Consider the following 55,982-nt stretch of genomic DNA (forward strand, 5'->3'; position numbering starts at 1 on the left):
GCCTGAAAGCGTTGCCCCCGGATCGAAGGCCGCCGCATCGGCAAGGCTGCGGCCGCGGCCGATGAACTTGCTCCGGTCGGTCTCGAATTCGGTATGACGCGTGTCGCCGGCATTGTCGACGATCAGATGGGCGATGCTGATGTTCGGCTCGTTCGGATCGCGCTTGTTGCGTTCGGCCCGAATGACGTCGCCGCGCTTGCCGATCTCGGTCTTGACGAACATGCGGGCGAATGCCGGATGCGCATTGTCGGTATCGTCGGAGGTGATCACCGGCTCGAGATAGGAGGTGACTTCGATGAAACGGTCTTCCCCACCCATGTTGAGCAGGGTGACGCGGCGGGCTTCGGCATCATGCTCGGTGGCGATGATGCACTCCACCTCGCTGGTGAGGTCGCCCACCGTCTTGGTGAACTGCGCCTTCTCGTCGGCGAATTCGACCTTGATCTTTTCACCCTCGACACCCTTCGGCTCCGATGTCGTCGACCACCATTCGCCGGTCGCGGTATCGCGCAGGAAGATGAAGCTGCCCCAGCGGTCTTCGGTCGGATCGGCTTTCCAGCGGGAAACGGACAGGCCGTTCCAGCGGGAATAACCGGCGCCTGTCGCCGTCAGCATCAGCGAATAATGACCGTTCGACAGGAACACGAGTTCGCGGTCACGCGTAGCCGGATCGCTGATCTTCCTGATCTCCGGCCGCAGGAGATCGTCCTGAATGCTGGCCGGCGTATCGGATTCGTGCTTACCGCTCATGACCGGAATGTCGCGCGGCGCCTTTTCCTGCAACAGCAGCTCGGCCGCCTCGATGACGGGATCGGAGTGGAAGAGCTCGCGCAGATGGCCATTGAAGGCGACGTTGGCGACCGCTGCGATCGACATGCCGTGGTGGTGGGCATAATAATTGTAGACCACAGCACATTTCTTGCCTTCCGGCACGCGCGTCGGCGTGAAGTCGACGGCGTCGTGGAAGCCGAACTTGCCGAGCGCGCCGACCTTGCGCAGCCTCTGCAAGTTTTCCAGCGCGCCCGGCGGGTCGTACTGGCTGGCGAGCAGCGATGCATAGGGTGCGATGACGGCATTGTGGCCGAGGCCGCGCTTCAGACCGAGCGTCGGCACGCCGAAATTCGTGTACTGATAGTTGAGGTTATGGTCGCGGGCATTGAAGGCCGCTTCCGAAATGCCCCACGGAATGCCGAGCTTGCGGGCGTAATTCATCTGCTCGACGACGACCAGGTTGTTGGTCTGGTTGAGAATGCCTCCGCCGCGCTCCTGCATGACGAGCGGTGGCATCAGATATTCGAACATCGAGCCGGACCAGGAGACCAGCGCGCCGCGCGAACCCACAGGCACGACCTGGCGGCCGAGGCGGTACCAGTGCTCCGTCGGCAGGTCGCCCTTGGCGATGCCGAACAAGCTGGTCAGACGGCATTCGGAAGCCAGCAGATCGTAGCAGGCCTGGTCGAGTTCACCGCTTTCGACGCGGTAGCCGATCGACAGCAGGCGCCGTTCCGGCCGGAACAGGAAGCCGAAATCCATCGAGAAGGCGAGATCGCGGGCCTTGTCGCGCAGCGCCACCAGCCGCGGCCTCAGCGCATCGACCTTGGAGAGGTCGAAGGTGCTGTCTGATATATGCGCCTCGCAGACCTTCACCAGGGATGCCGCCCATTGGGTGACCTCTTCGCTCTGCTTCGACTTGACCTCATGGTCGAGATTGGCAGCGAGCTTCTCGATGTCGCGGGCGAGAACGGCGAGGTTGATGATGCGGATCGAGGCGAATTCATGCTCGCGCTTGACGGCGGCAAGCGCGTTCTGGAAGCCGACGATGCGTTCTTCCAGGCGCCGGCGCAGCGGCCGCACGGTCTTGCGGTCGTCGGGCAGGTCCGCCAGCACTTCGCCGAGAATGCCGGCCGTGTCGCCGACACCGTCGAGATTGCCCTGCATATGGGCGGACGGCGCCTCCGCCCAGTTGCGGCAGGCCGACGAAATGGCGATCAGATGGCCGGCGAGATTGCCGCTGTCGACGGCCGAGACATAACGCGGTCCGAGCGTCTGCAGCGTGTCGGTGTGATACCAGTTGAACAGATGGCCACGGAATTTCTCCATTCTGTCGATCGTCGCGATCGTCTGTTCCAGCCGTTCGAGCGTCTCCTCGAAGGAGAACCAGCCGAATTGCCGGCCGGAAACGACGGAAAGCAGATAGACACCGATATTGGTCGGCGAGGTACGCGCCGCGACGATCACATGCGGCGTTTCCTGGATATTGTCCGGCGGCAGGTAATTCTGCTCGGCCGTGGTGAAGGTCTCGAAATAACGCCAGGTGCGCCGGGCGATCTTGCGCAGTTCGCTCGATACCGAATCGGCGACCTCGAGCCGGTCCTCGGTCTCCGCCGACTGGCTGACATACCAGGCGACGACAGGCGAGAGGATCCACAACAGCGCGAAGGGAATGCCGACGACGAAGGCGCTGCCGCCGGGCAGGGCGGCAAAACCGAGCGCCAGCAGCGCCAGCACCGGTGCATGCCACATCTGCTTGTAATAGGAGATCAGCGTGCCCTGGCCGCCGGCCTGAACGCTGGCGGCGGTCCGCCACTGCAGCATCAGCTTGCGGCTGACGAACAGGCGGTAGAGCGAACGGCCGATCGCATCCGCCATCATGGCCGCGGAATCGGCGATGAAGACGATCCGCAATGCGACCTGCGCATTGGCGGCCGTGATATCGGACCAGACCGTATAGAGATGGGCGCGGGCGATGATATCGCTGGTGCGCGGAATGATGCCGTTGATGAGCGACAGCGTCGGCGCGACGAAGAGGCAGAAGATCAGCAGGATCTGCCAGATGAGCGCGCCGAGCGGACCCATGAAATACCAGCCGAGCACGGAGGCGAAGAACCAGGCGATCGGCGTCAGCGAACGGCGCAGATTGTCGAACATCTTCCAGCGGCCGAGCGCCGTGACACCGTATTTCGGATTGAACATATAGGGCAGCAGTTGCCAGTCGCCGCGCGCCCAGCGATGCTGTCGCGAGGTTTCGACCTCGTAGCGGATCGGGAAATCCTCAACCAGCTCGAGATCGGTGACGAGCGCGCAGCGCGCCATCGAGCCTTCGAGAAGATCGTGGCTGAGCACGGAATTCTCGTCGATCCGGCCCTTCAGCGACGCTTCGAAGGCATCGACATGATAGAGGCCCTTGCCGGTGAAGGTGCCTTCGCCGGCGAGATCCTGGTAGACGTCGGAAACGGTGAAGACGTAAGGGTCGAGGCCGCGGTTGATCGAAAAGACGCGCTGGAAGACCGAAGCGTCCTTGCCCGTCGTCAGCGACGGGGTGACGCGCGGCTGCAGCACGCCGTAGCCGCTTTCGACACGGCCGGTTTTCGGATTGATGACCGGACGATTGATCGGATGATAGAGCTTGCCGACGAGCTTGGTGACGGCATCGCGCATCAGGCGCGTGTCGGCATCGAGCGTCATGACATATTGCACATTGGCCGGCACGGCATTGGCACCCGGCAGATAGGTCGTGTCGCGGTCGCCGCGCAGCAGCATGTTGAGTTCGTGCAGCTTGCCGCGTTTGCGCTCCCAGCCCATCCACACGCCTTCGGCGGGATTGTACAGACGGCGGCGATGCAGCAGATAGAAACGCGTCTTGCCGTCATAGGCATAGCGGGCGGAAAGATTGGCGATCTCGCGTCTTGCATAATCGAGCACTTCGAGATCGGCGGGCGTTTCCTCGGTGTCGCTGTCCGGCCAGTCGCTGAGCAGCGCGAAATAGAGCTCGCCGCGCGGGTTGGCGAGATAATGAACCTCGAGATTGCGCACGTGGTCGTCGACGCTGTCGCGGTTCGAGATCAGGCAGGGCACGACGAGCAGCGTGCGCGCATCCTCCGGAATGCCTTCCTTGAACTCGTATCCGACGAGGCGCGCCGGCGTCACGAAGAAGGACAGCACGGTATTGAAGAGACCTGTCGCCCCCTCCGACGCCGGCAGTGAGAACATGATCAGCAGCAGGGCGATTTCGATCGGCCCCATGCCGGCATTCGCCATGAACCGGCCGACGATCGCCATGGCGATGATCGTCAGCAGCATGACCGGCACGGCAATGGCCAGCCAGTTGAACTGGCGCACCGCGCGCACGAAATGCTGGATGAACGTCGGGCGGTAATTCGCCCGCGCCTCGAGCTTCGGCCGCTGCGCGCCGGACAGGAAACCGCCGACATTCGGTTCATGCGGCTGCGGCTCGTCGGAGGCCTTGGCGGCATCCGTCATGTCGAGCGCCAGCTGGGCGATTTCCATTTCCGTCAGCGGCGAGCGCTTGGCCAGCTTTTCGATCTGTTTGCGGTATTTGTTGCGCGAGCCCGAATCGAGGATGCCGTAGTCGGAATGCTCCCAGAGCAGCTTGTCGACATGGCTGACCTGCTCGACCCAGACCGACCATTCGGCATCGTCGATCTCGCGAAGGCTGCGGATGATGTTGCCCATCGTCACGTTGCCGGAGGAGAGGCGGCTGTGTTCCGCCGTCGTCGCTTCTTCGGTGTTGCGGCCGAGCTCTTCCAGCCGCTCATCGAGCCAGGTGATCGCCAGGCTCGACGTCTGCGAGCCGTCGCGCAGGCGGTAGAGGAACTGTGTCGAGAAGGTATTGTCCTCGGCAAGCGGCTCCAGCGTCTTCAGATAGCTGGCCGCCCCGGCCGGATCGGTCAGGCGCACCAGTTCGTCGGCCGCCTCGTTGGCGCGGCGGCGCATGCGGCGGCTGGCTTCGACGCGGCTGGAAATGCGGCGAAGGTTTTCGACGAGCACATAGCGCACAAGCGACGGCAACGCCCAGAGTTCGCCGATCCTCAGCGTCTCGCTGGCCTGAAAACCGTCGACCAGCGCCGTCAGGCTTTCCTGCGAGATCGTGCTGTGGGTATGGGCGACGTAGAGCCAGGCAAGCACGAGGGTGCGCGGCACCTCGACACCGCCGACGACCATGGTCGGCAATTCGCGATAGAAGCGGCGGGGGAAGTCGCGCCGCACCTCCTGGATCGCCTCTTCGACGATATAATGATTATCCAGCAGCCATTCCGCCGCCGGCGTGATCGTCTCACCGGCTTCGACGTCGGTCGCCGTGGTTCGGTAGACGCGCAGGATTTCCTTCTCGTTTTCCTTGTGGCGCGCGAAGAAATCGAAGGGAGCGAAAGCCGGCAGCTTGTCGACGCCGCTGCGGGCGACCGCATCGCCCATCGCCTTGATGTCCTCGATGGCAAGATAGGTCGAGCGGATCGAATCGTTGTGATCGATCTGCTTGGTCTCGGGTTCGCGCGGAAGGCTCGGAGAAAGATTAGAAATAGACATGGGTTCGGTTCTGGATCCAAACAAAGTTATGGCTGTTTTGCTCAGCCTTTTGCACTGCTTATCATGACTGCGACATGAACGGAGCCCGATTCTTCGAAGATCGATGAAGCCGGGATAAATGACATTTCGGCAAGTGATGCGAACGGGCTAAGCCCCCCGTCCAGGGCACAGCCCGACGGATGATCGAGACCATCGCTACCCTCTCCGCGAAAGCCATGTCGAAAATTGGACACTATCAGGATAATTCAAGTCAAGAGGCACACGCGGCTGCCCCGTGCGCACGCGACCGGAAGCGGTCCCGGACAATGCAGCAGCGCTTCGATTTCACGAAAAGAGAAGACGCATGATCGCAAGACCACGCGTCTTTCTTCTTTCGGCGGCGCTTAAAGCAGCCTGCATTTCACGCCGTTTTCCGGACGGACAGGATCGGTGCTGGCCGAGCCTTGTCACGCCCAGGCACATGCCTTGAGGAAAGTGCGGTGCGAAGAGGATGAATGGGAATCAGTATGCCGACCCTCGCCATTCGAGTGTCAGGAGAATGCCGGGACAGACCGGATGTGCCGGAATTCGATAAGGACGGAAACCGCCGCAGCGCCGGCACTGGCCGACGCTTGTCACACGCCGGTTAGCCGACGACGCCGCAAACCATGGCCACGACGAACAGGAATGCCGCCGTGAAGATTGCTCCATGGAGCACCGTCTGAAGCCGGTGACGTGTGGTGAGCGACTTCTTCGATACGGAACCATACTGGTTCACGTGAGTATGCGAAATACCCAGATCTGCCATATGTCGCCTCCGTTGTTTCTCATGCGGCCGGTTGTGCGGCTCGCGTTTCTTTTCTTATATTCTCTATCAGGTAGGTAGAGATAAAATTCCGTCTAGAGCGAACGGAAGAGAAAATTCAACCAGCCCTTTCGCAGCGCCTGTATTAGCAGAGCGTGCGCCATGCCCAGATCCACGAACGCTCGACGGCGTCCTCGCTCTGAGGGGCGTTGGCGGGGACCTCGATCAGCCGACGGTCCTTCTCCGCGGGAATGGACGTTGAAACCTGTTCCCTATGGTCGGCTTTAACGGGAGGATCGAGGTAGCCCATGGTCATCCCACCGAGAAAGAACATGCTTCAACCTCCATCGATCACGAAAGCTAACAAACGTTAACAGGATCATGACAGAAGCAAGGCAGCTGTCAATAGTCTAGTTGAATGGTCGTCTTTTAGCAAAACGTTATCCTTAACGCCGCCACGAGCCTTTTCTTTTCAAATATTTGAAAAGATTGCCTTTCACGCTTTGACGAAGCCCTTGCTCGCGATCATCAAATTTCGCGTGTAGTCCTCATGCACGGCACCGCTCGCCAGGTCTTGCGAGCTCAATCGTTCGACGACGGCGCCGTTGCGCATGACGGCGAGCCTTTCACACATATGGGTGATGACGCCGAGATCATGGCTCACCATCACGAAGGTGAGCTTGCGGTCGCGCCGGATCTGCTCCAGCAGGTTCAGCACCTCGGCCTGCACCGAGGCATCGAGCGCCGATGTCGGCTCGTCGAGCAGCAGGATCGACGGTTCGACGATCAGCGCCCGGGCGATCGCCACGCGCTGCCGCTGGCCGCCCGAAAGCTGATGCGGGTAGCGGAAACGGAAACCATTGCCGAGGCCGACCTCGTCGAGCGCCCGGGCGATGCGTCTCTCGCCGTCGGCGATGTCGTGGATGGCAAGCGGTTCGAGCAGGAGCCGGTCGATCGTCTGGCGCGGATGCAGCGAACCGTAAGGATCCTGGAAGACCATTTGCACGCGCCGGTAGAAGGCTTTGCTGCGTTTCGAACCCTTCAGCGCCTCGCCGTCGATGTTGATCGCGCCGCCGCTGATCGGCGCAAGCCCGGCGACGGCCCGCAGCAGGGTCGACTTTCCCGAGCCGGATTCGCCGACGAGACCGAAGGATTCACCGCCCTGGACGGTGATGCTGACGTCCTTCAGCGCATGGAATTCGTCATAGACGACGCTGAAATTGTCGACCTCGAGAGTTGCGCTCATGCCGCCCACTCCGGCCTGCGGTCGAGCACCGGCAGCGGGTGGCGGCTGGCCCCGATCTCGGGCATGCAGTTCAACAGACCCTGCGTATAGGGATGCTGCGCATGTTTCAGATCGGCGGCCGCCAGCTCCTCGACGATCTTGCCGGCATACATGACGATGACGCGGTCGCAGAAGGAGGAGACCAGCCGCAGATCGTGCGAGACGAAGATCAGCCCCATGCCGCGCTCCGACACAAGCCTGTCCATGATCCGCAGCACATCGAGCTGCACCGTCACGTCGAGCGCCGAGGTCGGCTCGTCGGCAATCAGCAGTTCAGGTCCGGCGATCAGCATCATGGCGATCATCGCGCGCTGCCCCATCCCGCCCGAGACCTCATGCGGGTGCAGGTCGAAGACGCGCTGGGGATCGCGGATCTGCACCGCTTCCAGCATGGCGAGCGCGCGTTCGCGCGCCTCCGCCTTGCCGACCTTCTCATGCGTGCGCAGCGTTTCGCAGATCTGCCGGCCGATCGTCATCACCGGATCGAGCGAATATTTCGGATCCTGCAGGATCATGGCGATACGCTTGCCGCGCAGCCTGCGCCTTTGCCCGGCGGAGGCCTTGAGGAGGTCGATGTCGTTGAATTCAAGCTTGTCGGCGGTGACGAGGCCGTGTTTCGGCGTCAATCCCATGATCGCCCGGCCGGTCTGCGACTTGCCGGAACCGGATTCGCCGACGATGCCGAGCCTTTCCCTGCCGAGCGTGAAGGAGACGCCGCGCACGGCCTCGATCACGCCGGTGCGGGTGGGGTAGCTGACCTTGAGCTTGTCGACCGTCAGAAGTGCCGTCATTGGCCGCTCTCCTTCGGGTCGAGCGCATCGCGCAGGCCGTCGCCCAGGAGATTGAAGCCGAGGCTGACGATGAGGATGGCAATGCCCGGCATCGCCGCCACCCACCATTGATCGAGGATGAAGCGCCGGCCGGAAGCGATCATGGCGCCCCATTCCGGCAGCGGCGGCTGCGCGCCGAGGCCAAGGAAGCCGAGACCGGCCGCCGTCAGGATGATGCCCGCCATGTCGAGCGTCACCCGCACGATCAGCGAGGAAATGCAGAGCGGCATGACGTGGCGCACGACAATGCGCAGCGGCGAAGCCCCCATCAGCTTTACCGCCGAGATATAGTCGGACCGCCTGACCGTCAGCGTTTCGGCGCGGGCGATGCGGGCATAGGGCGGCCAGGAGGTGATGGCGATGGCGATGATCGCGTTCTGGATGCCGGGGCCGAGGGCGGCGACGAAGGCGAGCGCCAGCACCAGCTTCGGAAAGGCGAGGAAAATATCGGTGATGCGCATCAGCGTCGCATCCACCCAGCCGCCGGCATAACCGGAGACCGTGCCGACGATCAGTCCGATCGGCGCCGAGATGACGGCGACGAGCACGACGACGAACAGCGTCAACCGCGATCCGTAGATCAGCCGCGAATAGATGTCGCGGCCCTGGTCGTCGGTGCCGAGCAGGAAGCCGCTCGTTCCCGGCGGCAGCAGCCGGGCATTGCGGAGATCACCGACGACCGGATTGTGGGTGGCGAGGAGATCGGCGAAAGCGGCGATGAAAAGCAGCGCCACGATAATCATCAGGCCGACGACGGCAAGCCTGTTGGCCGTGAACTGCCGCCAGGTGACGTAGGCGCGGCCGAGGCGGGCCTGCAGGCGCGATTGCGGCCGGTCGGACAGCAGCCATTCGCGGCGGCTCATCGGGGCAGATGGGCTGACAGGGGCCGTCATCGGTTGCGCGTCCTCGGGTCGAGCGTCCGGTAGAGAAGATCGGACAGAAGGTTGATGCCGATAAAGACCGTGCCGATGACGATCGTGCCGCCGAGCACGGCGTTCATATCGGCGTTCTGCAGCGAATTGGTGATGTACAGCCCGATGCCCGGCCAGGAAAAGACGGTCTCGGTCAGCACCGATCCTTCCAGCAGGCCGGCATAGGAAAGCGCGATGACGGTGACGAGCGGCACGGCGGCATTGCGCAGCGCATGGCCCCAGATCACCCGCGTTTCCGAAAGTCCCTTGGCGCGTGCGGCAACGATATATTCCTGCGAAAGCTCGTTCAGCATGAAGCTGCGCGTCATCCGGCTGATATAGGCGAGCGAGAAATAGCCGAGCAGCGACGCGGGCAGGATGATGTGGCGGAAGACGTCGTAGAAGACGTCCCATTGCCCCTGCCAGGCGCTGTCCAAGAGATAAAAGCCGGTGATCGGCGTGAATGTATATTCGAAGACGATATCGATGCGGCCGGGAAAGGCTACCCAGCGCAGTTGCGCATAGAAGATGACGAGCGAGATCAGCGCCAGCCAGAAGATCGGCACCGAATAACCGATCAGGCCGATGACGCGCACCAGTTGGTCGGCAAAGCTGCCGCGGCGCACGGCGGCGAGAACGCCGAGCGGCACGCCGACGAAAGCGCCGATCAGCGTTCCAAGCGTTGCGAGTTCGACCGTCGCCGGGAATGCCCGGCGAATATCGACCATCACGGGATTGGTCGTCAGCACCGAATTGCCGAAATCGCCGGACAGGACGCCTTTGATATAGAGGAAGAACTGCTGATAGAGCGGCAGGTTGAAGCCCATCTCCTGGCGCACGCGTTCGACGACATGGGTGGGCGCGCGGTCGCCGAGGATGGCGAGCACGGGATCGATCGGCACGACGCGGCCGATGAAGAATGTAACGGCCAGCAGGCCGAAATAGGTGGTGACGGCGGCAAACAGGAACCGGCCTGCCGCCTTTGCGAAGGGACCGGCCCGGCCCTTTCGGGGCCGTGCCTCCCGCGTTATTCCCAAGGTGCTCAAGCGATCAATCCTGCCGGATTATTCCTTGGCGATCGGGCCGACGAAGTTGGTGTCGAAGCTCGGACCCAGCTTGAAGTCCTTCACGTTCTTGCGGTAACCGGCCACCTCGGTCTGCTGGAAGATGAAGACGAAGGGGCTGTTTGCCAGGTATTTCTTCTGGATGTCCTGGTAGATGGCCGCGCGCTTGCCGGCGTCGCGTTCCAGAAGTGCAGCCTTGGCGAGCTTGTCGAGTTCCGGCGCTTCCCAGGTGTTGCGCCATGCGAGCGTCTTGACCGTGCCGGCATCGGAATTGTCGGGATTGCCGGTAAAGGTATCGGCGTTGGAATTCGGGTCGAAATAATCCGAGCCCCATTGGCCGATATACATGTCGTGGGTGCGGGCGCGATACTTGGTCAGCGTCTGCTTGCCGTCGCCCGGAATGATTTCCATCTTCACGCCGGCCTGCGCCAGCGTCTGCTGCATGGATTCGGCAATACCCGTCACCGGCTGCGTGTTGCGCACATCCATGGTGATCGAGAAACCATCGGGCACGCCGGCCTTGGCGAGCAGTTCCTTGGCCTTGGCGACATCGAGCTTGTAGGGGTTCTCGTCGAGCGCGCCGAGCTGGCCCTTCGGCAGGAAGGTCTGATGAATTTCGCCGATCCCCTTGATCAGGGTCGCGCCGATCGCATCGTAGTCGACCAGATATTTGAAGGCTTCCTGGACCTCAGGCTTCTTCAGGTTCTCGTTCTTGTTGTTCAGGCTGACATAATAGATCGTGCCCTTCGGCGCGCTTGTCGTCGCCAGATCGGCGTTCTTCGAAACGGCGTCGATATCGCCCGGCTCAAGGTTGCGGGCGATGTCGATATCGCCGGCTTCGAGCGCCAGGCGCTGCGCCGAACTTTCCTTCATGTAGCGGTAGATGACGCGGTTGAGCTTCGCCTTGTCGCCGTAATAATTGTCGTTGCGCTCCAGCACGACGACTTCGTTGGCGCGCCATTCGCGCAGTTTGTAGGCGCCGGAACCGGCATAGCCTGTTTTCAGCCATTCATTGCCGAAATCATTGTCGTATTTGTGCTCGGCATCCGGCGTCACCGCCTTCACATGCTCCAGCACCAGCTTCTTGTCGACGACCGAGGCGACCGTCGCCGTCAGGCAGTTCAGCACGAAGCTCGGCGCATAGGCCTTGTCGACCGTGAAGACGAAGGTATTGGCATCGGCCGCCTTGGCCTTTTCGGCAATATTGTCGCCGGTCAGGCCGAACTGGGTGAGGATGAAGGCAGGGCTCTTGTCGAGCTTGACGGCGCGCTCGAACGACCAGGCGACATCTTCGGCGGTGACTGGATTGCCCGAAGCGAATTTCATGCCGGGCCTCAGCTTGAACGTATAGGTGAGACCGTCATCGGAAACGCTCCAGCTCTCGGCCAGATCGCCCTTCACCTTGGAGGTGTCGTCCATGTCGAGACGGACGAGCAGGCTGTAGCTGTTGCTGGTGATTTCGGCGGTCGACAGCTCGAAAGCCTCGCCCGGATCCATCGTGATGATATCGTCGATGGCAAAACCTTCGACCAGCGTGTCCTTGGGCGTTTCGGCGAAGGCGCAGGGTGCGGCCATCATCAGAAGCGAAAGAGCGGCTCCTGCGGAAAGCAGGCGGAAATTGCGGCTGAGCTTGGTGATCATCATGGTCTGTTCCCCTGTTCTTGATTGATTACGAAGCGTTTTGTCGGTCATGCCATAAAAGCTATTGTCCGTTCCGAGCGCGTCCAGAGGCGGGCGGCACTTTAGGCGTAGTCCTCCCGCCAGGCTTGTGCGAGAATACGAAGCCAATTTTCACGGGCAAGTTTCGTGAGATCGGCCTCACCATATCCAACCTCCCGGAGAGCGGCAATCAGCTTCTGATTGCCGGCCGCGTCACCGATTTCTTCCGGAATGGTTGCACCGTCGAAGTCCGATCCGAGGCCCACGCAATCGATGCCGATGCGGTTCACGAGGTAGTCGATGTGGCGGATCATATCGGCAAGCGGCGTGTCGCTGTCCGAGCGGCCGTCGGGACGCAGCATGGCGGTGGCATAGTTGATGCCGACGAGCCCGCGGCTTTCGCGGATCGCATCGAGCTGCCTGTCCGTCAGATTGCGCGCCACCGGCGTCAGTGCATGGGCGTTGGAATGGCTGGCGACCAGCGGCTGGTCCGTCGTTTTCGCCACGTCCCAGAAACCCTTCTCGGTGATATGGGCAAGGTCGATCAGAATGCCGAGGCGATTGCATTCCCTGACCAGCGCAAAGCCGGCATCGGTCAGGCCGGGGGCTGTGTCCGGCGACATCGGGAAGGCGAAGGGCACGCCGTAGCCGAAGACATTGTGCCGGCTCCAGACCGGCCCGAGCGACCGCAGCCCCGCCGCATAGAACACTTCGAGCGCCGAAAGATCGGCGCCGATCGCCTCGCAGCCTTCCATATGCAAGACGGCGGCAAAAATACCTTCCGCCATGGCGCCGCGGATATCCTTCACCGTCCGGCAGAGCCGCCAGGCGCCGGCCTGGTCGAGCCGCAGCGCGATCGCCGCCATTTCAGTAGCGATGGCAAGGGACGGCAGCGGATCGAGAGGAGCCGCCATCGGCGTGATATAACGACCCTCGGCATCCGGATCGGCGAAGACGAGATCGCCCGAGGGAATGTAGATGGCGCAGAGACCGCCGGAAAGGCCGCCGTCTCTCGCCCGGCGCGCATCGATATGGCCGACCGTCGTACCGTCCGCGAATTCCGCGATCGGGTCGCTGCCGTCTTTTGCATGTGTCCAAAGTCGAAGGAGAACGTCGTTGTGACCGTCAAATACGAATTGCATCTGTCTTCCTGCGCTGCCCTACCGCACAATCCCTTAAATCGGGTTCGATTTAAGAATAGAATTACGCAGCATTCAAAGTGCTGCAGCGTCTTTGCACGTCTTTTCGGACGCATGGCGCTGTAGAGGGCGAATGAACCGGCAGAATAGGAAAGCTGACGGAATTCGCCACCTCTTTTTTTAGAAATCCGTCATCGACGCCGAAATGGAACGGGGGCCGAAGCCCCCGCAAAAATCATCGATCGTATCGCCGGATCAGTGCTTGCGGCGCTTCTTCTGTCGGTAGACGTCGATGACGACAGCCGCGACGATGATGAAGCCCTTGACGATCTCCTGGTAATAGGCGTCGATCCTGAGGAAGGTGAAGCCCGATGTCATGACGCCGAGGATGATGGTGCCGATCACGGTGCCGGTGATGCGCCCGACGCCGCCGGTGAGCGAGGTGCCGCCAATGACGGTCGCCGCGATCGCATCGAGTTCATAGCCGACGCCCATGCTAGCCTGCGCGGTTTCGGCGCGTGCCGCCGTAACGATCCCGGCGAGACCGGCAAGCAATCCGGCAATCACATAGACCTTGACGAGATGCGCCTCGATATTGATGCCGGATACGCGCGCGGCCTGCGGGTTGGCGCCGATGGCATAGGTGAACTTGCCGTAGCGGGTGTAGCGCAGCGCAATATGAAAGATCAGCGCGACGACCAGGAAGACGACAACAGGCCAGGCTTTGGTGCCGATGAAGTGAAACTGCTCGGTGATCCCGGAAACCGGCTGGCCCTTCGTATACCACTTCGCCACACCTCTGGCCGATACGAACATGCCGAGCGTCGCGATGAACGGAGGGATCTTGGTGTAGGCAATGAGCGCGCCATTCGCCAGGCCCGCCGCCGCCCCGATCAGCAGGCCGATCATGATCGGCACGAGAGCCGGCAGGTCGGTCAGCGAGGGAAAGACCGCCCGTCCCCAGGTCGACGACTGGGCAAAGCTTGTCGCGATCATCGCCGTCATGCCGACGACCGAGCCGGAGGAAAGATCGATGCCGCCTGTTATGATGACCTGCGTGACGCCGACTGCGATGATGCCGATGACGGAGACCTGCAGGATCATGATCGTCAGGCGCTGCGAATTCATCAGGAAGCTCTGGCCGATGAACATCCAGCCGAGCGCTTCATAAATGAGCGCGATGCCGACAAGCACGAGGAAGATGCTGAGCTCGGGCGGCATACGCCGCCGCCTTTGCCGGGTCGCGAGCGGAGCCGCGCCCTCTGCTGCCTTGGTAGTCATGTCAAACCTCCCTTGGACGATCGCAGGCGGCGCATCACTGCGCAGCCAGCTCCATCACCTTGATCTGCGTTGCTTCATCGCGATTGAGGAAACCGGTTACGCGTCCCTCATGCATGACCATGATGCGGTCGCTCATCCCGAGAACCTCGGGCATTTCGGACGAGATCATGATGACGGCCACGCCGTTTCGCGCCATCTCCGTCACCAGCCGGTGGATTTCCGCCTTGGCGCCGACATCGATGCCGCGCGTCGGCTCGTCGAGAATCAGGATCCGCGGATTGGTGAGCAGCCAGCGCCCGATCAGCACTTTCTGCTGATTGCCGCCCGAAAGATTTTCCACCCGCTCGTAAAGATTGGGCGTTTTCACCCGCAGCTTTTTCGCCATGTCTTCGCAGGTCGCCTCGATCGCGCCCTGCTGCACGAAACCGCCCTTGACATATCTGTCCTGCAGAACGGCGATCTGCATATTTTCGAGAATATCGAGGATCAGCAGACAGCCGGTATCCTTGCGGTCCTCGGTCAGGAACGCCATCTGGTGGCGGATAGCCTCGGTCGGCGAAGAAATCGTCACCGGTTTGCCGTAGAGCTCGATCGAGCCGGAGCTTGCCGGCGTCACGCCGAACAGCGTTTCGGCGACATTCGATCGCCCCGAACCGACAAGGCCGGCCACGCCGAGGATCTCGCCCGCCCTCACCTCGAAGGAGACGTCCTTGAAGACGCCGTTGAGGCAAAGATCCTTGACGGAGAGCATGACCTCGCCGATCGGCACCTCTTCTTTCGGAAACATCTGGGTGATTTCGCGCCCGACCATCATGCGGATGATGTCGTCGCGGGTGACGTCGGTCGAAGCATGCGTGCCGATATATCGACCGTCACGGAAGACGGAGAATTCGTCGGCGATCTCGAAAAGCTCGTTCATCTTGTGGGTGATATAGACGATGCCGATGCCCTGGGCCCTGAGGTCGCGGATGATGCGGAAGAGATGCTCGACCTCGCGCTCCGTCAGTGCCGAGGTCGGCTCGTCCATGATCAGCACATCGGAATTATAGGAGACCGCCTTGGCGATCTCGACCATCTGCCGGTTGGCGACCGACAGATGCCGGACCTCGATATCGGGATCGATATCAATATTGAGCCGGGTAAACAGTTCCTCGGTCATGCGATGCATGACGCCGTGATCGACGAAACCGAGGCGGTTCTTCGGTTCGCGGCGGATCCAGATATTTTCCGCGACCGTCATAAACGGCATCAGGTTCAGTTCCTGATGGATCATGGCAATGCCGTTTTCCAGTGCGTCGAGCGGAGATTTCAGCCGAATCTCGACGCCTTTCAGGCGGATATCACCCTTGTCGGGTATGTAAATGCCGGCAAGGATCTTCATCAACGTCGATTTGCCGGCGCCGTTTTCGCCCATCAGCGCATGCACGGAGGCGCGCTTCAGCCGGAATTGCACGTCGTCGAGGGCGACGACACCGGGAAATTCCTTGCGAACGCCCTCGGCGCTCAGCAGATATTCCGCATTCGGAACTGCGCCGCTCGCACGCACGGCGGCCATGGTTGTCGGGCTGACGGCCATCTCATCTCCTCCAAATACGGACAGGCGGAAAGGATGCGGGCAGAGCCCGCATCCTGTTGGCACTCGTCTCAGTTCTTGGTGACGAAGTCCTTGACGTTGGCAGGCGTGACGAGCTGGAAGGGAATATAAACCTTCTTCTCGGTCTTTTCGCCCTTGGCGAGCTTGAGCGCCGTGTCGAGCGAACCCTTGCCCTGGCCGGCAGCGTCCTGAAAGACGGTGACGTCGAGATCGCCGGCCTGCATGGCGGCAAGCGCGTCCTGCGTGGCGTCCACGCCGCCGACGACGACCTTGGTCATGTCCTTGCCGGCAGCCTTCAGCGCCTGGATGGCGCCGATCGCCATTTCGTCGTTGTTGGAGATCACGGCGTCGAATTCGATGCCGCTGGACAGCCAATTGGTCATCAGGTCGGCGCCCTGGGTGCGGTCCCAGTTGGCTGTCTGCTCTTCGACGATCTCAAGGCCCTTGCATTCATCGGTCTTGACGACGTCATGGACGTCCTGGGTGCGCATGCGTGCAGCCTGGTTGGAAAGCTCGCCCATGATGACGACGGCCTTGCCCTTGCCACCGAGAATGCGGCAGATTTCCTTGGTTTCCAGCGTGCCGGATTCCTGCTCGTTGGAGGCCACGAAGGCCTGCTTGTCCGGCAGCGTGTCGACGTTGACCGGCTGGCGGTTGACGTAGACAAGCGGAATGCCGGCGTCGGCGGCGAGCTTGGACATTGCCGTGGTCGCGTCGGTATCGACAGGGTTGACGATGATGGCATCGACCTTGGAGGCGATGAAATTCTGGATCTGGCTCTGCTGCTTGGAAACGTCGTTCTGTGCGTCTTCGACCTGCAGCGTCACGCCGGAAAGCGTCTTTGCATAATCGGTCATGCCGTTGCGCAGAACGGTCAAGAAGTTGTCGTCGAACTTCGCCATCGAGACGCCGACGGTTTCCGCGTGCGCGGCCGTCGACATGACGAGCGCCATCGCAGTGCCCAGGATAAACTTTTTCATTTTCACTTCCTCCACAAATGGTGCCCGGCTGCACCCTCCTCACGCCGGAGCCCCAGGCATTTGCCCTGGAGCCGGAATTTTCTCGCCGCCTCTCCTGCGGTGCTCCGCTTAAAACGGAACAAACAAACCGTAAAATTTGCTCTTCGGAATATTCATTCCATTTTCTGGGAACGGCGTCAAGCCTCTTTAGCGGCGACGAGGCACGGATAGAGCTGCAATGCCACGGACTTCACGATCGGTGCCCGCATTGCCGCTGTTGTGAAAGGCGAAGGCCGCATCCATCTATGGGAAGTCGAGGACAAGGCCGGGCCGCAGGCGTCTTCGATTTCTCGATGCGGCCGGTCATTTAAAGATTTTGGAGACAGGACAAATGTCCATTTCGATCTATCGCCTCACCGTTCCGATGTTTCAGCGCGGCCTTGCCAGCCTGAAAACCTATCTCGACAAGGCCGAAGCCTATGCGAAGGAGAAGAATATCGATCCCGCCGTCCTGGTCGCCGCCCGCCTTGCGCCCGACATGCTGCCGCTCTCCGGCCAGTATCAGCGCGCCAGCGACAGCGCCAAATTCACCCTCTCCAGGCTGACCGCCACCGACGCCCCGAAGTTCGAAGACAATGAGAAGACCTTCGACGAGCTGCGCGAGCGCCTGGCAAAGACCGAAGCCTATCTCGCCGGCTTCTCTCCGGAAGCGCTGGAGGGAACGGAAACGCGTGAAATCACTTTGCCGGGCAAGAGCGGCATCGTGCTTCCGGGAAGCGAATATGTCACCGTCTTCGCCCTGCCGAACTTCTATTTCCACGTCGCCACAGCCCACGCCATCCTGCGCAACCAGGGTGCGCCGATCGGCAAGCGCGATTACCTCGGGTAAAAGACGTCAGGGCCGGCGCGTCACCGGCCCTTTTTCCGTCAGCTCGGTATAGGCGAGCGTCTGGTCGAGATGCCGCGCCCGCAGCGACAGCAGCTTTTCGGCATAGTCAAGCCGGGTCGCCGCATAGGCCGGATCGGCCGCGAGATTGTCGAGCTCCATCGGATCGTCGTGGAGATTGAAGAGCAGCGGCGGCAAGGCGGCAAAATGCACATATTTGAACCGCGCATCGCGGATCACCGCGAGATTGCATTCGTTCGATCTGAGCCCGAAATGCCGCTCCGTCTCGCCCCGGGCGATATCGCGGAAATCGAATTCCCAGAATGCCGCGTCCCGCCAGCCTTCCGCGCTGCCGCCCTCGACGAACGGCATGAGCGATCGGCCGTCGAGCCCGTTCTTCGCCTCGATGCCAAGCCTTTGGCAAAGCGTCGGAAAAATATCCGCGGCACTGGTGAAATCGTCGACGATCCCGCCGGCGGCACCGCTTGCAGGATCGCGAATGACAAGCGGAATATGATAGCTGCCGTCGAAGAAGCCGCCCTTCCCCAGCGTCCAGTGATCGCCCGCCATCTCGGCATGGTCCGACGTGAAGACGATAAGCGTATCGTCCCAGGCGCCCGCATCCTTCAGCGCCTGCCAGATCCGGCCGAGCTGCGCATCGACCTCTGCGATCATGCCGTAATAGATCGCCCGGATCGCCGCGAAATCCTCGCCGTTCCAGTCGCTGAGCGGCCCCGTCGCACCGTGGATGAAACTGCTCTTGCCGGTGCGCGGCATGGCATAGGCGAGATAGGGATGACTTGCCTCTTCGGCTTGGGCGTTTGCCGCCCGTGCAAAAGCCGGCCCCTCACCGGGCCTGAACATCCGGTTGAACGGCTCCGGCACGGAAAAGGGCGGGTGCGGACGTAGGAAAGACACATGCGCAAACCACGGCCGATCCTGCTCACCCAGCCAGCGGATGAACTCGCCGGCCAGGAAGGCCGTCTGGGTCTCCTCGCTGGAATAGGCCGGCGCCGCATCGGAAATGTCGCCGGCGCGCGCGCCGACGGGAATATGAATGTCGCGGCTGACGGCGTCCCGATGACCACGGGACCTGAGCCAGGAGAGCCACTGCCTTTCATGCTCCGGCAGCAGCTGGCGTGAGGTAAAGCCCGGCAGCACGCCTTCATAGGTCGTTAGATGCGGGTCATTGGCATCCATACCGCGCGGATCGGGCGCCGTATCCGTATAGCCGAACAGCGTCGGGTCATAGCCCGCCCGCCGGGCGGCCAGCGCCAGATTGTCGAAGCGGGCATCGAGCGGCGAACCGTTGCGGCAGACGCGGTGGTTCATCTGGTAGAGGCCGGTATAGAGTGTCGCCCGGGCCGGCGAGCAGGGTGCCGCCCCGGCATAATGCCGCCGGAAGAGCGTTCCCTGGCGCGCCAGCGCATCGACATTGGGCGTTTTCACGCAGGGATGACCGGCAGAAGACAGGCAATCGCCACGCCACTGGTCCGCCGTGATCAGCAGGATATTCGGCCGGCGGTCGCTCTCAATTCCGGCTGGCTCAATTCCGGGCTCAGTGTTGGTTGGATTTTGCATGCCAGTTCCAGGCAGAGCGGATGATCTGACTGAGATCATACTGCGGCACCCAGCCGAGCACGTCGCGCGCCTTGTCATTATTGGCGACCAGCGTATGCGAATCGCCTTCGCGCCGGCCGATATATTCCACTGGGAAAGGCCGGTTCGACACCTCTTCGATCGCACCGAGCAATTCCTTGACCGTGGTGCCGGTGCCGGTGCCGAGGTTGAGAGCGACGGACTCTCCGCCCTTCAGCAGATATTCGACGGCGCGCACATGCGCATCGGCAAGATCGAGCACATGGATATAGTCGCGCACGCAGGTGCCGTCGCGCGTCTCGTAATCGCTGCCGAACACCTTGAAGCCCTGGCGGCGGCCGAGTGCGGCATCGATCGCCAGCGGTATCGCATGCGTCTCCGGCTGGTGCCATTCGCCGATCCGGCCTTCGAAATCGGCGCCGGCCGCATTGAAATAACGCAGCACCACCGAACGCAGGCTCCGGTACTGGTCGTAATCGGCAAGCGCCTGCTCGACGATATATTTCGTCCGCCCGTAGGGATTGATCGGCACCTGCCGGTGCGTCTCGTCGAGCGGCACGCTCTGCGGCAAGCCGTAGGTGGCGCAGGTGGAGGAGAAGACGAAGGCGTTGACGCCCGCCGCCTGCGCCGCCGAAAGCAGCGTCAACGTGCCGATGACATTGTTCTCATAGAAGGAAACCGGATCCTTGACCGATTCGCCGACCTCGATCAGCGCCGCAAAATGCAGGATCGCCGCCGGCTTGTGCTTGGCGAGCACCTCGTCCAGCCGGGCTCGATCGCGAATATCGCCTTCCTCGGCCGGCCCCCATTTGACGAACTCGCGATGGCCGTTCGAAAAATTATCGAAGACGACAGGCTTGTAGCCCTTGTTCGCCAGGTCGAGACACGTATGCGAGCCGATATAACCGGCGCCGCCGACGACAAGAACCGTTTCACCTGCCATGCACCACCCTTATTATTAGCGAGAGATAAAAGAAACCTAGACGAGATACACGTCAATAAAAAGAAGGAATTGCGATAGAGGAATTCCAGGAAAGTCTGCGTTCCATGAAAGCTGAACCGCTCTAGGCGCGAACGGACAATAGGTCAAATGCCGAACGCCCCCGGCCCCGCCTTCTCTGTCGGATCGGCGATTGGCGAATTATTCGCGTGATTTGCATGATCGCCCGTTTTAAGGGGCTTTACCACCATGTGATGCAACGGTCCGCAGCCATCAGCCGGGGAGGACGCGAATGAGGAAAGCATTGGTCGTTTGGGGCGGATGGCAAGGCCATGAGCCGGAGCAATGCGCCGAGATCGTCGCCGATCTTCTGCGCAAGGACGGTTTTGCGGTGGAGGTCACCGGCGATCTCGGCATATTCGGATCTCCGGCGCTTGCCAAAACCGACCTGCTGGTGCCGATCATCACCGGCGAAACGCTCGAAAAGCCGCATGCCAGCGCCCTGGTCGAAGCGGTGCGCGGCGGGCTGGGGCTTGCCGGCCATCACGGCGCGCTCGCCACCTCCTTCAAGGAAAGCGCCGCTTTCCGCTATGTCTCCGGCGTCACCTGGGTCGCCCATCCCGGCAACATCATCGACTTCCGCGTTGCCGTCACCCGCCAGAATGATCCGGTCATGGAGGGCATTCCCGATTTCGACTACCGGTCGGAGCAATATTACCTGCATTACGATCCCACAGTCGAAATCCTGGCGACCACCACCTTCACCGGCGCCTATGATCCTGCCGCCCGCAACGTCGTGATGCCTGTTGTCTTCAAGCGCCATTTCGGCGCCGGCCGCATCTTCTATTCCGCGCTCGGCCATGTCGCCGCCGAATTCGACCATCCCTACATGCCCCTCATCCTGCGGCGCGGCCTGAACTGGGCCGCTCGCCAGCCGTGATCGGACGGGCCGGGCGCGATCGCTTGCCGACCGCCCGCCCGCGCCATAATTTCCCGGCATGCAGGATCGTTTCGCTTTCGTCCCCGCCACAACAGACCGCCTGGCCGATATAGAAGCGGTGTTCGACGATTGCGCAGACGGCCGCAATTGCCGCTGCGCCTACTGGTATCTTCCGAATGCCGACGACAAGGCCGGATGGGGCGAGGGAAATCGCAGCTGGTTTCGAAGCCTGCTCGCCCAGCCGCGCCCGCCGGGCATTCTCGGCTATTGCCAAGACGAGCCGGCCGGATGGTGCGGCGTGGCGCCGCGTATTGTCTTCGACCGGCTGCGCCGCTCGAAACCCTTTGCCGCGGTCGATGACAGGCCGGTCTGGTCGATCACTTGCTTCATCGTCCGCAAACCATTCCGGCGGCAGGGCCTGTCGCGGCTGCTCTTGAACCATACGGTCGAATTTGCAAGGGCAAACGGCGCCGAATGCCTCGAGGCTTACCCCCTCGACCAGCACCGCGCGTCGAGAGTGGGCGACCTTTATCCGGGAGCGCTCGCCATGTTTCTTGATGAAGGTTTCGCCGAAGTGGCAAGACGCCTGCCGACAAGGCCGATCGTGCGCCTGGAATGCCGCTGAATAGTCGCGAAGCGGCCGACGACTTAACGGGCCGCTTTCAGCTGCCGGCCGTCGTCATCGACGGCGGCGGGAGCCGGCTCGTCATAGACCCGCATCAGCCGCCCGGCTGCCTTCAGCTTCTCGATGAGGTCGTTTCCATCGGGCGAGGCCTTGGTCAATTCCAGCTGCTCGAATTCCCTCAGCGCCTGCGCCCAATGGCTTTCCCCGCGCCCATCCGGCCTGCCTTCAAATTCCCACAGTGAATAAGCGCGCTGGCTGACCCAGGCGTCTTTATTGTGACTCATGACAAACCCCAGCCGAAAAATTTGAAAGCAAATATCGATAGCAAGAAGGTGCCAAAACCGGCTTTAGGAGTCGTTACGAGGCAGCGTTATTTTTTAACTAACGGCGATGATTCGGCGAGACTAACCACCGATAAAGTCATACGAATTCGCAGTATGGCTGCAGCTGGAATTATCCCGGCGTCTCCTCACCCGGCACCTTGGACTGACCGGAACGCTGAGATACTGTCGCCTGAAACGATAGCGGTGGTCATGGCAGCAAAGACAACTCTCAACGCGAAAAACCTGGAAGCTCTCGGCGCGCAGCGTCTCGCCGAACTGCTGATCGAAATCAGCACTGGCAGCGCCGCCCACAAACGACGGCTTCGCATGGAGCTTGCCGGCAATCACGGCAGTGCGGAAGTGGCGCGTGAGGTGCGCAAGCGCCTCGCCAGCATCGCGCGAGCCCGCAGCTTCATCGAATGGCATAAGGTGAAAGCTGTTAACGCCGACCTCGAAACGCAGCGATCTACGATCGTCACGGTCGTCGCCGCCGACGATCCGAAGGAAGCGTTCGATCTCATCTGGCAATTCCTTGCCGTCGCCCACACGATATTCGAGCGATCCAGCAGCGGCGACAGCGTGTTCATCGAGACGTTCCACCAGGCATGCGCCGATGCCGGCGTCATCGCCAGCGCCGCTTCTATCGGTGTCGATATCCTTGCCGACAAGGTCTTCGATGCCCTGCAGGATAACGACCACGGGCAATATGATCCGCTGATTGCCGAAATGGTTCCGGCGTTGGGCAAGGACGGCCTGGAACGGCTGAAGAGCCTTCTGGTGCAATGGTCGAACGAAGCGGAGGAGAAGCCCGCCGACGCCGACCGGGAGATTTTCGGCTGGGGCGGCAATGGGCCGATCTTCAGGGACGAGATCTACGCCGGCCATCGGCAGCAGACGGCGCGAATCGCTCTGCAGGAAATTGCCGATGCTGAGAACGATGTCGATGCCTTCATCGCCCAGCAGCCGAAAGAAACGTTAAGGGCGCCGACGATCGCAACCGAGATCGCCGACCGTTTGATCCTGGCTGGACGCGCCGGCGAAGCATTGGAGATTTTGGACGCCGCCGATCACCGGGGTCGGTTCGAACTGCCTTATGAATGGCAGCGCGCCCGCGTCGAGGCGCTCGACGCCCTGGGGCGGGGGGAGGAAGCGCGGGCCTATCAATGGCAATGCTTCGAGCAGTCGCTGAATGGCGAGCACCTTCGCGCTTTCCTGCGAAGGCTCCCCGACTTCGACGATATCGAGGCCGAGGAGAAGGCATTCGCCTTCGTCCATGATTTTCCGGATGTTCACCCGGCGCTTGCCTTTTTCCTCACCTGGCCCGCACATGCCGAAGCAGCAAAACTCATATCCAGGCGCCAGGCCGAACTGGACGGCAACCTGTACGAGCTGATGACACCGGCCGCCGAGATACTGCAGGAGAAATACCCGCTCGCCGCAACCATGCTGCTGCGGGCGATGATCGGCTTCGCTCTCGATTACGGCCGATCCAGCCGTTACAGGCACGCCGCGCGCCACCTGGCGGAATGCGCCTCACTCGCCCCTCATATCGACGATTTCGGCAGCGCCCGGCCTCACGACGCCTATGTCACCGAACTGAAGCGCCAACATGGAAAGAAGCATGGCTTCTGGAGTCTACCGCGTTAGGCCGCTGTAGCTTTCCAGACGCTCGATGATCTGGTTCGGCGTCACATCCATGTTCGGGCCGCCGGCATGACGCTCGAACTCGAATTCCTCGCGATGCGCGGCGATGGCGGCCATGACCTTCTTGGCGGTCTCCTTGCCGCCTTCCAGCGTCGAGGCGGCGATGATGCAGCCGACGATCACGCCGGAATATAGATGCCAGGGTTGCGACTGCAGGCGGGGAAGCTGAGGACAGCCGATCCTGCACTACCTGAATCAATTGACCACAGCTCTCAATAGATGATAGATATTGAGAAGTATCTACCAAGGGAGTCTCTCACCATGAGCGCGACCGCCAAGCTGTTCACGCATGGGCGCAGCCAAGCCGTGCGCCTGCCAAAAGAGTTCCGCTTCGAAGGCAAGGAGGTCCGGGTCAGCCGCGTCGGCAATCGAGTGATCCTCGAACCGCTCTACGCAGACAACGCCATGCCTTGGGCGGCAATCGACAAGGTTGGCGACACGCCTTTCATGCCCGAAGGTCGTGAGCAGCCATCAATGCCAGCCGACCGCGCCGTGTTCGACTGATGATCCACCTTGATACCAATGCCGCAATCGCGCTGTTGAACGGACGGCCACGTCAAGTTCGCGAGCGCTTCGATGAGGCGCGAAATGCAGGAACCCCGCTCGGCCTGTCAATCATCGTCTATCATGAACTGATGTATGGTGCCGCAGCCAGCGAGCGCCGACACGCGAACGAGGAGAAGATCGCCCTGTTCATCGCTGCGAGCGGGATTTCTTTGATCGATTTCAATGAAGGCGACGCAGAAGAAGCAGCGGATATTCGCGCCCATCTCCGTAGACAGGGCACACCGATCGGGCCGTACGATGTGCTGATCGCCGCCCAAGCGCGCCGAGCCGGCACGGTGCTGGTGACCGCCAATACAGGCGAGTTCACCCGTGTGCCTGGCCTGCAAGTGCTTGACTGGGCAAGCCCCTTAGCCGCCGGCACCCACGAAATAGGAAACGGCTAAAACAGATCGCGCTTGCTCGACTCACGGGCGCCCACCCAGCTGGCCTAGGCGCTCGTGCCCGTTGCCTTGCAGTTCCCGCAAGGATGTGCCGAGAGTGCCCCAGCCAATTTCGGCAGCGGCATCTAAGATTGAGAGAAATTGGTAGATCGCGGGGAAACCTACGGTCCAAGTTCCACGTGGCGGAGAGGGTGGGATTTGAACCCACGATACCCTTGCAGGTATGCCGCATTTCGAGTGCGGTGCATTCGACCACTCTGCCACCTCTCCGCGGTCAGGTCGGCGCTTGTTCGGCGCGGGCGTTCTCATAACGAGCATATGACGGGTTGGCAAGCCGAAAAGTCGAAGCATTCCATCCTTTTGCCTTGACACCTTTTTGACACTCGCGTATCTCGGCTGCGCAATAGGTTTGGAGAAATCCGTGCCTTGCTCGTCTCGCGCTCGCGTGGGACACTTCACCGGCAGGAAGAGTTCGAGGTTTCCCTCTGAAATCCCTGCTTAACTTCGACTGATAAAAAGACGGCCGCCTTGCTCAAGTAGCGAGGAGAGCTGGAACGAACATGAAAGGATAAAAAATGTTCGCAGTCATCAAGACCGGCGGTAAACAGTACCGTGTGGCAGCCAACGACGTGCTGACCATCGAAAAGCTGGAAGCCACCGCTGGCGATTCCATTGAATTCACCGAAGTGCTCGTGATCGGCGAAGGCGCCGACGCTGCGATCGGTGCGCCCTTCGTCACCGGCGCCTCTGTCAAGGCAGAAGTCGTCGAGCAGAACCGCGGCAAGAAGGTCATCGCCTTCAAGAAGCGCCGCCGTCAGAATTCGAAGCGTTCGCGCGGCCATCGTCAGCATCACACGGTCGTCCGTATCACGGACATCGTGGCTGCCAAGTAAGATCAACGGGTTTCAGGTTTAAAGGAGAACTCCAATGGCACACAAAAAAGCTGGCGGTTCCTCGCGCAACGGTCGCGATTCCGAATCCAAGCGCCTTGGCGTGAAGAAGTTCGGCGGCGAAGCCGTCATCGCAGGCAACATCCTCGTGCGTCAGCGCGGGACGCAGTGGCATCCGGGTTCCAACGTCGGCCTCGGCAAGGATCACACGATTTTTGCGCTTACCGCCGGCAATGTGAACTACCGAACCAAGGCCAACGGTCGCGTCTACGTGTCTGTCATGCCGAAAGCGGAAGCAGCGGAATAAGCCGGTAGCGCTCTAAAACAGCCGGCGTCTCATCGACCCGGCTGGCCGTACCAGGTTCAGTCCAGAAAACAGGGGAGATGGGGCGCCATCTCCCCTTTTTCTTTGTCCAAACAGGAGGACTGAACATGCAAGGCGAATTGTTAAGGGCAGACCAATCACGGTCTCCCCGGGAAGACCAGCGGTCTCCCATGGAACGGCTGAGGCCGGAGCGGTTAAGGACCGATTGCCCTGTCTTGTTATCGGAAAGGCTCGTCATGCGCGCGCCCCACGAAGAAGACATCGACGCCCTTGCCCATCTCGCCAACAACGCCAAAGTCGCCACCATGGTATCGCGTATGCCGCATCCCTATACCGCCGATGATGCCGCCGACTTTGTTTGGCGTACGCGAAATGGCGAGATTGGCAAATGCGTCTATGCGATCACCAAAGCCGAAAACGGCGCCTTTATCGGCTGCTGCGGCGTCGAGCCGCATGCCGACGGCAGGACCGTCGAAATCGGTTACTGGCTGGGCGAACCCTATTGGAACAAGGGTTATACGACCGAGGCCTGCCATGCCCTGGTCGATATGGTGTTCAGAACCCGGGAAAACGTCGATCAGATCGACGCCCGCTGCCGGGTGATGAACGTCGCCTCGCGCCGCGTCATCCAGAAGTGCGGCTTCCAGTTCCAGGGATCGGGGCTCGCCGCTTCGCTGGCACTCGGCAGCAACGTGCCGGTGGAATGGTACAGGCTCGACCGCAAGACCTGGATATCGCTCCGAAGCTGGGGGAACATCGCATGAGCACGACGGCACTGCAAAGGTCGGATACCAGGCCGATGATGCCCGGCCCTGCGCCTGTCATCTCGACGGCCCGGCTGACGCTTCGCCCCCACCGGCTGAGCGATGCGCCTGCGATTGCGGAATCGCTCTCCGATTTCGCGGTCACGCGCATGCTGTCCCGCGTCCCCGCGCCGTTCGACCGGCAGGATGCGCTGGACTGGCTGATGCCGGTCACCTCGGGCACCCTGCCCGACTGGCCGCTGGCGATAACAGGCAAGGACGATGTCCATATCGGCACCGTCTCGATCGAGCTGCGCCACGGCCGCTGGCACCTCGGCTACTGGCTGAACCGCTACTACTGGCGGCGCGGCTATATGAGCGAGGCGGTGGCTGGAATTATCGAGCGCTTCTCGCGCCGCATGCCGGAGACGCCCGTTCATTCCGGCGTCTTCGCCGATAATCCGGCGTCGCTGCGGCTGCAGGAGAAGCTCGGTTTCCGCATGGTGGGCTGCGGCGAAATTTATTGTTTCGCCCGCAACACCATGGTTTCGCACATCGAAACCGTGCTGCAGCCGGGCATGCTGCAGCAGCGGAAGGTTGCCTGATTAAAAAAGAGGGACGCCGTCACACCGGCGGCGTCTCCGTCAATCGCCGATCTCGACCCAGAGCGGGAAATGATCGGAACCGACGGATTGCGTATCGATCCGGGCGGATTTCAACCGGTCCTTCAGGCCGCAACTGACGAAGCAATAATCGAGATGCATGCGTTCGCTGTGATCTTCGGGATTCATCCAGCTGTAGCTATCCGGGCGGTAGGCGTCGAGCGCCGCAAAGGCGTCGATCGGCGTGCCGATCCGGGTGATACGGCCGTAATATCCGCCGCCGGCGCCGGCAAGCGCGCAATATTCCGGCGATTCCGGCTCCATGTTGAAATCGCCCATGACGAGGTAATCCTCCGGCAGCGGCGGCTCCGGCAGATCGAGTTCGCCACCGCCGGTCAGCGACCCGCCCTCGTGGACGAAAGCGTTGATATGGGCGTTCAGGAATTGCAGCTGGTGGATGCGCTCGTCCGGAGAGACGTGGTCGAGATGGAGGGAATAGACGCGGATCGCGCCCCCGGGCGCCGCGATCACCGCCTCGGTTGCACCGCGCTGAAGATTGATCTTGCCGATCGTCCGGCTGCGCGGCAGAAGCAGCGTCCGGGTCGAAAGGATCGGCCAGCGCGACAGCACCATATTGCCGAACTGGAAACGCATGCCCCGCACCGCCTGGCGCTCGCTTCCGGCAGCCTCGACATGCATGTCGCAGGCCGGCCCATACACCCAGAAATGGTCGGGAAAGAAGGCCGCAAGGTCGGCCACCATGTCGGCAAAACCGTTGCGTGCGAAGCCGCGGGTCACCTCCTGCAGCGCGATGATAGCGGCGCCCTCGAGGCTGCGGGCAATCCGCCCGAGATCGTATCTGCCGTCAAGACCAAAGCCGTACTGTATGTTATAGCTCGCAAAATTCACGATAATCTTTGACCTCCGTCGGAACCGCCTATATCGAATGGGCCAAGACGGGCCGTCCAACCGCCACCGGATACTGGAAGTAAAATGAAATTTCTCGACGAAGCAAAGGTCTATATCCGATCCGGAGACGGCGGCGGGGGCAGCGTCTCCTTCCGGCGCGAGAAATTCATCGAGTTCGGCGGCCCCGACGGCGGCGACGGCGGACGCGGCGGCGATGTCTGGGTCGAGACGGTCAACGGCCTCAACACGCTGATCGATTTTCGCTACCAGCAGCATTTCAAGGCGACGATCGGCACCCACGGCATGGGCAGAAACCGCACCGGCGCCAATGGCAGCGATGTGACGCTCAAGGTCCCTGTCGGCACCCAGATTTTCGAGGAAGACCGGGAAACGCTGATCTGCGATCTCACCGTCGAAGGCCAGCGTTACTGCCTCGCCCATGGCGGCAATGGCGGCTTCGGCAACGCCCATTTCAAGACCTCGACCAATCAGGCGCCGGATTGGGCCAATCCCGGCCTGCCCGGCGAGGAGAAGACCCTCTGGCTGCGGCTGAAGCTGATTGCCGATGCCGGTCTTGTCGGCCTGCCCAATGCCGGCAAATCGACCTTCCTGGCATCGGTCACCCGTGCCCGGCCGAAGATCGCCAACTATCCCTTCACCACACTGCATCCCAATCTTGGCGTTGCCACCATCGACGAGCGGGAATTCATCCTAGCCGACATTCCGGGCCTGATCGAAGGCGCCCATGAGGGGGTCGGCATCGGCGACCGTTTCCTCGGCCATGTCGAGCGCACCCGGGTGCTGCTGCACCTCGTCTCCGCCCAGGAGGAAAAGGTCGGCAAAGCCTATAAGACGGTGAAACACGAGCTCGAAGCCTATGGCAACGATCTGACCGACAAGCCGGAGATCGTGGCGCTGTCGCAGATCGACGTGCTCGACGAGGCCGAGCTGAAGAAGAAGACGAAGGAATTGGCCAAGGCCTGCGGCAAGACGCCGTTCCTGATTTCGGCCGTCACCGGCAAGGGCATGACCGAGGTGCTGCGGGCGCTGCGCGACATCATCGTCGAGGAAAATGCCGAGGAAAAGCCGGCCAAGGTGCCGAAGCTCAGGCATCGCGACATTGTTGTCGCCGATGAGGGTGAGGATGAGGCCGATGACCAGCCGTAAGCCGCTTGGCCGCTACCGCCGCGTCGTCATCAAGATCGGCTCCGCGCTGCTGGTCGACCGCAAGGCCGGGCTGAAAAAAGCCTGGCTCGACGCCATGTGCGCCGATATTGCAGGCCTGAAGGCCAAAGGCATCGACGTGCTCGTCGTTTCCTCCGGCGCAATCGCGCTCGGCCGCTCGGTGCTCGATCTGCCCTCCGGCGCGCTGAAGCTGGAAGAAAGCCAGGCGGCGGCCGCCGTCGGCCAGATCGCGCTGGCGCGCGCCTGGTCGGAAAGCCTGTCGCGGGACGAGATCGTCGCCGGCCAGATCCTGCTGACGCTCGGCGATACCGAGGAGCGCCGCCGTTATCTGAATGCCCGCGCCACCATCAATCAGCTTTTGAAGATCGGCGCCGTGCCGATCATCAACGAGAACGACACGGTCGCCACCAGCGAAATCCGTTACGGCGACAACGACCGGCTGGCCGCCCGCGTCGCGACGATGACCGGTGCAGACCTGCTGATCCTCCTCTCCGACATCGACGGCCTCTATACTGCCCCGCCGCATCTCGATCCGAACGCGACCTTCCTGGAGACGATTTCGGCAATCACGCCGGAGATCGAGGCGATGGCCGGGGGTGCTGCTTCCGAGCTGTCGCGCGGCGGCATGCGCACCAAGATCGATGCCGGCAAGATCGCCACGACATCCGGCTGCGCCATGATCATCGCCTCCGGCAAGACCGACAGCCCGCTGTCGGCGATCGAAAACGGCGCCCGTTCCTCCTGGTTCGCGCCGTCGGGCACGCCGGTAACCGCCCGCAAGACCTGGATCGCCGGACAGCTGCAGCCGGCCGGCGAACTGCATGTCGATGACGGCGCCGTCACCGCTCTCGGGGCCGGCAAGAGCCTGCTTCCCGCCGGCGTGCGCAATGTTTCCGGCCTCTTCAGCCGCGGCGATACGGTGGCGATCATCGGCCCTCAAGGCCGCGAGATCGCCCGCGGACTGGTCAGCTACGACGCCGACGACGCCCGCCGGATTGCCGGCCGCAAATCGGCGGAGATCGAGGCCATCCTCGGTTATGCCGGGCGCGCCGCCATGGTCCATCGCGACGATATGGTGATGACCGCGCCGATCGGTTCGAAATCGGAAAGGCAGAAGAAGGACGCGAGCTATGCTTGATACCGTTGCGCCAAGCCCTGACATTGACGTGCTGATGAACGACATCGGCCGCAAGGCAAAGGCATCGGCGCGACCGCTGGGCTTTGCGTCCACCGAGGCGAAGAACAAGGCCCTGAACGCCATGGCCGATGCGATCCTGGCGAACAAGGCGCATATTCTTGCCGAAAACGCCAAGGATTTGAAGGATATCGAAGGCAGCGACATGCTCGCCTCCTTCGTCGATCGGCTGACGCTGAACGACAAGCGCATCGCCGAAATGGCCGAGGGAATCCGCGCCATCGCCGCCCTTGCCGATCCGGTCGGCGAAGTCATCGCCGCCTGGGACCGGCCGAACGGCCTGAAGATCGAGCGCGTCCGCACGCCGCTCGGCGTCATCGGTGTCATCTTCGAAAGCCGGCCCAACGTCACGGCCGATGCCGGCGCCCTCTGCCTCAAGGCGGGCAATGCCGTGATCTTGCGCTGCGGTTCGGACTCGCGCCGCTCATCGCAGGCTATCCATGCCTGCATGGTCGAGGGCCTGAGGGCAGCGGGGCTTCCAGAGCATGCTATCCAGCTCGTCCCGGTCACCGACCGTGCCGCCGTCGGCGCCATGCTGCGCGGCCTGGACGGCGCGATCGACGTCATCGTGCCGCGCGGCGGCAAAAGCCTGGTCGCCCGGGTGCAGAGCGAGGCCCGCGTACCGGTTTTTGCCCATCTCGAAGGCCTGTGCCACATCTATGTCGATGGCTCGGCCGATATCGAGATGGCGAAGAGGATCGTCGTCAACGCCAAGATGCGCCGCACCGGCATCTGCGGCGCCGCCGAAACCCTGTTGGTCGATGGCGCCGCAATCGGCACGCATCTGACGCCGCTGCTCGAGGTTCTCACCGAAGCCGGCTGCGAGGTCCGCGCATCGCCGACGGTGCTGAAGGTCGCCCCCGGCATGAAGCCGGCGACCGAGGAGGACTGGTCGACCGAATATCTCGACGCGATCATTTCGGTCGCCGTCGTCGACGGCATATCGGGCGCCATCGCCCATATCCAGACCTATTCCTCGAACCACACCGAGGCTGTCATCGCCGAGGACCCCGAGGTCGTCGCGCGGTTCTTCACCGAGGTCGATTCGGCGATCCTGCTGCACAATGCCTCGACGCAATTTGCCGATGGCGGCGAGTTCGGCATGGGGGCGGAGATCGGCATCGCCACCGGCAAGATGCACGCCCGCGGCCCCGTCGGCGTCGAACAGCTGACCTCCTTCAAATATCGGGTGCACGGCGCCGGACAGACGCGGCCCTGACGTGACGCCCAAACCTGACGTGACGCCCAAGCCTGACGAGACGACCGAGTCCGACGTGCTGATCGAAAATGTGGACCGGCACTATCTCCGCATGCCGCACAGCGAGCGCGGCATGGTCATCGGTCTGTTCGGCGGTTCGTTCAATCCGCCGCATCAGGGCCACGCGCTGGTCGCCGAGATCGCGCTCAAGCGGCTTGGCCTCGACCAGCTCTGGTGGATGGTCACCCCCGGCAATCCGCTGAAGAGCCGCAATCAGCTCGCACCGCTTGCCGAGCGCCTTGCCGAAAGCGAGCGTATTGCGGCCGATCCGCGCATCAAGGTCACCGCCTTCGAACAGGCGCTCGGCGTCAGCTACACCGCCAACACGCTTGCCCGCGTCAAGGCCCGCAATCCGCATGTGCATTTCATCTGGATCATGGGCGCCGACAGCCTGCAGACCTTTCACAAATGGCAGAAATGGCAGGAGATTGCCCGCACCTTCCCGATCGCGGTGATCGACCGGCCGGGCGCGACGCTTTCCTACCTCTCCTCGAAGATGACGAGGACCTTCGATTTCGCCCGTGTCGACGAAGATGATGCCCGGGTTCTCTGGAAGAAACCGGCGCCGGCCTGGACCTTCATCCACGGGCCGCGCTCCGGCCTGAGCTCGACGGCAATCCGCAATGGCGCGTCGGACAGTTAGAGCCTTTCCGGGTTAGATTGCAGCATTCTGTTGGCTCAAACGGAGTCGGATGGTCGACCGGCCGGCGCGTGTCGTAGCCCGGTTCTACGGCCAAGCCGGCCGGTCGATCAGCCGGCCCGTTTCAGCCAACCCGAAGGGCTGGGCATCTTTCCGCCAGGATCAAAGGCGATCGGCTCGGACGTACCTGCGGGTATGTCCGTCGCCAATCGCCTTTGCCCTGACGAAAACCTGCTCCGGCAGAATGCTGCAATCTGACCCGGAAAGGCTCTAGGCCGAATAGATTTCAAGGACGTTGAAAACGAGAAAGCCCGACGGGGGAGGATCCGTCGGGCTTATAAACTCGATCGACAACTGGGAGGAGGAGTGTTGCCGACCCTGTCGAACGGCTATGGGAGGAGGAGAAAGCCGTTTCGATGAGTATGTTTTATCAGATTCCGCACGAAGGTGAAGATTGATTGTTGCATTGCAGCAATGCATCGATTGCAAGCCTGCCCGGAAATATTGCATCGGAAATGGCGTTTTTATCAGCACGAATCATCGGTGCATGGCGCCGGCTCCGGGAGCCTTGCGCTTTGCAGAATGCCCGCCGGATATTCCTGCCCAAGAGATCCCGTTTCTTATCCAAGCCATGCGCATCGAGAATGCGACGCAGAATCCCTGCGGTTATATTTTCCTGGATATATCCCCTAGCCAAACCGCACCACCCGTTATATTCGTCGCAACATTTCGAACCCTGGGGAAGTGAATCATGCAGAACCGCCGCCAATGGATGAAACTGGCAACCGCCGCGATATCGGCCCTGTGGCTTGGCGCCGCAGCGTTTGCAGCGCCGGCCGCCGCAGCCGAAAAGCTCACCGTCTTTGCGGCGGCGAGCCTCAAGGATGCGCTCGATGCCGCCAATGCCGCCTGGACCAAGGAAAGCGGCAAGGAAGCCGTCGCCTCCTATGCGGCGAGCGGAGCGCTGGCCAAACAGATCGAAAACGCGGCCCCCGCCGATATTTTCATCTCGGCCGACCGCGACTGGATGGATTACGTCGCCAAGAAGAACCTGATCAAGGCCGACAGCCGTTCGGATCTGCTTGGCAACCGTATCGTGCTCGTTGCAGAAAAGGACAAGGCCAAGCCGGTCGAGATCAAGCAGGATTTCGATCTCGCTGGTTTGCTGGGTGACGGCAAGCTTGCCATGGGTGAACCGAAATCGGTTCCGGCAGGCAAATACGGCATGGCCGCGCTGGAAAAACTCGGCGTCTGGAAATCGGTGGAAACCAAGATCGCCGGCGCCGAAAGCGTCCGCGCGGCACTCGCCCTCGTCTCCCGCGGCGAAGCTCCCTATGGCATCGTCTACCAGACCGATGCCGCCGCCGATAAGGGTGTCGCCGTCGTCGGCACATTCCCGGCCGATTCCCATCCGCCGATCATCTATCCGATCGCCATCCTGGCTTCGAGCAAGAACCCGGATGCATCAGCCTATCTCGACTTCCTGAAATCCGACAAGGCAGCCGCTTTCTTCACGGCGCAGGGTTTCACCATTCTGAAGTGATCGAGACATTGAGATGATTGCGGAATCAGGGGCGACAGCTTAGCGTCAGTCAAGGCTACTGGCCCACTATTCTGACTGCCCGCTTCGTGCGGATGGTTGCCCCTCACCCTAACCCTCTCCCCGTAAACGGGGCGAGGGGACGTGCCCTGCGAGACGTTGGCGAGGGATGGGGAGGTTGCGGCGATCCCCCTTCGCCCCGTTTACGGGGAGAAGGTGCCGGTAGGCGGATGAGGGGCTGGTCTCGGCTCGCTTCAGCGTGCCTTGGATTTCATGGAGACCAGCGCATTTGAACATATTGGGCCTGAGCAACGAGGAATGGACGGCGATTCTGCTCAGCCTGCGCATCTCTATCGTCGCCATGCTGGCGAGCCTGCCCTTCGGCATTCTCGTTGCCCTGTTGCTCGCCCGCGGCCGCTTCTGGGGCAAGGCGGTGCTGAATGGCATCGTTCATCTGCCGCTGATCCTGCCTCCGGTCGTCACCGGTTTCCTCCTCCTCATCCTGTTCGGCCGCCGCGGTCCGATCGGCAGCCTGCTCGACCAGTATCTCGGCATCGTCCTTTCCTTCCGCTGGACGGGTGCGGCGCTTGCCTGCGCCGTCATGGCCTTTCCGCTGATGGTGCGCAGCATCCGCCTGTCGATCGAGGCGGTTGACCGCAAGCTGGAGGAGGCGGCCGGAACGCTCGGCGCCGGCCCCGCCTGGGTCTTTCTGACGATCACCCTGCCGCTGATCTTGCCCGGCATCATCACCGGCATGATACTGTCCTTCGCCAAGGCGATGGGAGAATTCGGCGCGACGATCACCTTCGTCTCCAATATCCCCGGCGAAACCCAGACGCTGTCGGCCGCGATCTACACCTTCACCCAGGTGCCGGGCGGCGATGCCGGCGCGCTGCGCCTGACGCTCGTCGCCATCATCATATCCATGGCAGCCCTGCTCGCCTCCGAATGCCTCGCCCGTCTCGCCGGCCGGAGGATCGATCCGGAATGACGCTGATCGTCGAAGCAAAGCAGCGGCTTGGCGCCTTTTCGCTCGACGCCGCCTTCACCTCCGAGCGTGGCGTCACCGCGCTGTTCGGCCGCTCCGGCTCCGGCAAGACCTCGCTGATCCGCATCATCGCCGGCCTCGCCCGCCCGGATGAGGGCCGCGTCGTCCTTGACGGCGAAGCCTTGACCGAAACCGCAGCCGGCACCTTCGTCCCGAAACATCGCCGCCGCTTCGGTTATGTCTTCCAGGAGGCCCGGCTTTTCCCGCATTTCAGCGTTCGCGCCAATCTCTCCTACGGCCGCTGGTTCTCAGCGGGAACGGCGCGCGGTGAAAGCTTCGATCGCATCGTCGACCTGCTCGGCATCGAGCCGCTGCTGGAGCGCAGCCCCGCAAAACTGTCCGGCGGCGAGAAGCAGCGCGTCGCCATCGGCCGCGCCCTGCTCTCCGCCCCGCGCCTGCTCTTGATGGACGAGCCGCTCGCCGCCCTCGACGAGGCCCGCAAGGCCGAGATCCTGCCTTATCTCGAGCGATTGCGCGATGAGATGGATATCCCGATAGTCTATGTCAGCCATGCGATCGCCGAGGTGGCGCGGCTTGCAAACCAGGTGGTCGTCCTCAGCGATGGCAAGGTGGAAGCGACAGGCCCGGCCGTCGACATATTGAGCCGCCCCTCTGCGGCGGCCGACCGGCGCGAGGCGGGCGCGCTGCTCGAAGGCACGGTCGAAAGCTTCGATGCGCGTCATCGCCTGTCGACCGTCGCGCTGAAATCCTCTCGGCTGCATATTCCGAGCGCAGCGCTGGCGCCCGGCAGACCGGTGCGCATCCGCATTCCGTCACGCGACGTCATGCTGGCGACGACAAGGCCCGAGGGGCTGAGCGCGCTGAACATTCTCGAAGGCAGGATCGAAGCGATATCGTCGGATGAGGACGGAACGGGCGAAATCCTGATCGATTGCGGCGGCGATGCCATTCTTGCGCGCATCACCATGCTCTCCTGCGAGCGCCTCGATCTTCGCCCCGGCAAGACCGTCTTCGCCGTCGTCAAGACGGTTGCGTTGGAGGCCTGATCGGCGTGTCCCCTACAGGCTGCGTTTGGCTTCGAGCCAGGCGAGATCCGCGGCGAGGCTTTCGCGCATCGTCTTTTCCATCCGGCGGAAACGCTCGAGCAACTCCTCGCCGAACGGCGTCAGCGCCGCGCCGCCGCCTTTCTGTCCGCCGCGTTGCGATTCCACCACCTGTTCCGAGAACATCCGGTTCATCTCGCTGACCAGCAGCCATGCCCGCCGATAGGACATGTCCATCGCCCGCCCCGCCGCCGAGATCGATCCGGTCGCACGGATATGTTCCAGCAGTTCCATCTTGCCATGGCCGAGCCGGTCTTCGTCCGGGAAGCTGATTCGCAGGACGGGCACGAGGTTTTTTGCGGCTGACTCGGTCATTGAATCCGGAGATCGTGGAATTTGCCGCACTTTACGCTGCGGCATGGAAACTGTACACCGCCCGCACAAGCAGCCCGAGTGGCAATATTCTTCAAATCGGACGCCGGATCGGATTTTCAGCCGTTCTGTATCTTAGCACGTCTTGAAACATTAATGGTTTGATGCCTATCTTAACCATGATCCGGTCTCGATCGGATCATGTGTTGTGCATGGTTTGTCATTCCAGGAAAGGGAAAAAACTGACAACAGTACACGCCAAGGGAAAAACGCTCGCCGTTATCCCGAAGAGTGCGGAACGTGGCGCCGATGCCGCTGCCCGTGCCCTAGAAACCGTCCTCGCCAGCCTCGAGGACTCCAAAGCCGAAGATATCGTCACCATCGACATTGCCGGAAAATCGGCGCTGGGAGACTACATGATCGTCGTCTCCGGCCGCTCGAACAGGCATGTCATGGCGATCTCCGATCACCTGCTCACCGACCTGAAGGACGACGGCCTCGGCACGGCCCGCGTCGAAGGTCAGGAAGGCGGCGATTGGGTGCTGATCGACACCGGTGACATTATCGTGCATGTGTTCCGTCCCGAAATCCGCGAGTTCTACAACATCGAAAAGATGTGGGCGGCTCCGGATATGGATGAAGAAACACGGCACTGACAGGCAGGCCGGCATTCTGTCCGGCGCCTGAATGTGGCATTGGCTGGCCGGAGAACATGAAAACCGGCCGGTGGCGCCTCTTGCGCCCGATGTGCCGCATCAGCGGGAGCGGATGAATGCGAATTGGTCTTTTCGCGGTGGGACGGTTGAAATCCGGCCCCGAAAAGGATCTTGCGGCCCGTTATTTCGACCGTTTCGCCAAGGCGGGCCCTGCCGTCGGCCTCGAACTTGCCCGTGTCGCCGAAGTGGCCGAAAGCCGCGCCTCCAATGCGGAAACCCGCAAGCGCGAGGAAGCGGCGCTGCTCGTGAAATCGCTTGCCGACGGCAGCGTCCTCATTCTTCTCGACGAACGCGGCAAGGCGCTCGACAGCGAAGCCTTCGCAAACCTGCTCGGTTCCTATCGCGACCAGGGCAAACGCGAGCTGACCATTGCCATCGGCGGTGCCGACGGCCTCGATCCTTCCCTCTACGACCGTGCCGACGCCACGCTGTGCCTGGGAAAGATGACCTGGCCGCATCAGCTCGTGCGCACGCTGATCGCCGAACAGCTTTATCGCGCCGTCACCATCCTGTCCGGCCACCCCTATCACCGCGTCTGATGCCGCGTCCGCCCCATCGGTCGGCCCCATCAGTCGAAAATGCGTCGCAATGTCACGCAGCCGTGTTGACTTGCCGGCCCGTTCTGCTTCGAACGTTCTGGCAAAGCGTGTCAAATCAGCTTAGTCTCCGCGCGATTTGAGAAAGTGCCCGAACACGCATGACGACAACAGCAACCAGGCGACACCGCATGATCCTGCCGGCTATCGCGGCCGGTGTCGGTGTGGCGGTGATTGCCGTGTCGGCAAATCCCTTCACCGTTCGGGCGCAGGATGCCGCAGCCGAGGCGGCGCAATCCGCACCGCCGCAGCCCCCAGCCGCGCCGGCCCCGCCCGATCCGGCCGCCGAACTGGCCACTAAGCGCGACCAGACCCGCGCCGAACTCGAAACCCTGTCGAAGACCATCAGCCTCTCCACCGATAAGGTCAGCGCGCTTCAGCAGAGCATCGCCGATCTCGAAAAGAGCACGCAAAGCATCCGCCAGGCCCTGATCGAGTCGGCGGCCCGCCGCAAGACGCTCGACAGGCAGATCCTCGAAAGCGAGAAGAAGCTTGCCGATCTCGGCGTCAAGCAGGATGGCATCCGCCGCTCGCTTCACGAACGCCGCGGCCTTCTGGCCGAGGTGCTGGCAGCCCTCCAGCGCATGGGCCGCAATCCGCCGCCGGCTTTGCTCGTCACCCCCGATGATGCACTCGCCTCGGTGCGCAGCGCCATCCTGCTCGGCGCCGTCGTGCCCGGCATCCGCAAGGAGACCGACAAGCTTGCCGCCGACCTGGCAAACCTCGCCGCATTGCAGACCGCAAGTGCCGCCGAGAAAGCCGGCCTGACGACAACGATGACCAATAGTATCGAGGAAGAGCGGCGCATGGATCTGCTGCTTGCCGAAAACGACAAGCTCAGCCGCAGCAATGCCGCCGAACTCGCGGCCGAGAAAAAGCGCTCCGAGGAACTGGCCGGCAAGGCGACCAGCCTTGAAGGCCTTGTCGCCTCGATGGAATCCGAGATCGCTTCGGTGCGCGATGCCGCCGCGGCCGCCCGCCAGGCGGAGGAAAACCGCAAGCTGATGACGGACGAGCAGCGCGCCCAGGCCAAGGCCCTGGCCGACAGCGGCGTGCCCGATAAAAACCGCATTGCCCCCGCATATCCCTTCGCAGAATTGAAGGCGAAATTGGAGGTGCCCGTTGCGGGCGATATCCTGCGCCAGTTCGGCGATGCCGACGGCACGGGGCACGAAGCCATGGGCATGACGGTCGCCACCAATCCGGAAACGGTGGTGACGGCGCCTGCCGATGGCCTGGTGGTTTTCGCCGGCGCTTTCCGCAGTTACGGCCAGATGATCATTCTCGACACCGGCGATGGATACCATCTGGTGCTCTCGGGAATGGAGACGATCAATACCCGCCAGGGGAAATTCGTTTTCTCCGGCGAGCCGCTCGCCGTGATGGGCGCAAAAAGAGTGGCAAGCGCAACTGCATTGGCGCTGGAAACGGACCGGCCAACGCTTTACATTGAATTTCGAAAAGACGGTAAACCGGTCGATTCCCGACCATGGTGGACCGCCAAAGACACTGGAAAGGCACGCAATGATTCGTAGGGCTTCTCTTGTTCTGGTCGGCGCATTGATGGGTGCGACCGCCATGAGCGTTATTTACTCGGCCGGTGTGCCGGCAGAAGCGGCCGGATCCTCGACCTATAAGGAGCTTTCGGTTTTCGGCGACGTCTTCGAGCGCGTGCGTGCGCAATACGTGACGCCGCCGGCCGAAGACAAGCTGATCGAAAACGCCATCAACGGCATGCTGTCCTCGCTCGATCCGCATTCGAGCTATATGAATGCGAAGGACGCCGAGGACATGCGCACCCAGACCAAGGGTGAGTTCGGCGGCCTCGGCATCGAGGTCACGATGGAAGACGAACTCGTCAAGGTCATCACCCCGATCGACGATACGCCTGCCGCCAAGGCCGGCGTTCTCGCAGGTGACTATATCTCCGAGATCGACGGCCAGTCGGTGCGCGGCCTGAAGCTGGAGGACGCCGTCGAGAAGATGCGCGGCGCCGTCAACACGCCGATCAAGCTGACCCTGATCCGCAAGGGTGCCGACAAGCCGATCGAGCTGACGATCGTCCGTGACGTCGTCGCCGTCCAGGCCGTCAAATCGCGCGTCGAGGACGATGTCGGTTATCTCCGCATCATCTCCTTCACCGAGAAGACCTATCCCGACATGGAAAAGGCTATCAAGAAGATCAAGGACACCGTTCCGGCCGACAAGCTGAAGGGTTATGTCCTCGACCTGCGCCTCAACCCGGGCGGTCTGCTCGATCAGGCGATCAACGTCTCCGATGCGCTGCTGGAGCGCGGCGAAGTGGTTTCGACCCGCGGCCGCAATCCCGATGAAACCCGCCGCTTCAATGCCGGCCCGGGCGACCTGACGGACGGCAAGCCGGTCATCGTACTGATCAACGGCGGTTCGGCTTCCGCATCGGAAATCGTCGCCGGCGCTCTTCAGGATCTGCGCCGCGCCACCGTTCTCGGCACCCGCTCCTTCGGCAAGGGTTCCGTCCAGACGATCATCCCGCTCGGCGAAAACGGCGCGCTGCGCCTGACCACGGCGCTCTACTACACGCCGTCCGGCCGCTCGATCCAGGGTACCGGCATCACCCCCGACATCAAGGTCGACGAGCCGCTGCCGCAGGAGCTGCAGGGCAAGATGGTGACCGAAGGCGAATCCAGCCTGCGCGGCCATATCAAGGGCCAGAGCGAGACTGACGAAGGTTCGGGCTCCGTTGCCTATGTGCCGCCGGATCCGAAGGACGACGTTCAGCTGAACTACGCGCTCGATCTGCTGCGCGGCAAGAAGACCGATCCGGCCTTCCCGCCGAACCCGGATAAGGCCGTCGTCGCCAAGTAATTCATCACCGCAAGGCCGGGCATGTCGTCCGGCCTTGATCCTTTCTGCTGTTTCCCGGTTTTGGAGCGGGCGAAAAATTGGGAACGGACCTGCATGCGCCTTTGGGCCGCAACCGCAAAGCCGGCAGTCGGCGCCCGGGTGTTCTGCGCCTCGGCCGCATCGCCGCCAGTCTTTGTCTGTTCGCGATAGGCGGCTTTTCGCTCTATACGGCGTTTCGCGGCGATGGGCTCGAACGCGCCAAACCGCCGGCGGCCGAACAAGCCGCAACACCAGAAAATCCAACTCAGCCGCCGACGACCGCCGCCAACCAGGCGGCGGATGGCATGCCCCGCGCCGAACCGCGCTCGGGCGCCAATGTCGAACAGATGGTCACCGGCGACGGCTCCGTCGTCACCAAATACAGTCCCCGCCCGCGCGATGGCAGCGGGCCGGTACTGGTCGACGCCATGCAGATCGGCCAGGATCCGCGCATGGCGGCGCAGCCGAATGAAGCGCTGCTCGAAGACACTCCTTTTGGCAGACTTCCGATCGTCGGCCCGGATGGCCGCCGCCCGATGGATCAGTATGCCCGCCCCTCGTCCGGCACGCGCGGTGTGCGCATCGCCATCGTCGTCAGCGGCCTCGGGCTCAGCCAGACCGGGACGCAGCGCGCCATTGCCGAATTGCCGGAGGAAATCACCTTCGCTTTTGCCGCCAGCGGCAACAGCCTGCAGCGCTGGATGCAGGAGGCCCGCCGCGGCGGCCATGAGATTCTGTTGCAGGTGCCGCTCGAGCCATTTGATTACCCGGCAAATGATCCCGGACCGGAAACGCTGCTGACCACGAAGTCGCCCGCCCGCAACATCGAGAATCTGCACAAGGCGATGGGCGAGATCACCAATTATACCGGCGTCATGAATTATCTCGGTGGCCGTTTCCTCTCGGACTCCAATGCCATGGAGCCTGTCATGCGCGATCTCGGCAAGCGCGGCCTGCTGTTTCTCGACGACGGCACGTCGGCGCAGTCGAAGACGGCTGATGTCGCCAAGGGAACCGAACTGCCCTATGCCTTCGCCGACCTGCAGCTCGACGGCCAGCTCGATATCAACGCCGTCCTGAAGAAGCTTGACGAGCTCGAGCGTATCGCCCGCAAGAACGGCCAGGCGATCGGCGTCGCCTCGGCTTTCGATGAAAGTGTCGACGCCATCGCCAAGTGGAGCGAGGAGGCTGCAATGCGCGGCATCGAGATCGTCGGCGTCGCCGCCCTTTCCAACGACCCCCGGAACCCTTGAGAGCAATCCCCGAAAAGATTGCTGAACGGAGAAGACGATGAGCCAGGCGACCGTAAAAGCCGAGGATCTGCCCTACCGCCCCTGCGTCGGCGTGATGATCCTGAACCGCGATGGCCTCGTCTGGGCCGGTCGGCGCATTCCCGACGGCAATTCGGAATATGACGGCTCGCCGCAGCTCTGGCAGATGCCGCAAGGGGGCATCGACAAGGGCGAGGATCCATTGGATGCCGCCTACCGCGAGCTCTACGAGGAGACCGGCATCAAGACGGTGACCCTGCTTGCCGAAGCCAGAGACTGGATCAACTATGACCTGCCGCCGGCTCTGATCGGCATCGGGCTGAAGGGGAAATTCCGCGGCCAGACGCAGCGCTGGTTCGCCTTCCGCTTCGAGGGCAGCGACAGCGAGATCGCCATCAACCCACCGCCGGGCGGTCACGAGCCGGAATTCGATGCCTGGGAGTGGAAGCCGATGCGGGAGCTGCCGGGCCTGATCGTTCCCTTCAAGCGCTCCGTCTACGACCGGGTAGTCGCCGAATTCGAGCATCTGGCAGCATTGCAATCGGAAGACTGATCGATCCGGGATAACCGGACGAGTTTGCGCCTGATGAGATCAGCGCGCAATGCCGGCCGCCGGAGCGGCCGGTTTCTCGTTCGAATCTTATTCGGCTTCGTCGGCGGAATCGGCGTTGAGCTGGCCGTATTTGCTCTCGCCGATCTTCCCGAGCAGTTCGAGCTGCGTTTCGAGGAAATCGATATGGCCTTCCTCATCCATCAGCAGCTCTTCGAAGAGCTTCATGGAAACGTAATCGCCGGCTTCGTAACAGATATCGCGCGACTTCTTGTAGGCCGCGCGGGCGTCGTATTCGCCGGCAAGATCGGCTTCCAGCACTTCCTTGACGTTCTGGCCGATGCGCAGAGGCGCAAGGGTCTGCAGATTGGGATGGCCTTCAAGGAAAATGATGCGCGCAACAAGCCGGTCGGCATGATGCATCTCTTCGATCGATTCGGCGCGCTCCTTCTTGGCGAGCTTGGTGTAGCCCCAGTCCTCGAGAAGCCGATAATGAACCCAATATTGATTGACCGCTCCGAGCTCGAGGAACAGTGCCTCGTTAAGCCGCTCGATGACCTTTTTGTCGCCTTTCAATGTCCGCTCTCCTGTTTTCCTCATGGAATTGTTTCAAGCGGGACATGAAATCAAATATTTCAGTCTCCGTCGAGTGACGACGGGCGTGATATTCCTCGGTCGTCTGGATAATGATGTCGACGACGTTGGGGAAACAGCCGCAGCAACGGCCGCGTTTTTCCATGGCGTGATAGACCTTGGCCGGCACGATAAGCTGCCAACAGTCTTCATCGAGAAGGTTGGTGATAACCTCCCGGATTTCCTTGTCGGTTATGTAATTGCAGCTGCAGACAAGCACGTCTTCATTCCAAACATGACACTGACTATCGTGTTTTCTGCTAAAGAAGATGATGACTGTCAAGAAAAAATTCGAGCTGCGAATCATTGACCCCGGTGCCCGAATGGCAATCCGATGCCTATTCTCCAAGATTATGCAGTGCTTCCAGGATGATGGCGCCCTGAAGCCGGTGGAGGTCTGCCGCGCGGTTCAGATCCGTGCAGCGTATTTTAATGGAAGTTGCGTCCGCGCGGCATCACCTCGGCGGTTTCCGCTGCGCCGGAATTGCCACCCGTGGCGATCAACCGTTTTTCCAGCTCCGCCCTCTCCTGCGCCTGCGCAAGCTTTTTCTGCCGCTGATCGCCACCCAGCCTCAGCACCTCGTCTGCCCGCTCGCAAACGCCGAAACGCCGGGCCTCGCGTTGCAGGATCCCGAGCGCCGGCGTCATGTCCTCGATATGTTCGACGACGGTATGGATCACCCCGCTCTGGCTTTGCAGCCGGCCGCGGATTTTCACCAGCCGGGCGCCCATCACAACCGAACGGTATGTGTCGAATATCTTGTTCCAGACGATCGCATTGGCAACGCCGGTCTCGTCCTCCAGCGTCATGAAGATCACACCCTTGGCCGAACCCGGCCGCTGGCGCACCAGCACGAGACCCGCAATCGTCACCCTCTTTCCGTTCGCCACCTTCAACAGATCGACATTGCGGGTGATGCCCATTCTTTGCAGCTCCTCCCGCAGGAATGAGACGGGATGCGCCTTTAGCGACAGCGAGAGATAACGATAGTCCTCGATGACCTGCTCTCCCGGCAGCATTTCCGGCAGCTTGGTTGCAGGCTCAGCCTGGAGATCGACATGACGGGCCTGCTCGAAAAGTGGCAACTCCTCGGCCGCGCTCTTCACATCCAGCGCCCGCACCGCCCAGAGCGCGTCGCGCCGTGACAATCCAAGGGATTGGAACGCATCCGCATCCGCCAGTCGCTCGATGACGGATTTCTGCAGGCCGGACCGCAGCCAGAGATCCCGAACGGAACCGTACCCTTTGCCCCGATTTTTGACGAGCAGCTCCATCTCTTTATCCGAGACGCCTTTGATCTGTCTAAAACCGAGCCGCACCGCATGCCGGGCCTTGATAATCTCGCGCATCTCACGGTGGCGGAAATCGACGGCATCCGAATCGAAAGCGGCCGCTTCCAGATCGCAATCCCAGTCGGATTCGTTGATGTCGACCGGCAGGATCTTGACCCCGTGTTCGCGCGCATCCCGCACCAGCTGCGCCGGCGCATAAAACCCCATCGGCTGGGAATTCAGCATCGCCGCGCAGAAGACGTCGGGATAATAGGCCTTGAGCCATGAGGAGGCATAGACGAGCAGCGCAAAGGAGGCCGCATGGCTTTCCGGGAAACCATATTCGCCGAAGCCTTTGATCTGGTTGAAACACTGCCGCGCGAATTCCTCGGTATAACCCTTCGAGGCCATTCCCTCGATGAACCGCTTCTCGAAATTGCCGATCGTACCGGTTCTCTTGAATGTCGCCATCGCTCTGCGAAGCTTGTCGGCTTCCGCCGGTTTGAAGCCGGCGGCTGTGATGGCGATCTGCATCGCCTGTTCCTGGAACAGCGGCACGCCGAGGGTTCTTTCCAGAACCGCTTCCAGCTCCTTGCTCGGATATTCGATCGGAATATTCCTCGCCCGCTGCTCCCGGCGCTTCAGGTAGGGATGCACCATATCGCCCTGGATCGGCCCCGGCCGGACGATCGCCACCTCGATGACGAGGTCGTAGAACACCGTCGGCTTGAGACGCGGCAGCATGCTCATCTGCGCCCGGCTCTCGATCTGGAAGACACCAAGCGTATCGGCCCGGCCCATCATCGCGTAAACCGGTTTGCCTTCGTCCCCATGCTCCCTGTTGCCGAGGTCTGCGAGCGTCTTCTTCACCTCGTAATGCAGTTCAAGCAGCGAAAAGCCCTTCCGCAGGCAGGTCAGCATGCCGAGCGCCAGCACATCCACCTTGAGAATCTTGACGTTGTCGAGATCGTCCTTGTCCCATTCGATCATGTAGCGATCCGGCATTGCCGTCTTCATGATCGGCACCACTTCATCGAGCCGGTCCCGCGTGATGACGAAGCCGCCGACATGCTGGGTGAGGTGGCGTGGGAAACCGAGAAGCTCGGAGGCATATTTCAGCACGTTGCGTGTCACGGGATCCTTGATATCGAGGCCGGCCGCCTTGGCATCCCGTTCCGAGAGATTGTCCTCCGACCAGCCCCAGACGAGACTGCTGATCGCCGACTGGACATCCTCCGACAGCCCGAAGGCCTTGGCGACTTCGCGACCGGCCGAACGGGTGCGATAGGTGGTCACACCAGCCGTCAGGCCGGCATGCTCTCTTGTGTAGGTTTTATAAATGTACTGGATGACCTCTTCACGCCGGTCATGTTCGAAATCGACATCGATGTCAGGCGGTTCGTCGCGATCCATCGAAATGAAGCGGTCGAAGAGCAGCGTGCTCTTTTGCGGATCGACCTCCGTTATTTCGAGGCAATAGCAGATAACCGAATTTGCTGCCGATCCGCGCCCCTGGCACAAGACCTTGAGCTCATAACGGGCGTGCCGGATGATCCTGTGAACCGTCAGGAAGTAGGAGGCATACTTCTTCTCGCCAATGAGTTTCAGCTCATAATCGATCTGCTTTGCCACCTTGTCCGGAATACCCTGCGGATAGCGTTTTGCAGCTCCTGTTCTCGTCAGCCTTTCCAAGGTCTCCTGCGGCGTTTCGCCGGGATCGTTTTCAGGCGGATAATTATGCTCCAGCTCCGTCAGCGAAAAGCTCAGCTTGCCGAAGAAAGCCCGGGTATTTTCGATCGCAGCCGGATAGTCCCGGAAGATCCGGGCCATTTCACGTGAATCCTTGAGATAGCGTTCGGCATTCGGCGCCAGCAGGAATCCGGCTTGCGCTATCTCCACATGCTCCCGGATCGCGATCACGACATCCGAAAGCGGCCGGCGCTCGGGATGATGGTAAAGCGGCTGGTTGGTCGCAATCAGCGGCAGGCGGTTTCGTGCCGCAAGCATGGCAAGCACCGCAAAGACCTGCCTGTCGCGGCCGTCATAGGCTGGCGCCAGCGCCATATAAAAAGCCTTGCCGAACCGTCTGCGAAACCGCTCCAGATAATTCTCCAGTGCCGACTGCCCGGCTTTGCTCTCGACAAGGGTGCGATCGGGAACGAGGGCAAGCATCATCTCGTCTCCCCATTCCATGAGTTCCGCTTCCGTGAGAATGCAGTCTCCCTTGACCGCTTCCTCCTTCAGATTGCCGGCGCTGAGGAGGCGGCAAAGATTTGCCCAGCCACGCCGGTTGCGGGGGTAGGCGAGGATATCAGGCGTATCATCGGAAAAAACCAGACGGGCGCCCGGCTGAATCCGGATGGGATCGACAATCTTTTCCTTTTTCCCCTCCCTCTCCGCCTGGGCCATGATCGCATCCCTGTTCCTGTATCTCTCCTCGAGCTGCAGCGCCTGCGCATGCGCCCTGACCACCCCGGCAACCGAATTCCGGTCGGCAATCCCAAGACCGCCGAGCCTGAGATGGGCGGCCTGCACGACCATCTCTTCCGGGCTGGAAGCGCCTTCGAGAAACGAAAAATTCGTTCTCGCGCCGATCTCGAAGAATGCGGGTTCGCTCTTCATGCAAATACCCCATGCATGAACCAGCGAGGGTCGAATTCCCCGCCATAAAAACCGCGACGATAGATCCAGAAGCGATGCCCGGTCTCGTCCTCGATGCGGAAATAGTCACGCGCCTCGGCGTCATCCCCGTCGATCCACCATTCGATGGCAATCCGTTCCGGGCCTTCGCTTCTTGCCACCTGATGCTGCATGCGCCGCCAGCGGAAAACCTGCGGCGGACCATCGGGCACCTCGGCAAGCATGATCTCGACCGGCTCCGGCGCTGCAAAGAGCCGTAGCGGACGCTCTTCGCGGAAAGGAAGTCGGATATCCCCAACCGCCTTCCGCCCGGGAGAACTATCCATCACAGGCACCGTGATGACGGCGCGTTCCGGCACATGGCTCTCGCGAAGCTGGAAGCTTTGCAGGCAATCCGCACCCAGCCGGGCCGAGACCCGATCGACGAAGGCCGAAAGCGAAATCTCCCCCTGGCGGTCACCCTCGAAATCAGCCTGCGCTTCGTTGAAGGGATCATGCCGCAACACATTCAGCCGCAGGATTTCGAAACCATAGCCGGCATCGAGATCGTCATAGACCGCCTGCAATCGCTCGGAAAAAAGCCCGGCGATGAATTTTGGCTCGCGAAGCGGCTGCGAAGCGCCGACGCTGATACGAAAGACCCTGCCGTCGACGCGAAACAGAACCAGTTCGAACATTCGCCCGCCCACCCCTCGCGCCTCCAGCGACGGCTGCAGCGACAGGGCGACCTGCCGGGTGACGGCAAGGATCTGTTCTTCCGTCCCGATGGGCTCGATCAGGCGGCTTTCGGCCGAGAGACTGGCAACCGGGCGCCGGGGCGAGACCGGCTCCTCTTCACGTCCCAGCGCCTGGTCGAGACGCAGAAGCAGTCCCGGGCCGAACCGGCGGGTCAGTGGCGCTCGCGGCGCACCGATGACGTCGCCGACATATTTCAGACCGAGCTTCTTCAGCGCATCGACGGTTTGTCCTTCCAGCCGCAAGGCTGCAACCGGCAGGGACACCAGCACATGCTCCGTCTCCTCGTCTTCGATCACGCCGCCTTGCCCGAAGCGCGACACGGCCCAGGAAAGGCCTGGCGACGATGAGATCGCCCCCCGCGCATCGAAGCCCATATAAAAAAGTCGTGACAACACATCTTTGAGGATCGCCTTTTCACCGCCGAAGAGATGGGCGCAACCGCTAATGTCGAGAAACAGACCATCCTTACCGTCGAACGCCACCAGCGGCGTATAACGGTCGCACCAGTCGGCAATTGCCTCCAGCAACCGGCGGTCCGCGGCCGGATCCTCTTCCGCCACCTCGAGCGTCGGGTACATCGCACGCGCTTCGGCAACGCCCTGCTCCTTCTTCAGCCCCAGCCCCTCGGCCAGCTCGTCCAGGGCCGTCAGCCGCACGGCATTGTTGAGCTTGCCGGAACAGACGATGGGCGGGGTCTCAGGACGCCCTTTCGAACGCCAGGAGAGCCCCCATCGCCGGCGGGCGATGCGGTCCGTTGGCAGATGCGGGAAGCTGAGCGCCAGAATGCGCTGACTGTTCGCCTGGAGGACGAACGAGGTTTGGTTCTGCGACCGGGAGAAATTGGCGTTCATGGGGGTTCCACTCCAGAAGAAAGGAGAGCGGGGCCGGATTGCGGCTCTTCTCCAGCGTGAGACGGAAAATCGGATTGCCGATGCTGCCGGAAAGCTTCGATCCATCCGGCAACGGCCGCAGACCGGATGGAGCCGGTTCGACATGCAGGCGGAAAGCCGCACTGCTTGCCTCCTCCGCACCGGCCTGGCGGACAAGAAAGAGCGGACGGCGGGCAGCATGCGCCCGAAGACTGAGCCTGCGGCTTTCGGTCAGGCCGAAATGAGCGGGATTGCCGCGCACTTCGAAGATGACGGCGGAGAAAGCAGCGCTTTCGACCGCCGCCTCCGCCAGCCAGAGCGCCTCGTCCAGCTTGCGTGGTGCGGCATGGAGAAACCGCTCCGGGCTCAGTCCGAAATCCCGAAACCCGGGAACATAAGGACGACCTGCCTCCAGTGTGCCGACAGCATCGCCGATCCAGAGCAACGGCAGAAACCTGCCGGCATCCGCTTCCTGTTTCTGCAGCCGCGCGGCGACGGCCATCGCCAGCCCGCTTGCCGCACCTGCGTCACGAGACAGAGCGGAGCGGAATTCGGTGATTGCATCGAGCGGCAGACCGCCTTCCAGCGCCTCGTCAAGACATTCCACCCCAAACGCCAGGGGCGGCAGAATGGCTCTCTGCGGCGTCTTGCCTCCTTCCGCCAAGGCTTCCCGCTCTGCTGCCGCAAGCGCCGGCGCGGGCTTCCCCTCCAGTCGGGCGATGGTTTCGCGGAGCGCAAAAAGCCGCTCGCGCGCCAGGGCGTGCTGCGCCATGGCGTTCTCCAATCCGTCTTGTTCCTGTTATGTTCTTATAGATTCCAGAGAGCTAATGAAGAGTCAACGGCCATTTTTTATGAATTTATTCCTGCCTTTGATTCCGCACTCGAAAATCGGCGATAAAGGTTCTATATGGGCCCGCAAAGGAAGGAATATTCATGGCCCGCATAGACCAGAGCGATGATTGGCGGGACCGCCATGCGCCGACGATCAGCACCTTCGAGTCGCTGGCCATGGAGGCCTACAGCCATCTGCCGGATGAATTCCGCCAGCTGACCACCAACCTCACGATCGAGATCGAAGACTTCCCCGATGACGACGTTTTCGAGGACATGGCGCTCGAAACCCCTTTCGATCTGCTCGGTCTTTTCGAGGGCAGGGGCATTTCCGAACGTTTCACCGTGGAAACCGGCGAGATGCCCAACCGCATCCGCCTCTACCGCCGCCCCATTCTCGATTACTGGGCAGAAAACGACGAGACGCTCGGCGATATCATCACCCATGTCCTGATCCACGAGATCGGCCACCATTTCGGGCTGAGCGACGATGACATGGAACGGATCGAGGCCAGCGCCGAGGAGGCCGTCGAGCGCTGAAACCCATGCGTTCGGCAGAGCGCTATTGCTCGGAGAGCTTCATCTCCGGATCGTAATCCTTGCCTTCGACAGTCTTGACCACGGCCTGGCCGCACTGCATCGCACCGGTTGCGGCATTGAAGGCATAGGTCGGCGAGCCCTCCAGCGACCAGCCCTTGTTGAGGGCGGCGGTGACCTTATGGCAGAAGGAAGCATCGTCGGGACCGGTCAGGAAGCGGTAGAGTTTCATCAGGCGGGCTTTCTTGCAGAAATCAGGCGAGCTTTATGAACCAGAGCTTCGGCCTGGACAAGATGCAACCGCTCGATCATCCGCCCGCCTGAATTGATGACGTTCAGCCCGTAGGAAGCCGGATCGGCAAAAGCAGCGATGATCGCCTCCGCTTCCGCAATCTCCTCCACGCTCGGCCCGAAATGCCGGTTGGCGGGCTCGATCTGCGCCGGGTGGATCAGCATCTTGCCGGCAAAACCCATGGCCCGGCCCTGCCGGCATTCCGCATTGAAACCCTGCTCGTCCTTGAAATCGTTGAAGACGCTGTCGATTGCATCGAGCCCGTAAGCGCTGACCGCGAGCACGACCTGCATCAGCCACGGCACGAGATAGTCCCGCCCTGGCTGCACCGCCACACCCGTTTCCTTGCGCAGGTCGTTGAGCCCGACGACGAGGCAATCGAGCCGCGAGCCCGGCGTGCGCCCGGCCTCAGCGATCGCTGCCGCATTCAGGATGCCGCGCGGCGTCTCGATCATCGCCCAGATGCGCAGATCGTCCGGTGCATCCGCCTCGGAGAGAAAGTCGCTGATATCAGTGACATCCTGCGGCTCGTCGACCTTCGGCAGCAGCACGGCATCGGGACCAAGCGCCGTCACCAGTTCCATATCCGCCAGGCCGAAATTCGATGACAGGCTGTTGATGCGGATGATCCGTTCCTTGTTTTCGAGCGGCCGGTCCGAAAAGAAGCGCCTCAGGTTTTCCCGCGCTTGCCCTTTCATTTCCGGCGCCACGGAATCCTCGAGATCGAAGATCACCGCATCGCAATCGATCGCATGAGTCTTTTCCAGCGCCCGCGGATTGATGGCGGGAACGCTCAGCACCGAACGGCGCAGGCGGGTGGAGCGGGTCGCAGGGTTTCGGCTCATGACCGAATTAGTGGCAAGCTTTCAAAGCCGAAGCAAGCAGCCAGCCCCTGAACGACCCGCAGAACAACAAAAAGCCATGCTTGTCTTGCAGAGAGGAAAAGGAAGGACCACATTCCTTTCTGAAGAAAGGCCTCGAACCCATGCAGAACATTCGCTCCATCTTCCTCATGCTTGCCGGCGCCACGGTTTTCGTGGCCATGCTGCTTCTCACCTTTTCGGTGACGCTCGCCGTCGGCGGCATCCTGACCGTGCTCATGGTCGGTCGCGCCCTTTCGATGAAGATGAAGCCTGTTCCGGTGCGCGCCAAGGCAAACAATGGCCAGCGCGAAATGCGCATCTGGAATGACGGCCGCGGCACGATCATCGATCTCTGATCACTTTTTCGGCGAAAATTCCAACCGACATTGTCGGCTCATGCTCCCATGCTACGTCCTTGAGGCAGCCAGGCATTCCGCCGGCAGTTCAAAACCCATGGAGGACGAGCATGAATGCGACGGAGAGCAATCAGACCAAGATGCCGCCGGTCAAGAATGGCCTGCTGCCCTATCTGACCGTCGGCGGCGCGGTCAAAGCCGCCGAATTCTACAAGAAAGCCTTCGGCGCCGAACAGGCTTATATCGTGCCGGTCGACGAGAGCGGCCGGACGATGCATGTACATCTCTACATCAACGGCAGCTCGCTCATGCTGTCGGATGCCTATCCCGAATACGGCCATCCCTTCAAAGGCCATGAAGGCTTCGCCATCCAGCTTGTCATCGACGATATCGATTTCTGGTGGGACCGCGCCGTCGCTGCCGGCGCCGAAGTCGTCATGCCGGTCGAACTGATGTTCTGGGGCGACCGTTACGGCCAGCTTCGCGACCCGTTCGGCGTGCTCTGGGGCCTGAACGCACCGACCAAATAACCAAACACGCACAATGGCGGGCCGCGCCAAACGTCGCGTGGCCGCCACTTTAGAAAGATTCTCCTTCATTTCGTCGAAAAACTGGACTAGATGCACATTCAGGAAAGTACATTTGCTGAAATGGAGCATGGGTCATGGATAAATTCGTGAAGCTCACGGGCGTTGCGGCGCCCCTGCCGGTCGTCAACATCGACACCGACATGATCATTCCGAAGGACTATCTGAAGACCATCAAGCGCACCGGTCTCGGTACCGGCCTTTTCGCCGAAGCCCGCTACAATGAAGACGGCTCCGAAAATCCGGATTTCGTGCTGAACAAGCCGGCCTATCGCGATGCCAAGATCCTGGTTGCCGGCGACAATTTCGGCTGCGGTTCCTCGCGTGAGCATGCTCCGTGGGCACTGCTCGATTTCGGCATCCGCTGCGTGATCTCCACCAGCTTCGCCGATATTTTCTACAACAACTGCTTCAAGAACGGCATCCTGCCGATCAAGGTCAGCCAGGAAGACCTCGACAAGCTGATGGACGACGCCTCGCGCGGCTCCAACGCCATCCTGACGGTCGATCTCGAAAACCTCGAAATCACCGGTCCCGATGGCGGCTCGATCAAGTTCGATCTCGATGAGTTCAAGCGTCACTGCCTGCTGAACGGCCTCGACGATATCGGCCTGACGCTGGAAAAGGGCAAGGCGATCGACAGCTTCGAAAAGAAGAACGCCGCTTCGCACCCTTGGGCGGCCTGAGGCCTCCCGCATTGTTTATCGATCAAGCCGGGCTTCGCCTGGCTTTTTCTTTGATCTCGGTCAGAGAAACTTCTCTTTCCAAAGCCTCAGCTTTTCGAGCGACACGCCGATGCCGCCGCAGACTTCGATCAGCGGATTGTTAAAGCGCTGAAGCAGCCCGGCATGCACATCGGCAACGGCAAGGGCCGCCCCGCAGGCCGGCTCGACCAGGATGCGATGCGCATCGGCAAATTTCAGGCAGGCAGCCACCGCATCGGCGTCGCTGACGACAACGCTTTCGATCGGATGCTGTTTCGGCAGGTCGAAGACATGCTGCGCCACCTGCCGCGCGCCGAGCGAAGTGGCAATCGAGGTGATGGCGGGCAGCGTGATGCGCTCGTTCGCCCGGAGGCTGGCATTCAGCGAGGCCGCGCCTTCGGTTTCGACGGCAATGACGGGCACGTCGGCAAGCCCGTTCCGTTTCAGCCCCTCGACGATACCGGCAAGCAGCCCGCCGCCGCCGACGCTGGTGACGACGCAATCGAATGCCGCACCCTTCGCCACCACCTCATCGATCAGCGTCGCATGGCCGTCCCACAGCAGCGGATGATCGAAGGGGTGCACATAGGTCGCCTTGCGGCTCCTCGCGAGTTCGACCGCATGGGCATTGGCTTCATCGAAAACCGATCCATGGACCAGGACATTCGCGCCCGTTGCGGCGATCGTCTGCCGGACATCGGCCGCCGTCGTCTCCGGCACGACGATCGTGACCGGAACACCGAGCGCCCGGCCTGCATAAGCAGCCGCAATGCCGGCATTGCCGCCGGAAGCGCAGAAGATCTCGCGCGCGCCATGTTCCACTTCGTGCTGGCAAAGCCTGCCGACGCCGCGCAGTTTGAAGCTGCCGGAAGGCTGCAGCGCATCGAGCTTCAGCCAGAGCGGCTTGCCGCTGGCACTGTAGCCAGGGGATGTCCGAAACAAAGGCGTATCGAGATGGAGAGGCGCTGAGGACATGAGAAAGATCCGGAAAATGAAGCTATAACAGTTGTTCTATTCCGTTTGCGGGTAAGGGAGCAACCATCGCGACCGGGAATGAAGCGTACCGATTCACTGCTTCTCTCGCTTGAAATGCCCATTTCCGGGGTCTAAGAAACCGCAACTTGTTTTTCCCAGGAGGGTTTCATGACAGCGCGCAATCTTTTCCTGCTGCCGGGTGACGGCATCGGTCCCGAGGCCATGGGCGAGGTCCGCAAGATCATCGCCTATATGAACGAGGCGATGAATGCCGGTTTCGTCACCGACGAAGGCCTTGTCGGCGGCTCCGCCTATGATGCGCATGGCGCGGCGATCTCGGAAGCCGACATGCAGAAGGCGCTTGCTGCCGATGCCGTTCTCTTCGGCGCCGTCGGCGGCCCGAAATGGGATAGCGTGCCCTACGACGTACGCCCGGAAGCCGGCCTGCTTCGCCTGCGCAAGGATCTGCAGCTTTTCGCCAACCTGCGCCCCGCCATCTGCTATCCCGCCCTTGCCGCGGCCTCGTCGCTGAAGCCGGACCTGGTCGAAGGCCTCGATATCCTGATCATCCGCGAGCTGACCGGCGGCGTTTATTTCGGCGAGCCGAAGGAGATCATCGATCTCGGCAACGGCCAGAAGCGCGGCATCGACACGCAGGTCTACGATACCTACGAGATCGAGCGTATCGCCGGCGTCGCCTTCGAAATGGCCCGCACCCGACAGAACCGCGTCTGCTCCATGGAAAAGCGCAACGTCATGAAGTCGGGCGTGCTCTGGAACCAGGTGGTCACCGAGACGCACAAGGCCAAATATTCCGACGTCCAGCTCGAGCATATGCTGGCTGACGCCGGCGGCATGCAGCTGGTGCGCCAGCCCAAGCAGTTCGACGTCATCGTCACCGACAACCTGTTCGGCGACATGCTCTCCGACGTCGCCGCCATGCTGACCGGTTCGCTCGGCATGCTGCCCTCGGCCTCGCTCGGTGCGCCCGACGGCAAGACAGGCAAGCGCAAGGCGCTCTATGAGCCGGTGCATGGCTCGGCCCCCGACATTGCCGGCAAGGGCATCGCCAATCCGATCGCCATGATCGCCTCCTTCGCCATGTGCCTGCGTTACTCCTTCCACCTGGTGAAGGAAGCCGACGACCTGGAAAAGGCGATCGCCAACGTGCTCGACAAGGGCATCCGTACCGGCGACATCATGGCCGATGGCTGCAAGCAGGTCGGCACCGTCGAAATGGGCGATGCGATCCTCGCCGAGTTCAAGGCGCTTTCCGCCTGATATATTTCACGTGAAACAGTTCAGCCCTTCGCATGACCATGCGGAGGGCTTTTTCGTGAAAGCCGAGAAGCCTGAACGGGGTCGGTCGAATTATCCGAAACGGACTATTCTCGGCCACAATCTCGTGTATTTTTGCGCCGAATTTCAACCCGGCAAATTCGAACGGACGACGGAATGCGGGCATTTTGGGCTTCCCTGGACAAGCGCTGGCGCCGGAACGGCGCTGTCATGCCGCCTTTGCGTTGGCAGGCCTGTCTTTTCATCACGCTCAATGCCGTCATCCTCTCCATGCTGCTGTTCGATGCGCCGATCGGCGCCAGCGAACGTCCTGCACTGGTGAAACACCTCGGCGAGATGATGACCGGTTTCGGCGATTCCGCCTGGCTGATCTACACCAGCATCCTGCTGTTTTTTCAGGGCCGGGCGGGCTACAAGCTCGTGAAGACGGCGCGCTCCAAGGCACAGGCCCTCTATGTCAGCTGGATCGGCGCCTATCTCTTTGCCACGGTGGTCTTCTCCGGGCTTCTCGCCAACCTGCTGAAGCGGGCAATCGGCAGGGCGCGTCCCGATCATTTTCACGACTACGGCATGTTTTCCTTCACGCCCTTTTCAGGCCATGCCGCTTTCGAAAGTTTCCCGTCCGGCCATTCCACCACGGTCGGCGCCTTCTTCGCCGCCTTTGCTCTGCTGTTTCCGCGCTACCGGGTCGTCTTCGTCGTCTGTGCCATCTGGCTCGGCATGACCCGTGTCATGGTCGGCGCCCATTATCCGAGCGACGTCATCGCCGGTCTTGCCTTGGGCGGCTGGTTCTCGCTGCTGACGGCGATCATTTTTGCTCGCTGCGGCCTGCTCTTCACACCGGCACCGGATGGCTGGCCGATCGCCAAGCGTTTCTTCTCC

At 61.7% G+C, this 55,982-nt stretch carries 54 protein-coding genes, 1 tRNA gene and 1 pseudogene (2 of these 56 running past the window's edge); 29 read left to right on the forward strand and 27 right to left on the reverse strand.

Annotated elements, in window-relative coordinates:
- The 12 genes from RHEC894_RS21210 to RHEC894_RS21260 form a co-directional block, all read right to left on the reverse strand.
- A protein-coding gene (locus tag RHEC894_RS21210) for a glucoamylase family protein (protein WP_085738732.1) crosses the window boundary here: on the reverse strand, positions 1 to 5,325 show its 5' portion. Its footprint begins 3,195 nt before the window's first position; only the first 5,325 of its 8,520 coding nucleotides appear in the window; the start codon lies at positions 5,323 to 5,325; its stop codon lies beyond the left edge, outside the window.
- Positions 5,326 to 5,950: 625 nt separating this feature from the next.
- Positions 5,951 to 6,112, reverse strand: coding sequence for a hypothetical protein (locus RHEC894_RS33090; RefSeq protein ID WP_164517699.1), 162 nt, complete (start codon positions 6,110 to 6,112; stop codon positions 5,951 to 5,953).
- Between the two features lie 142 nt (positions 6,113 to 6,254).
- The gene (locus tag RHEC894_RS21215; protein ID WP_010067364.1) at positions 6,255 to 6,443 is read right to left on the reverse strand and encodes a hypothetical protein; all 189 of its coding nucleotides are present in this window, start codon (positions 6,441 to 6,443) and stop codon (positions 6,255 to 6,257) included.
- A gap of 162 nt (positions 6,444 to 6,605) precedes the next feature.
- Positions 6,606 to 7,355 carry an ABC transporter ATP-binding protein gene (locus RHEC894_RS21220; protein ID WP_085738733.1) on the reverse strand — a complete coding sequence of 250 codons (750 nt, stop codon included), beginning with the start codon at positions 7,353 to 7,355 and terminating at the stop codon, positions 6,606 to 6,608.
- Positions 7,352 to 8,185, reverse strand: a complete 834-nt coding sequence (locus RHEC894_RS21225; RefSeq protein WP_085738734.1) for an ABC transporter ATP-binding protein — start codon at positions 8,183 to 8,185, stop codon at positions 7,352 to 7,354. Before RHEC894_RS21225 ends, RHEC894_RS21220 begins: the two co-directional genes overlap by 4 nt.
- The gene (locus tag RHEC894_RS21230; protein WP_085738735.1) at positions 8,182 to 9,117 is read right to left on the reverse strand and encodes an ABC transporter permease; all 936 of its coding nucleotides are present in this window, start codon (positions 9,115 to 9,117) and stop codon (positions 8,182 to 8,184) included. The genes RHEC894_RS21225 and RHEC894_RS21230 overlap by 4 nt, the downstream gene beginning before the upstream one ends.
- The gene (locus RHEC894_RS21235; RefSeq protein WP_085738736.1) at positions 9,114 to 10,181 is read right to left on the reverse strand and encodes an ABC transporter permease; all 1,068 of its coding nucleotides are present in this window, start codon (positions 10,179 to 10,181) and stop codon (positions 9,114 to 9,116) included. The genes RHEC894_RS21230 and RHEC894_RS21235 overlap by 4 nt, the downstream gene beginning before the upstream one ends.
- 18 nt (positions 10,182 to 10,199) lie before the next feature.
- A complete protein-coding gene (locus RHEC894_RS21240) occupies positions 10,200 to 11,843 on the reverse strand; it encodes an ABC transporter substrate-binding protein (protein ID WP_085738737.1) in 1,644 nt (547 codons plus the stop codon).
- 98 nt (positions 11,844 to 11,941) lie between these two features.
- The gene (locus RHEC894_RS21245) at positions 11,942 to 13,000 is read right to left on the reverse strand and encodes a dipeptidase (protein WP_085738738.1); all 1,059 of its coding nucleotides are present in this window, start codon (positions 12,998 to 13,000) and stop codon (positions 11,942 to 11,944) included.
- 252 nt (positions 13,001 to 13,252) lie between these two features.
- Complete coding sequence (locus RHEC894_RS21250) at positions 13,253 to 14,278, reverse strand: ABC transporter permease (RefSeq protein ID WP_085738739.1); 1,026 nt, start codon at positions 14,276 to 14,278, stop codon at positions 13,253 to 13,255.
- 34 nt (positions 14,279 to 14,312) lie between these two features.
- Positions 14,313 to 15,854, reverse strand: a complete 1,542-nt coding sequence (locus RHEC894_RS21255; RefSeq protein ID WP_085738740.1) for a sugar ABC transporter ATP-binding protein — start codon at positions 15,852 to 15,854, stop codon at positions 14,313 to 14,315.
- Between the two features lie 68 nt (positions 15,855 to 15,922).
- Positions 15,923 to 16,852, reverse strand: a complete 930-nt coding sequence (locus RHEC894_RS21260) for a sugar ABC transporter substrate-binding protein (protein WP_085738741.1) — start codon at positions 16,850 to 16,852, stop codon at positions 15,923 to 15,925.
- Positions 16,853 to 17,222: 370 nt separating this feature from the next.
- Between RHEC894_RS21260 and RHEC894_RS21265 the strand changes: the two genes are divergently transcribed.
- The gene (locus RHEC894_RS21265) at positions 17,223 to 17,720 is read left to right on the forward strand and encodes a DUF1993 domain-containing protein (RefSeq protein WP_085738742.1); all 498 of its coding nucleotides are present in this window, start codon (positions 17,223 to 17,225) and stop codon (positions 17,718 to 17,720) included.
- 6 nt (positions 17,721 to 17,726) lie between these two features.
- Here RHEC894_RS21265 and RHEC894_RS21270 read toward each other — a convergent pair whose 3' ends face one another.
- Positions 17,727 to 19,298, reverse strand: coding sequence for an alkaline phosphatase family protein (locus RHEC894_RS21270; RefSeq protein ID WP_085738743.1), 1,572 nt, complete (start codon positions 19,296 to 19,298; stop codon positions 17,727 to 17,729).
- Positions 19,276 to 20,259: a UDP-glucose 4-epimerase GalE gene (gene galE / locus RHEC894_RS21275; RefSeq protein WP_085738744.1), complete on the reverse strand. Its 984-nt coding sequence runs from the start codon at positions 20,257 to 20,259 to the stop codon at positions 19,276 to 19,278. The genes RHEC894_RS21270 and galE overlap by 23 nt, the downstream gene beginning before the upstream one ends.
- Before the next feature lie 289 nt (positions 20,260 to 20,548).
- Here galE and RHEC894_RS21280 point away from each other — a divergent pair, with 289 nt between their 5' ends.
- Positions 20,549 to 21,196: a ThuA domain-containing protein gene (locus RHEC894_RS21280; protein ID WP_085738745.1), complete on the forward strand. Its 648-nt coding sequence runs from the start codon at positions 20,549 to 20,551 to the stop codon at positions 21,194 to 21,196.
- Between the two features lie 58 nt (positions 21,197 to 21,254).
- Entirely contained in the window at positions 21,255 to 21,821 is a 567-nt protein-coding gene (locus RHEC894_RS21285; protein WP_085738746.1) for a GNAT family N-acetyltransferase, read from the forward strand.
- Between the two features lie 23 nt (positions 21,822 to 21,844).
- Here the strand turns inward: RHEC894_RS21285 and RHEC894_RS21290 are convergent, their stop codons facing one another.
- Positions 21,845 to 22,105, reverse strand: coding sequence for a DUF2934 domain-containing protein (locus RHEC894_RS21290; protein WP_085738747.1), 261 nt, complete (start codon positions 22,103 to 22,105; stop codon positions 21,845 to 21,847).
- Between the two features lie 249 nt (positions 22,106 to 22,354).
- Here RHEC894_RS21290 and RHEC894_RS21295 point away from each other — a divergent pair, with 249 nt between their 5' ends.
- Positions 22,355 to 23,791 (forward strand): DUF6880 family protein, encoded by a 1,437-nt coding sequence (locus tag RHEC894_RS21295; protein ID WP_085738748.1) that lies wholly within the window; start codon positions 22,355 to 22,357, stop codon positions 23,789 to 23,791.
- Here RHEC894_RS21295 and RHEC894_RS21300 read toward each other — a convergent pair.
- Positions 23,789 to 24,050, reverse strand: a pseudogene (locus RHEC894_RS21300) (thioredoxin); the annotation flags it as partial. The gene RHEC894_RS21295 and the pseudogene RHEC894_RS21300 overlap by 3 nt on opposite strands.
- Positions 24,051 to 24,109: 59 nt before the next feature.
- On the opposite strand from RHEC894_RS21300, the gene RHEC894_RS21305 reads away from it, so the two are divergent.
- Together RHEC894_RS21305 and RHEC894_RS21310 are read left to right on the forward strand one after the other, a co-directional pair.
- A complete protein-coding gene (locus RHEC894_RS21305) occupies positions 24,110 to 24,352 on the forward strand; it encodes an AbrB/MazE/SpoVT family DNA-binding domain-containing protein (protein ID WP_010067713.1) in 243 nt (80 codons plus the stop codon).
- Complete coding sequence (locus tag RHEC894_RS21310; protein ID WP_085738749.1) at positions 24,352 to 24,798, forward strand: type II toxin-antitoxin system VapC family toxin; 447 nt, start codon at positions 24,352 to 24,354, stop codon at positions 24,796 to 24,798. The genes RHEC894_RS21305 and RHEC894_RS21310 overlap by 1 nt, the downstream gene beginning before the upstream one ends.
- A 177-nt stretch (positions 24,799 to 24,975) precedes the next feature.
- On the opposite strand, the gene RHEC894_RS21315 is transcribed toward RHEC894_RS21310, so the two are convergent.
- Positions 24,976 to 25,065, reverse strand: a tRNA-Ser gene (locus tag RHEC894_RS21315).
- 305 nt (positions 25,066 to 25,370) lie between these two features.
- On the opposite strand from RHEC894_RS21315, the gene rplU reads away from it, so the two are divergent.
- The 4 genes from rplU to RHEC894_RS21335 all read left to right on the forward strand — a co-directional run bounded on the left by rplU (position 25,371) and on the right by RHEC894_RS21335 (position 27,358).
- Positions 25,371 to 25,688, forward strand: coding sequence for a 50S ribosomal protein L21 (gene rplU, locus RHEC894_RS21320; protein ID WP_003543907.1), 318 nt, complete (start codon positions 25,371 to 25,373; stop codon positions 25,686 to 25,688).
- 34 nt (positions 25,689 to 25,722) lie between these two features.
- Positions 25,723 to 25,992, forward strand: a complete 270-nt coding sequence (rpmA, locus tag RHEC894_RS21325) for a 50S ribosomal protein L27 (RefSeq protein ID WP_003567620.1) — start codon at positions 25,723 to 25,725, stop codon at positions 25,990 to 25,992.
- A 125-nt stretch (positions 25,993 to 26,117) separates the two neighbouring features.
- Positions 26,118 to 26,774: a GNAT family protein gene (locus tag RHEC894_RS21330; protein ID WP_085738750.1), complete on the forward strand. Its 657-nt coding sequence runs from the start codon at positions 26,118 to 26,120 to the stop codon at positions 26,772 to 26,774.
- On the forward strand, positions 26,771 to 27,358 hold the full coding sequence (locus tag RHEC894_RS21335; protein ID WP_085738751.1) for a GNAT family N-acetyltransferase: 588 nt from the start codon (positions 26,771 to 26,773) through the stop codon (positions 27,356 to 27,358). Before RHEC894_RS21330 ends, RHEC894_RS21335 begins: the two co-directional genes overlap by 4 nt.
- Positions 27,359 to 27,397: 39 nt before the next feature.
- Here the strand turns inward: RHEC894_RS21335 and RHEC894_RS21340 are convergent, their stop codons facing one another.
- Positions 27,398 to 28,264: an endonuclease/exonuclease/phosphatase family protein gene (locus RHEC894_RS21340; RefSeq protein WP_085738752.1), complete on the reverse strand. Its 867-nt coding sequence runs from the start codon at positions 28,262 to 28,264 to the stop codon at positions 27,398 to 27,400.
- A gap of 84 nt (positions 28,265 to 28,348) precedes the next feature.
- Between RHEC894_RS21340 and obgE the strand changes: the two genes are divergently transcribed.
- From obgE to modC, 7 genes are all read left to right on the forward strand, one after another.
- Entirely contained in the window at positions 28,349 to 29,431 is a 1,083-nt protein-coding gene (obgE, locus tag RHEC894_RS21345) for a GTPase ObgE (RefSeq protein ID WP_085738753.1), read from the forward strand.
- Positions 29,418 to 30,587 (forward strand): glutamate 5-kinase, encoded by a 1,170-nt coding sequence (gene proB, locus RHEC894_RS21350; protein WP_085738754.1) that lies wholly within the window; start codon positions 29,418 to 29,420, stop codon positions 30,585 to 30,587. Before obgE ends, proB begins: the two co-directional genes overlap by 14 nt.
- On the forward strand, positions 30,580 to 31,863 hold the full coding sequence (locus RHEC894_RS21355; protein WP_085738755.1) for a glutamate-5-semialdehyde dehydrogenase: 1,284 nt from the start codon (positions 30,580 to 30,582) through the stop codon (positions 31,861 to 31,863). Before proB ends, RHEC894_RS21355 begins: the two co-directional genes overlap by 8 nt.
- A 91-nt stretch (positions 31,864 to 31,954) precedes the next feature.
- On the forward strand, positions 31,955 to 32,545 hold the full coding sequence (locus RHEC894_RS21360; RefSeq protein ID WP_245339527.1) for a nicotinate-nucleotide adenylyltransferase: 591 nt from the start codon (positions 31,955 to 31,957) through the stop codon (positions 32,543 to 32,545).
- A gap of 748 nt (positions 32,546 to 33,293) precedes the next feature.
- Positions 33,294 to 34,085 carry a molybdate ABC transporter substrate-binding protein gene (modA, locus tag RHEC894_RS21375; RefSeq protein ID WP_010066713.1) on the forward strand — a complete coding sequence of 264 codons (792 nt, stop codon included), beginning with the start codon at positions 33,294 to 33,296 and terminating at the stop codon, positions 34,083 to 34,085.
- A 286-nt stretch (positions 34,086 to 34,371) separates the two neighbouring features.
- On the forward strand, positions 34,372 to 35,073 hold the full coding sequence (gene modB / locus RHEC894_RS21380; RefSeq protein WP_085738756.1) for a molybdate ABC transporter permease subunit: 702 nt from the start codon (positions 34,372 to 34,374) through the stop codon (positions 35,071 to 35,073).
- Entirely contained in the window at positions 35,070 to 36,137 is a 1,068-nt protein-coding gene (gene modC, locus RHEC894_RS21385; protein ID WP_085738757.1) for a molybdenum ABC transporter ATP-binding protein, read from the forward strand. The genes modB and modC overlap by 4 nt, the downstream gene beginning before the upstream one ends.
- Positions 36,138 to 36,149: 12 nt before the next feature.
- Here modC and RHEC894_RS21390 read toward each other — a convergent pair whose 3' ends face one another.
- A complete protein-coding gene (locus tag RHEC894_RS21390; protein ID WP_010069135.1) occupies positions 36,150 to 36,509 on the reverse strand; it encodes a winged helix-turn-helix domain-containing protein in 360 nt (119 codons plus the stop codon).
- A gap of 209 nt (positions 36,510 to 36,718) precedes the next feature.
- Between RHEC894_RS21390 and rsfS the strand changes: the two genes are divergently transcribed.
- The 6 genes from rsfS to RHEC894_RS21420 all read left to right on the forward strand — a co-directional run bounded on the left by rsfS (position 36,719) and on the right by RHEC894_RS21420 (position 42,507).
- Entirely contained in the window at positions 36,719 to 37,162 is a 444-nt protein-coding gene (rsfS, locus tag RHEC894_RS21395; RefSeq protein ID WP_010069136.1) for a ribosome silencing factor, read from the forward strand.
- A 116-nt stretch (positions 37,163 to 37,278) separates the two neighbouring features.
- Complete coding sequence (rlmH, locus tag RHEC894_RS21400) at positions 37,279 to 37,761, forward strand: 23S rRNA (pseudouridine(1915)-N(3))-methyltransferase RlmH (protein WP_010069137.1); 483 nt, start codon at positions 37,279 to 37,281, stop codon at positions 37,759 to 37,761.
- A 188-nt stretch (positions 37,762 to 37,949) separates the two neighbouring features.
- A complete protein-coding gene (locus RHEC894_RS21405) occupies positions 37,950 to 39,353 on the forward strand; it encodes a murein hydrolase activator EnvC (RefSeq protein ID WP_085738758.1) in 1,404 nt (467 codons plus the stop codon).
- A complete protein-coding gene (locus tag RHEC894_RS21410) occupies positions 39,343 to 40,665 on the forward strand; it encodes a S41 family peptidase (protein ID WP_085738759.1) in 1,323 nt (440 codons plus the stop codon). Before RHEC894_RS21405 ends, RHEC894_RS21410 begins: the two co-directional genes overlap by 11 nt.
- Before the next feature lie 77 nt (positions 40,666 to 40,742).
- A complete protein-coding gene (locus RHEC894_RS21415; protein WP_085738760.1) occupies positions 40,743 to 41,936 on the forward strand; it encodes a divergent polysaccharide deacetylase family protein in 1,194 nt (397 codons plus the stop codon).
- Between the two features lie 37 nt (positions 41,937 to 41,973).
- A complete protein-coding gene (locus tag RHEC894_RS21420; RefSeq protein WP_085738761.1) occupies positions 41,974 to 42,507 on the forward strand; it encodes an RNA pyrophosphohydrolase in 534 nt (177 codons plus the stop codon).
- 87 nt (positions 42,508 to 42,594) lie between these two features.
- Here RHEC894_RS21420 and bfr read toward each other — a convergent pair whose 3' ends face one another.
- The 5 genes from bfr to RHEC894_RS21445 all read right to left on the reverse strand — a co-directional run bounded on the left by bfr (position 42,595) and on the right by RHEC894_RS21445 (position 49,428).
- The gene (gene bfr, locus RHEC894_RS21425) at positions 42,595 to 43,080 is read right to left on the reverse strand and encodes a bacterioferritin (protein ID WP_085738762.1); all 486 of its coding nucleotides are present in this window, start codon (positions 43,078 to 43,080) and stop codon (positions 42,595 to 42,597) included.
- On the reverse strand, positions 43,046 to 43,444 hold the full coding sequence (locus RHEC894_RS33440; protein WP_085738763.1) for a (2Fe-2S)-binding protein: 399 nt from the start codon (positions 43,442 to 43,444) through the stop codon (positions 43,046 to 43,048). Before RHEC894_RS33440 ends, bfr begins: the two co-directional genes overlap by 35 nt.
- A 122-nt stretch (positions 43,445 to 43,566) precedes the next feature.
- Positions 43,567 to 47,031: an error-prone DNA polymerase gene (locus RHEC894_RS21435; protein WP_085738764.1), complete on the reverse strand. Its 3,465-nt coding sequence runs from the start codon at positions 47,029 to 47,031 to the stop codon at positions 43,567 to 43,569.
- Positions 47,028 to 48,572 carry a DNA polymerase Y family protein gene (locus RHEC894_RS21440; RefSeq protein ID WP_281069165.1) on the reverse strand — a complete coding sequence of 515 codons (1,545 nt, stop codon included), beginning with the start codon at positions 48,570 to 48,572 and terminating at the stop codon, positions 47,028 to 47,030. Before RHEC894_RS21440 ends, RHEC894_RS21435 begins: the two co-directional genes overlap by 4 nt.
- Positions 48,484 to 49,428 (reverse strand): hypothetical protein, encoded by a 945-nt coding sequence (locus RHEC894_RS21445; RefSeq protein WP_085738765.1) that lies wholly within the window; start codon positions 49,426 to 49,428, stop codon positions 48,484 to 48,486. The genes RHEC894_RS21440 and RHEC894_RS21445 overlap by 89 nt, the downstream gene beginning before the upstream one ends.
- A 161-nt stretch (positions 49,429 to 49,589) precedes the next feature.
- Between RHEC894_RS21445 and RHEC894_RS21450 the strand changes: the two genes are divergently transcribed.
- Entirely contained in the window at positions 49,590 to 50,027 is a 438-nt protein-coding gene (locus RHEC894_RS21450; protein WP_085738766.1) for a metallopeptidase family protein, read from the forward strand.
- Between the two features lie 22 nt (positions 50,028 to 50,049).
- On the opposite strand, the gene RHEC894_RS21455 is transcribed toward RHEC894_RS21450, so the two are convergent.
- Positions 50,050 to 50,256, reverse strand: a complete 207-nt coding sequence (locus RHEC894_RS21455) for a DUF1737 domain-containing protein (protein WP_009996762.1) — start codon at positions 50,254 to 50,256, stop codon at positions 50,050 to 50,052.
- The gene (locus tag RHEC894_RS21460) at positions 50,256 to 51,161 is read right to left on the reverse strand and encodes a CoA ester lyase (protein ID WP_085738767.1); all 906 of its coding nucleotides are present in this window, start codon (positions 51,159 to 51,161) and stop codon (positions 50,256 to 50,258) included. Before RHEC894_RS21460 ends, RHEC894_RS21455 begins: the two co-directional genes overlap by 1 nt.
- Positions 51,162 to 51,301: 140 nt before the next feature.
- Here RHEC894_RS21460 and RHEC894_RS21465 point away from each other — a divergent pair, with 140 nt between their 5' ends.
- The 3 genes from RHEC894_RS21465 to leuD all read left to right on the forward strand — a co-directional run bounded on the left by RHEC894_RS21465 (position 51,302) and on the right by leuD (position 52,808).
- Positions 51,302 to 51,535 (forward strand): hypothetical protein, encoded by a 234-nt coding sequence (locus tag RHEC894_RS21465; RefSeq protein WP_085738768.1) that lies wholly within the window; start codon positions 51,302 to 51,304, stop codon positions 51,533 to 51,535.
- A gap of 110 nt (positions 51,536 to 51,645) precedes the next feature.
- Positions 51,646 to 52,065, forward strand: coding sequence for a glyoxalase/bleomycin resistance/extradiol dioxygenase family protein (locus RHEC894_RS21470; RefSeq protein ID WP_085738769.1), 420 nt, complete (start codon positions 51,646 to 51,648; stop codon positions 52,063 to 52,065).
- 134 nt (positions 52,066 to 52,199) lie between these two features.
- Entirely contained in the window at positions 52,200 to 52,808 is a 609-nt protein-coding gene (gene leuD, locus RHEC894_RS21475) for a 3-isopropylmalate dehydratase small subunit (RefSeq protein ID WP_085738770.1), read from the forward strand.
- 60 nt (positions 52,809 to 52,868) lie between these two features.
- On the opposite strand, the gene RHEC894_RS21480 is transcribed toward leuD, so the two are convergent.
- Positions 52,869 to 53,801: a pyridoxal-phosphate dependent enzyme gene (locus RHEC894_RS21480; protein WP_010068254.1), complete on the reverse strand. Its 933-nt coding sequence runs from the start codon at positions 53,799 to 53,801 to the stop codon at positions 52,869 to 52,871.
- A 168-nt stretch (positions 53,802 to 53,969) separates the two neighbouring features.
- On the opposite strand from RHEC894_RS21480, the gene leuB reads away from it, so the two are divergent.
- Together leuB and lpxE are read left to right on the forward strand one after the other, a co-directional pair.
- On the forward strand, positions 53,970 to 55,082 hold the full coding sequence (leuB, locus tag RHEC894_RS21485) for a 3-isopropylmalate dehydrogenase (protein WP_085738771.1): 1,113 nt from the start codon (positions 53,970 to 53,972) through the stop codon (positions 55,080 to 55,082).
- A 174-nt stretch (positions 55,083 to 55,256) separates the two neighbouring features.
- A protein-coding gene (gene lpxE, locus RHEC894_RS21490; RefSeq protein ID WP_206427885.1) for a phosphatase PAP2 family protein crosses the window boundary here: on the forward strand, positions 55,257 to 55,982 show its 5' portion. The gene runs 24 nt beyond the window's last position; 726 of the gene's 750 nt are visible here — the first part of the coding sequence; the start codon lies at positions 55,257 to 55,259; its stop codon lies off the right edge, out of view.

The organism is Rhizobium sp. CIAT894, from assembly GCF_000172795.2.
Taxonomy (GTDB): Bacteria; Pseudomonadota; Alphaproteobacteria; order Rhizobiales; family Rhizobiaceae; genus Rhizobium.

Coding starts and splice junctions, on each gene's coding strand:
- RHEC894_RS33090 (WP_164517699.1), bottom strand. CDS start 6,112: ATGGCAGATCTGGGTATTTCGCATACTCACGTGAACCAGTATGGTTCC.
- RHEC894_RS21215 (WP_010067364.1), bottom strand. CDS start 6,443: ATGTTCTTTCTCGGTGGGATGACCATGGGCTACCTCGATCCTCCCGTT.
- RHEC894_RS21220 (WP_085738733.1), bottom strand. CDS start 7,355: ATGAGCGCAACTCTCGAGGTCGACAATTTCAGCGTCGTCTATGACGAA.
- RHEC894_RS21225 (WP_085738734.1), bottom strand. CDS start 8,185: ATGACGGCACTTCTGACGGTCGACAAGCTCAAGGTCAGCTACCCCACC.
- RHEC894_RS21230 (WP_085738735.1), bottom strand. CDS start 9,117: ATGACGGCCCCTGTCAGCCCATCTGCCCCGATGAGCCGCCGCGAATGG.
- RHEC894_RS21240 (WP_085738737.1), bottom strand. CDS start 11,843: ATGATGATCACCAAGCTCAGCCGCAATTTCCGCCTGCTTTCCGCAGGA.
- RHEC894_RS21245 (WP_085738738.1), bottom strand. CDS start 13,000: ATGCAATTCGTATTTGACGGTCACAACGACGTTCTCCTTCGACTTTGG.
- RHEC894_RS21250 (WP_085738739.1), bottom strand. CDS start 14,278: ATGACTACCAAGGCAGCAGAGGGCGCGGCTCCGCTCGCGACCCGGCAA.
- RHEC894_RS21255 (WP_085738740.1), bottom strand. CDS start 15,854: ATGGCCGTCAGCCCGACAACCATGGCCGCCGTGCGTGCGAGCGGCGCA.
- RHEC894_RS21260 (WP_085738741.1), bottom strand. CDS start 16,852: ATGAAAAAGTTTATCCTGGGCACTGCGATGGCGCTCGTCATGTCGACG.
- RHEC894_RS21265 (WP_085738742.1), top strand. CDS start 17,223: ATGTCCATTTCGATCTATCGCCTCACCGTTCCGATGTTTCAGCGCGGC.
- RHEC894_RS21270 (WP_085738743.1), bottom strand. CDS start 19,298: ATGCAAAATCCAACCAACACTGAGCCCGGAATTGAGCCAGCCGGAATT.
- galE (WP_085738744.1), bottom strand. CDS start 20,259: ATGGCAGGTGAAACGGTTCTTGTCGTCGGCGGCGCCGGTTATATCGGC.
- RHEC894_RS21280 (WP_085738745.1), top strand. CDS start 20,549: ATGAGGAAAGCATTGGTCGTTTGGGGCGGATGGCAAGGCCATGAGCCG.
- RHEC894_RS21285 (WP_085738746.1), top strand. CDS start 21,255: ATGCAGGATCGTTTCGCTTTCGTCCCCGCCACAACAGACCGCCTGGCC.
- RHEC894_RS21290 (WP_085738747.1), bottom strand. CDS start 22,105: ATGAGTCACAATAAAGACGCCTGGGTCAGCCAGCGCGCTTATTCACTG.
- RHEC894_RS21295 (WP_085738748.1), top strand. CDS start 22,355: ATGGCAGCAAAGACAACTCTCAACGCGAAAAACCTGGAAGCTCTCGGC.
- RHEC894_RS21305 (WP_010067713.1), top strand. CDS start 24,110: ATGAGCGCGACCGCCAAGCTGTTCACGCATGGGCGCAGCCAAGCCGTG.
- RHEC894_RS21310 (WP_085738749.1), top strand. CDS start 24,352: ATGATCCACCTTGATACCAATGCCGCAATCGCGCTGTTGAACGGACGG.
- rplU (WP_003543907.1), top strand. CDS start 25,371: ATGTTCGCAGTCATCAAGACCGGCGGTAAACAGTACCGTGTGGCAGCC.
- rpmA (WP_003567620.1), top strand. CDS start 25,723: ATGGCACACAAAAAAGCTGGCGGTTCCTCGCGCAACGGTCGCGATTCC.
- RHEC894_RS21330 (WP_085738750.1), top strand. CDS start 26,118: ATGCAAGGCGAATTGTTAAGGGCAGACCAATCACGGTCTCCCCGGGAA.
- RHEC894_RS21335 (WP_085738751.1), top strand. CDS start 26,771: ATGAGCACGACGGCACTGCAAAGGTCGGATACCAGGCCGATGATGCCC.
- obgE (WP_085738753.1), top strand. CDS start 28,349: ATGAAATTTCTCGACGAAGCAAAGGTCTATATCCGATCCGGAGACGGC.
- proB (WP_085738754.1), top strand. CDS start 29,418: ATGACCAGCCGTAAGCCGCTTGGCCGCTACCGCCGCGTCGTCATCAAG.
- RHEC894_RS21355 (WP_085738755.1), top strand. CDS start 30,580: ATGCTTGATACCGTTGCGCCAAGCCCTGACATTGACGTGCTGATGAAC.
- RHEC894_RS21360 (WP_245339527.1), top strand. CDS start 31,955: ATGCCGCACAGCGAGCGCGGCATGGTCATCGGTCTGTTCGGCGGTTCG.
- modA (WP_010066713.1), top strand. CDS start 33,294: ATGCAGAACCGCCGCCAATGGATGAAACTGGCAACCGCCGCGATATCG.
- modC (WP_085738757.1), top strand. CDS start 35,070: ATGACGCTGATCGTCGAAGCAAAGCAGCGGCTTGGCGCCTTTTCGCTC.
- RHEC894_RS21390 (WP_010069135.1), bottom strand. CDS start 36,509: ATGACCGAGTCAGCCGCAAAAAACCTCGTGCCCGTCCTGCGAATCAGC.
- rsfS (WP_010069136.1), top strand. CDS start 36,719: ATGGTTTGTCATTCCAGGAAAGGGAAAAAACTGACAACAGTACACGCC.
- rlmH (WP_010069137.1), top strand. CDS start 37,279: ATGCGAATTGGTCTTTTCGCGGTGGGACGGTTGAAATCCGGCCCCGAA.
- RHEC894_RS21405 (WP_085738758.1), top strand. CDS start 37,950: ATGATCCTGCCGGCTATCGCGGCCGGTGTCGGTGTGGCGGTGATTGCC.
- RHEC894_RS21410 (WP_085738759.1), top strand. CDS start 39,343: ATGATTCGTAGGGCTTCTCTTGTTCTGGTCGGCGCATTGATGGGTGCG.
- RHEC894_RS21420 (WP_085738761.1), top strand. CDS start 41,974: ATGAGCCAGGCGACCGTAAAAGCCGAGGATCTGCCCTACCGCCCCTGC.
- RHEC894_RS33440 (WP_085738763.1), bottom strand. CDS start 43,444: ATGATTCGCAGCTCGAATTTTTTCTTGACAGTCATCATCTTCTTTAGC.
- RHEC894_RS21435 (WP_085738764.1), bottom strand. CDS start 47,031: ATGAAGAGCGAACCCGCATTCTTCGAGATCGGCGCGAGAACGAATTTT.
- RHEC894_RS21445 (WP_085738765.1), bottom strand. CDS start 49,428: ATGGCGCAGCACGCCCTGGCGCGCGAGCGGCTTTTTGCGCTCCGCGAA.
- RHEC894_RS21450 (WP_085738766.1), top strand. CDS start 49,590: ATGGCCCGCATAGACCAGAGCGATGATTGGCGGGACCGCCATGCGCCG.
- RHEC894_RS21455 (WP_009996762.1), bottom strand. CDS start 50,256: ATGAAACTCTACCGCTTCCTGACCGGTCCCGACGATGCTTCCTTCTGC.
- RHEC894_RS21460 (WP_085738767.1), bottom strand. CDS start 51,161: ATGAGCCGAAACCCTGCGACCCGCTCCACCCGCCTGCGCCGTTCGGTG.
- RHEC894_RS21465 (WP_085738768.1), top strand. CDS start 51,302: ATGCAGAACATTCGCTCCATCTTCCTCATGCTTGCCGGCGCCACGGTT.
- RHEC894_RS21470 (WP_085738769.1), top strand. CDS start 51,646: ATGAATGCGACGGAGAGCAATCAGACCAAGATGCCGCCGGTCAAGAAT.
- leuD (WP_085738770.1), top strand. CDS start 52,200: ATGGATAAATTCGTGAAGCTCACGGGCGTTGCGGCGCCCCTGCCGGTC.
- RHEC894_RS21480 (WP_010068254.1), bottom strand. CDS start 53,801: ATGTCCTCAGCGCCTCTCCATCTCGATACGCCTTTGTTTCGGACATCC.
- leuB (WP_085738771.1), top strand. CDS start 53,970: ATGACAGCGCGCAATCTTTTCCTGCTGCCGGGTGACGGCATCGGTCCC.